We start from the raw sequence: 45,582 nt of genomic DNA on the forward strand, positions 1-45,582 counted from the left end.
CCGGCATGGGCATTCTTCAGGCTATAGCCTTACAGGATCAATCACCACCTCCCTAGGAGGTGGTTTAGGGGTGACAACAAAAAACCCGCCGAAGCGGGTTTTTGAGGCCAATTGCAATGCTGCATCAGCAGCAAAGAATTAACGTTTGGAGAACTGTGGACGACGACGTGCTTTACGCAGACCGACTTTCTTACGTTCAACTTTACGTGCATCACGGGTAACAAAGCCCGCTTTGCGCAGTTCTGAACGCAGAGATTCGTCATACTCCATCAGAGCGCGTGTGATACCGTGACGGATCGCACCGGCCTGACCAGAGATACCACCACCTTTAACGGTGATGTACAGATCAAACTTACCTACCATATCAAGCAGTTCCAGCGGCTGACGCACGACCATACGTGCAGTCTCGCGACCGAAATACTGTTCTAAAGAACGCTGATTGATAACGATGTTTCCGCTGCCCGGCTTGATAAAGACGCGAGCGGATGAGCTTTTGCGGCGACCTGTGCCGTAGTTTTGAGTTTCAGCCATTGCCTGTAATCCCGATTAAATGTCAAGAACTTGCGGTTGCTGTGCCGCATGGTTGTGCTCGTTACCTGCGTAAACTTTCAGTTTACGGTACATAGCACGACCCAGTGGGCCTTTTGGCAGCATGCCTTTAACCGCGATTTCAATCACACGCTCAGGACGGCGATCAATCATCTCTTCGAAGGTCGCTTGCTTGATACCACCGATGTGGCCAGTGTGATGGTAATAGATCTTATCGCTACGCTTGTTACCAGTAACAGCAACTTTCTCGGCGTTAAGAACGATAATGTAATCACCGGTATCAACGTGCGGAGTGTATTCCGCTTTATGTTTGCCACGCAGACGACGAGCCAGTTCAGTCGCTAAACGACCTAAAGTTTTGCCTGTCGCGTCAACAACATACCAGTCACGCTGTACGGTTTCTGGTTTAGCTGTAAAAGTTTTCATTGAAAAGCTTACCCAAATATAAGTTACACGTTGGTGAAATCCCAAACGCTTAAGTAAACGATTGAGGCTCACACGACTATTTTGCCAGTAAGCCTACCCCTTCGGATAGAGTTACCGGATCACAAAGGTTTTTGGGAAAAAAAACCATTTGCCGTAACGTGGGGTCGCAAGATTATAGAGAAGTCCCCCGCAAAGGTCGACCCTTTTTAAGATAAAATTGCGAACCCTCTTCCCGGCATCTGCACTCAGGGCAAATGCGGGCGGCACAGATACTCTTCACTCTGCATTTCCTGCAGACGTGAAAGGCAGCGTTGATACTCAAAATTCAGTTGATTACCCCGATAAATATCACTCAACGCCGCTTCTGCGCAGACGACCAGTTTAACATGTCGTTCATAAAACTCATCGACTAATGCCAGAAAACGTCTGGCCTGGTCTTCCATCGCCGGAGTCAGTACCGGCACATTAAACAGCAACACGGTGTGATAGCGCCTTGAGAGCTCGATATAATCCAGCTGACTGCGTGCCTCACCACACAGGGTAACAAAGTCCAGGGCGACCACTCCTGCGCAGGATTTTCGCGTGGCCAGCGGACGATGGTTGATTTCCAGTACCGGTGATCCTGCCGCCTGATAGTCACATCCCGCCAGAGCACCAAAGATCCCTGCCATTTCCTGCTCACTGGCATCCCCTGGCGGCGTTTTCCATAAGTGTGCTGACGTCAGAGTCCGCAGCCGGTAGTCGATGCCGGCATCCACGTTCAGAATGTCGCAATGACGTTTTATTTGTTCGATGGCTGGCAGAAAGCGTCCACGTTGCAGCCCGTTACGGTAGAGTTCATCCGGAGGAATATTGGAGGTAGCCACCAGAGTGATCCCGCGTTCAAACAGGGCTTGCATCAGGGTCCCCAATAACATGGCATCGGTAATATCCGACACAAAGAACTCGTCAAAACACAATAAATCCGCTTCCGCTTTGAAGCGATCGGCGATGATCAGTAAGGGGTCACTGTGCCCCTGTAATTCCGCCAGTTCCTGATGCACGCGAAGCATAAACCGGTGAAAATGTAACCGGAGTTTGCGCTGACCCGGAATAGACTGAAAAAACAGATCCATGATCCAGGTTTTTCCCCGCCCGACACCTCCCCACATATACAACCCACGAACAGGACGGACATCCGCGGAAGGGGCCTTACCGAATAAACCAGATAAGCGGGACAGTAACCCCTGTCGGACAGCAGGAGGTTGCTGAACTCGTTCAGTAAGCGACTGATAAATCACATCAAGGCAGGTAATCGCTGATTTTTGTACGTCATCAGGCTGGTAGTCGCCACGGTCAAGCGCTTGCTGGTAAAGGGCCAGAGGTGATGTCATTTGCATTTGTCTCAGCTTTTCAGAAAAGCCCCGTCGGGGATGTTTGACGAAAAAAAACCGTTATACAGTACGCCAGCCAGACTCAGGATTCCACATCCATAAGATTAACGGGTATAGTGACTATCATTGAAGTAGGTTATCTTTTTGTTGTGAACTGATTATCATAAAGAAGAAACCGTTGTACCCTGAATAACAACGGAAATTAGGGGAGTTATTATGACCTGGGAATACGGACTCATTGGATTAGTGGTTGGACTTGTCATCGGCGCGGTCGTGATGCGCTTCGGTAATAAAAAACTGCGTGAGCAGCATACGGTTCAGTATGAACTGGAAAAATCCAAAGCTGAACTGGAAGAATACCGTAAAGAACTGACAAGTCATTTTGCACGCAGTGCAGAGTTACTGGACAATATGGCGCACGATTACCGTCAGCTGTATCAGCACATGGCGAAAGGTTCCAATAACCTGCTGCCGGATTTACCGGGTGACCAGAACCCGTTCACCTGGCAGGCGACAGAAGCAGAAGCCGATAACGATCAGGCCCCGGTACAGATCCCACGGGACTACTCAGAAGGCGCTTCAGGATTACTGAGAAACGGACCGGCGAGTCGTAAGTAACCTTCCCGGGTGCGGTCGCACCCGGATATCTTCATTTACCGGCATCTCCGGGCCAACTCCATCGTTTAATCGCGGGAACACCTTCAGAATGAAAAAACTATCGCCACTTTTGTTAGCTCTCTCACTGAGTGCCGGACTGAATTTATCAGTGTCACCGCTTGCCCATGCCACCCTGCCTGTTAAGGTGGATGGTCAGCCGTTACCTTCTCTGGCCCCGATGCTTTCCCGCGTTTTGCCTGCTGTCGTCAGTGTTCAGGTCAGTGGCGTACAATCTCCGGCCAGTGCTCAGGATACACCTCAACCTCTGAAGAAGTTCCAGGGCCAGCCTCCGGCACAGTCTGCACAGCCACAGCCCTTTGAAGGCCTGGGATCCGGCGTCATTATTAATGCCGGAAAGGGATATATTCTTACCAATCACCATGTCATCAATGACGCGACAAAAATCACCGTACAGTTGAGTGACGGACGTCAGTTTGAGGCGAAAGTGGTGGGCAGTGATACCCCGACAGATATCGCACTCCTGCAGGTGAAAAACCCGAAAGACCTGACGCAGATTAACGTGGCAGACTCGGATCAGTTGCAGGTCGGGGATTTTGCCGTCGCTATCGGTAATCCGTTCGGTTTAGGGCAAACCGCGACTTCAGGCATTATTTCCGCACTGGGGCGCAGTGGCCTGAATATTGAAGGACTGGAAAACTTTATCCAGACCGATGCTGCCATCAACCGCGGTAATTCCGGCGGGGCTCTGGTCAATCTGCGTGGTGAGCTGATCGGTATCAACACGGCTATCCTGGCATCGAATGGCGGTAACATCGGCATCGGATTTGCCATCCCGGGTAACATGGCAATGAATATTGCCGACCAGCTGATCAAATACGGCCAGGTAAAACACGGGCAACTCGGTATCAAAGGCACGGAACTGACCCCTGAAATGGCGAAAGCCTTCAATGTGAACCTCAGCCGCGGTGCATTCGTGGCCGAAGTACTTCCCGGGTCTGCCGCGGCAAAAGCCGGTCTGAAAGCCGGGGATATCATCACCACTCTCGATGATAAAGCCCTGTCCGGATTTGCAGAACTAAGAGTAAAAGTCAGCACTCACTCACCAGGAGACAAATTACGACTGGGTGTACTGCGTGCGGGCAAACCTCTGAACGTTGTGGTCACGCTTGAACAAAGCGGCACTGCCGTGTCTTCCACTACCCGTCTTGATGAGCCTGCGTTCCAGGGCGCATCTTTAACTGATGGTGAGACGGTCAGTAAAGTGAAAGGGATCCGGGTCGTGGATGTGACCAAACAGAGCCCGGCCGCGCAGGTGGGTATGCATCCCGGGGATGTGATTATCAGTATTAACCGCCAACGGGTGCAGAATCTGGCTGAGCTTAAAAAAGTGCTGGAAACCAGGCCTGAGGTGATTGCACTGAATGTCATTCGCGGTCAGGAAAGTATCTACCTGTTAATGCGATAAAAATCAGATAACGACCGGCACAAGCTGATACCCGTCCCGGTCGTTATCATGTTATCCTTACTGCCCCTTTCCCTGCAAAACGATCGGCATGTTAATCAAATTATTACGTTCGGTGATTATCGGCCTTATTGTGGCTGGAGTGCTGTTACTGGTTATGCCCGGATTCCATACCGGAAGCTGGCTGTCAGGATTATTTAGCCATTCTTCTGACGCCTCTGAGGAACCTATTGTCAGTTTCAGCCAGGGAGTGAGACGTGCTGCGCCCGCAGTGGTTAACGTCTATAACCGTAATACCCAGGCCAATAATAATCAGGGGATCACCACCCTGGGGTCCGGGGTCATTATGAATGCCCGCGGATATATCCTCACCAATAAACATGTCATCAATAACGCCGGACAAATCATCGTTGCCTTACAGGATGGCCGGTTTTATGAGGCGACTCTGGTCGGTTCCGACGCGATGACCGACCTCGCCGTGCTTAAAATTTCTGCCGCCAACCTGCCAGTGATCCCGATTAATACCAAACGCATTGCACATATCGGCGACGTCGTGATGGCCATCGGTAATCCTTATAATCTGGGACAGACCGTGACCCAGGGAATTATCAGTGCCACCGGCCGGGTCGGACTGAGTTCTTCGGGCCGCCAGAATTTCCTGCAGACCGATGCCTCCATCAATCAGGGGAATTCCGGCGGCGCGTTAATCAACTCGCGGGGCGAACTGGTGGGTATCAATACCCTGACCTTTGATAAAAGCAGTGACGGTGAGACGCCTGAAGGCATAGGTTTTGCTATACCTACCGCGCTGGCGACCAAGATCATGGATAAACTGATCCGTTATGGCCGGGTGATCCGTGGCTTTATCGGGATCACAGCGCGCGAAATCCCTGCTTTCCATGGTCAGGGAACCAGCCTGGATAAAATCCAGGGACTGGTCGTGAGTGAAGTCGCCCCTGGCGGACCGGCCGAGAAGGCAGGTATCCAGCCTAACGACCTGTTGCTGAGTGTGAACGGAAAACCTGCCCTGTCCGCTCAGGAAACGATGGACCAGGTGGCTGAGATCAGGCCAGGGGCTGTCATACAGGTGCAGGTGTTACGTAATGATAAAAAGCTGACCCTGCCGGTGACGATTCAGGAATTTCCGCACGACAACTAAACCGCCATCATCAACCGGCGCGGGGAGCGAAGCAGGCCCCCGCAGTCGGGGCTTATTATCCATCCTGAGACACTCTTACTGTTATCTGTTGCCGCGGTGCAACCTTGCCCCCGGCACCGCTCCTCTGCTGATGAATACTCCCTGACTGACGGTCATGCTCTGCCGGCCCCCTATCGGTAAGCCTCTCAGCCCTGCTCATCAGCCCTTCTGCTGAATATCAGGAAAGACGTAAACACCGCGAAAAAGAGATGAATAACATAAATAACCATGTGTACAGAGTTATATAGCGGTTTGGACTAGTTCAGGATTCTTTGTTAAAATTCGCGCCCTGCTCACACCAGGGGCCAGGTCACAGGTTACATATTGCATAAAAATTCACCAGCGTGCATAATAATGTAACTACTCTACGGAATCACCCTAATATAAAAAATGGTAGCCTATGCGAATCGCTTCTAAACAGGAAGATTTAGTCAGGGCATTCAAAGCCCTGTTGAAAGAAGAAAAGTTTAGTTCTCAGGGCGAGATTGTTGCTGCGCTTCAGGACGAAGGCTTTAACAATATTAACCAGTCTAAAGTGTCGCGAATGCTGACCAAGTTTGGCGCCGTTCGTACCCGCAATGCAAAAATGGAGATGGTCTACTGTCTGCCTGCCGAGCTCGGCGTACCAACGACGACCAGCCCGTTAAAGAATCTGGTTCTGGATATCGATTATAATGACGCACTGGTGGTCATTCATACCAGCCCCGGTGCGGCACAGCTGATAGCCCGCTTGCTGGACTCGTTGGGGAAAGCCGAAGGGATCCTTGGCACTATCGCGGGTGATGACACCATCTTTATTACCCCTTCCCGGGGGTTCACCGTGAAAAAACTCTATGATGCTATCCTGACATTATTCGAACAGGAACTTTAGTCGCGCACCTCTGCCTGCCGTCGTTACCCTGGCGGCAGGGGTTCCGTACCTTTAGCCGCATTCCCGCATTCCCGCAGCATAAAACATCACACTGATGAAACAAAAAAGACAGTACCCGGGCGATAGCACAAAATGTTAAATTTATATATCTTATTGTTTATAATGATAAAAAATAAACAAAGGTTAAATGTCAGTCAACTGTTAGTTGAATTTGTTATAAAAAATGTCAAGTAACCGGTTACACTTGATCGAATTATTATTAGCCACATATTAATTTCTTACGTTATCAGTACTATAATCCCTTCCGTGATCGACATCACAAAAAATGAATATTAACTGAGGAATGAATCGTGAGTATAAAAGCCGCACTGGCTATGATGGGTGTATTATCTGTTCTTTCATTTACCGCTTCTGCTGCACAATCAATTAATAGCGAGCAGGCACAGGGTATGCATTCCATCGGGGTTATTACCGTCAGTGGCATTAATTCGGCACCATCAGATATTAATGAACAATTAAATAGCAAAGCAGATGCCATGGGTGCAAGAGCGTATGAAATTACTGAAGATTATATGAATGGTAATTATCATGCGACGGCAGTCGTTTATAAATAACGGCACCCTCTTTCTATAAGACAATACCTGCATAATGCGCCTGATCACAGGATAAGCATAACGGAGACAGTAAGGTGAATCTCTGCGGCATCGTAATTTATCCGCAGAGTAAATAAGATAGCCGTCGACCGACGCTGCAACCGTGAAATAAGATTATTATAATGACCGGGTCTGCCCGGATAAGAAGTTCCATCCCCTGAAAAATGTCATTTCAGCCCCCTTCCGGGGGCTTTTTTTATCGCCGGCTGGCGTGACACCCGCGACCGCAGGTTTTAGCTAATAATAACGTCTTCAGTTACAGGTTAATCAGGGTGCTCCGGTAACGGATCAGAATATCTTCCAGACGCCTTACCGGCTCGATCACGGTAACAGGCACCGAGTGTTCATGGAGCTTTTGCTGGTAAATTTCCAGTTCCTGTAATAGCTGATTGTAATAATAGCTCCGCCGCTCATCATTATGGGATGAAATCACCCGATCTCCGGTATGACGCAATCTGCGGTGGAATTCAGACAGGTCATCGGTATGCGGGATATCAGCCTTCCGCAAGCGCTGATGACTGATAATCAATGTTAATGCCAGTCGGTATTTATTAATATCATCCGGGAACAAATTCAGCAGCAGAAATAGTTGCTGATACAGTGCCGGCAGATGATTTTCCCGTCGTCTTTCAGGGTTCGTCGTCAGTGCAGACACCGCGGCATAAATAAAACGATTAAGTATTTTTCTTCCGGTGCGGGCTTTTGATTTATCCCTGATCAGTAATATCACCATCAGTGCCAGGAAACAGCCAATCACCTGGCCGAGCGCACTATCCAGGAAGGTATTAATACCGAAGTCCATCGGATTACTCAGGACCAGAATATTTAGCGTCCCCACGAAGGCCCCCAGGGTTCCGAGCTGGCGGCGTTGAATAAAAATACCCGCAACGAAAGCCATCGTTCCCATAATAAGACACAACAGGAAAATACTTTGCTGTGTGCCTGGCAGCAGGTACATGTAATACAACGCCCCGAGAGGAACGGCGACGGACATACCGTACAGAAAATCTTTCGCCAGCATCAGCGGATTAGGCAATCGCATGGCTAATGCGGTTACAACCGCCAGCATCACCATACAGGCACTGCCCGCATTCCAGCCGGAATAGAGCCAGAAGAGTGACCCCAGCGCGGTGGCAACAAAGGTACGGATCCCGTTAATCATCGCCGGATGCGTTTCGGCAGAACGGACATGCACAACAATTTCACGTTGCAGAATAGCTTCTTCAATATGGCTGATCCTGGCATTCGTTTTCAGCCCTTTCAGTAACACCAGATATTCACTGGCGGCACCGATCCATGTGCTGATAGTTTCCGGGACCTGGCGGTTCCCCGTTAAGGTCACCAGACGCCGTAACGCTTTTAACTGCTGATAGAGTTCAGCAAAGTTACTGACATCACGGTTTATCAGCTCATAGAACGCCGTCGGTATGTACTCTTGCCGGGTCGTCCTGATAAGAAAGGTTTCGGCCGCCTGGGTTATCATGGTCAGAGACAGTGTATTGAGCATCTTTACCCGGCGCCCGGAACGATGCCAGTGGGTAGACTCCATTCTTAACTGCTGGCGCATTCCTCCCAGTGCACTGGTACGACGGACTAATGCCCCCCAGGCTTTATCCAGCTCTTCTTTATCTGTCTGTCTGATACAGGTTTGCAGCAGCTGGTACTGAGCGATCAGTAATGATTCCGTTTCGTGATCGATCACTTTTTTAATCGAACGAGGGGAGAAAATAATATCGGCCAGGATCACACAAAAAATCCCGATGCTGATCTCACTGCAACGCTCAACGGCGAAACGGGGGACCAGGGCCAGTGAACCACTGGCCGCTACCGTCACGACGATAATTAAGGCGGTATAACCGGCCAGGCCTAATGCATAAGAATTCTCAGCCCGCATCAGCGAAGAGAGCCAGACACATATGCCGGCCCACAGACAACACAACATCAGCATGACGACGGGCGCACGGGCGGTGAAGATCATAATCGTCAGCGCGGCGATACACCCAAGGAAGGTACCGATGATCCTTAAGACTCCCCGGTGGCGTAGCGCCCCTGAGTAAGGGTCTCCGCCGGTGGCGAACGCTTGTCCGCCGGCCACAATCGCTGCCGTCATCACCGCCCAGCGCGGAGTTTCTAAATTACAGAAGAACCCCAGCATCAGTGCCAGTAAGACGGCAAACGTCAGTTTGACCGGGAAACGTAAAAACTGAATCACCGACCCCACAATCAACCAAACTCACGTAGTCGTTTCAGTAAATCTGTCGCCGGAGACGGTTTTTCGTCAGGCCGGTCTTTATCCCCGGTGACCACAACGGTGGCCGTCGTCCCCGCCGGGAAACGGTTGCCAGGTTGTACGTCCAGATGGATGCGCACAGGAACACGCTGTGCCAGACGGACCCACTCCAGGTTCGAATCTACCGTCGCCATACCCTTGGAATCCACACTGCTGCTGCTGTTTGTCACCCCGGCGGCAATACTGTCAACCGACCCGCGCAGGACGGTATTACTTCCCAGCGGGGTAATTTCTGCCCGGAAGCCCGGTTTAACACCACTGAGTTTGGTCTCTTCCATGTAAGCGATCACATAGAATGTGCGGGCTTTTACCAGCGCAACGGCCACAGAACCGCGACTGATAAATTCTCCGCCATACACTGTCAGGTTCGTCACCCAGCCATCTGCCGGCGCCCTGACATCCGTACGGGTTAAATCGATCTGTGCTAAATCACGGGCGGCTTTCGCCTGGGCCAGTTGCTGCTCGCTGGTCTGCAGGGTGTTATTCGCCTGCTCTACCGCTTCTTTCGATAAGGCAACGGCACCGAGCTGGTTGCGGCGGGCGGCTTCACGCCGTTTTTCGTCCACAACCGACTGGTAGTAATCGACATTTGCCTGCGCTTCATCCAGTGCTTCCTGGAAACGTGGACGGTCAATTTCGAACAGCGTGTCGCCTTGTTTCACGAACTGGTTATCATGCACTTTGACATCAGTGATAAGTCCGGTCACGTCAGGAGAAATCGCCACGACATCGGCGGCAAATTTAGCATCCCTTGTCCACGGAGATTCGGTGTAGTACACCCAGGCGCGAAAAACGATCACGATGGCAACGACCACCAGGATCAGGGTTATCGCGTAACGTGCGACTTTTTTTATAAGCGTTTTCACTGAAACCTCAGACCATTAAACTGGAAACAAGATAAAAGACACAGCAATAAAGAGCCGTATTAAAGAGTGAAGGATGCCAGACCAGGTCATAAATCCCGGTGGGCGTCAGAATTCTTTTCACCACCCAGAACAGCAGCAGTGACAGAATGAGTTCAACGAAAACGGGCGGAAACGATAGCCCGAAAACGACTAGTACCGGGTGAACACTCATTAAAAATCCTTTAGAATCAAAACCATAAATCAAAAGGCATCCGAAATACCTGATGATCACGGCCTTCAACATCAGGATGAACGCGACCTGATGGCGGGTGAACCACAAGCATATGTCAACAAAAGCGATTTTGTATAATTTTCACTGGTAACTGCAGCACATAAATTATCGATGCGATCGGTCTATAGTAACGTGTCTGATAGTTAGTTTTCTACAAAATGTGACGTAAATCACTTTTAAGCGAGAGTTAATAATGGAAAGGTTAAAAGGAATGTCTGTGTTTGTGAAAGTGGTCGATCTTGGGTCTTTCACTGCAGCAGCACGGCAATTACACCTGAGTGTGTCTTCTGTCAGCCAGACTATCGCAAAGCTGGAAGATGAACTGCAGGTTAAACTTCTTAACCGCAGTACACGCAGCATAGGCCTGACAGAGGCCGGCAGGATCTATTATCAGGGCTGCCGGCGCATGCTGCATGAGGCGAATCAGGTCCATGAACAACTCTATGCATTTAATAATACCCCCATCGGTATGCTGCGCATCGGCAGTACCACCACCATGGCGCAGAATGTTCTGTCGCCGATGACCGCTCAGCTGCTGCATGATTATCCCGGCCTGAGCGTCAACCTCATTACCGGTAACCCCGCGCCTGATTTGATAGCCCATGGGCTGGATTTGGTGATCCGCTCGGGTACCCTGGAAAACTCCGCACTCTTTTCCCGTCGTCTGGGCAGTATGCCGATGGTGTTATGTGCCTCAAGGCATTTCCCGGGCCTCCATGAGTTACCCGGACGTCCGGAGGAGTTAGAAAGTTTTGCGTGGCTGGAATACAGTGTGTACCCCTACAATGAATTTGAGCTGGTTTCACCGGACGGCCAGACGCTAACGCTGGCACCGAAGGGACGTTTTGCCACCAATGACCCGCTGACCTTGATTGGCTGGCTGAAAGCGGGATCCGGCATCGCTTATGTGCCGTTAATGTGGATACTGGATGAAATTAACCGCGGTGAAATTGAGATCCTTTACCCGCAGTATCATGCGAAACCACGCCCGGTGTACGCACTCTATACCGAGAGGAATAAACTGCCGCTTAAAGTTCAGGTCTGCATCGATTACCTGACGGAATACTTCAGTGAAATGGCAAAAAAATATCAGGAGAACCGGGCAAGGAATTAGTACGCACCCCGGGAGGCTGGCGGTGCGTACTCAGATGTTGCGGAAGATCAGGCAGTACCACCGACCGTCAGTTTATCCAGTTTCAATGTCGGCTGACCGACACCCACAGGCACACTCTGTCCGTCTTTACCACAGACTCCCACACCTTTATCCAGCGCCAGATCATTACCGACCATAGAAATCTGCTGCATGGCTTCAATACCGGAACCGATCAGGGTTGCCCCTTTCACCGGCGACGTGATTTTCCCTTTTTCGATCAGATAAGCTTCGGAGGTTGAGAAGACAAACTTACCGGAGGTGATATCGACCTGGCCTCCCCCGAAATTCGGGGCATATAACCCATATTCAACGCTTTCGATAATTTCCTGTGGCGTTGACTGTCCACCCAGCATATAAGTGTTGGTCATCCGGGGCATGGGCAGATGAGCGTATGATTCACGGCGACCATTTCCGGTCGGCGGAACACCCATCAGACGGGCATTCAGCTTATCCTGCATATAACCTTTCAGCACACCGTTTTCGATCAACACGTTGTACTGGCCCGGCACACCTTCATCATCAATCGCCAGAGAGCCGCGCAGTCCGGAAAGCGTACCATCATCCACCACCGTACAGAGATCAGACGCAACCTTCTGCCCCATCTGTCCACTGAAGACCGAGGTTCCACGACGGTTAAAATCCCCTTCCAGCCCGTGACCGACGGCTTCATGGAGCAGCACTCCCGGCCAGCCGGCCCCCAGTACAACCGGTAAGGTTCCCGCCGGCGCCGCAACCGCAGACAAATTAACCAGCGCCATACGCACGGCTTCTTTTGCCCAGGCATCTGCACGGACATCACCCTGTTCATCCGCCAGGAAGAACTCATAACCGGTACGCGCACCACCACCGCTGGCACCACGTTCACGTTTGCCGTGGTCCTCCACCAGCACACTGACCGATAAACGAACCAGAGGGCGAATATCCGCGGCGAACGTTCCGTCGGTTGCCGCTACCAGTACCTGCTCATAGATCCCCGTCAGACTGACGCTGACTTCCTGTACCCGGGAGTCCTGTGCGCGTGCCACTTTATCCACACGGTGCAGGAGGGTGATTTTATCTTCACGGCTCAGGCTATCCAGCGGATTAACCGCAGGATACAGGGACTTGTAGTTCACTGCAGACAGCGCTTTCACCTGCCCGTTGCCTTTTTCGCGCACAATGCTGCGGGCCGCGTCAGCACTTTGCTGAAGGGCATTCAGTGTTAACTGGTCAGCATACGCAAACCCTGTTTTCTCGCCACTGATCGCCCTGATACCGACACCCTGGTCAATATTCCAGGAGCCTTCTTTAATAATGCTGTCTTCCAGACCCCATGATTCATGGTAGCTCGACTGGAAATAGAGATCGGCATAATCCAGGCGGCGTTCTGAAAGCTGGCCTAACAGGGAAGAAATATCCTGCCGTGTAATATTATTGGCAGTCAGTAACTGCTCACTTACCAGATCCAGTGTCATGGTTTCTCACTTGTATTATCGCGTTTGACTATAGCCTGCTGGAATTCCGTGATGCCGTCAATTCAGACATCATTTCTCAGCCCGGGGCTTGCGGAGTATCTCGTTAATTTGCGGATCATCCAGGGTTCCGCCGATATGATAGCGCAGCAGGGAAATTTTATTCCACAGCGGTGCCAGGGCCTTACTTGCGGCAAACACCGCCGCCCCGACCACGGGATTAATAACAAATGCCGTCGCGACGCCGACAGATGCTGACAACTCCGGCGCAACACTGGCATTAAAATCGAGCCGGCGGCGGACAAAATCAGCATCGCCCTGCATCGTGATATCAGCTTCAAGCCCGTCGATAAATAAATTATCGGTGCGTAATACGCCATTTTCAATCCAGGCCGTCCCTTTAATCGCGTCAAAATAGAAACCTTTATTGCTGAAGGTATCTCTGAAGTCGAAACGCATCTTGCGCAGTAAGGCATCCACACTGACCAGGCGTAGCAGTTGTCCGGCAGCCCCGGTATTCACACTGGTAATTTCCCCTTTACCGGTTTCCACCTTCAGCAGTCCGCTCAGCGTCGGGAGATCCGGCTGCCAGGGCACTTTCTGCCAGTGAAGGTCATAATCCAGTTTCACCGGCGCACTCTGCAGAGGAGAATTCACCCCGAACCACTGTAATGTCCGGGTAATATTATGACTGGTCACTTCCCCTTTCAGAGAGGTGCGGGAGCGGGATCCTGACTGGTCCCATTCACCGCTGACGTTCAGACGGGTATGTCCGGCATCCAGCAGCCCATTAGTAAGTACTAACTTTCCATCGGACGGGGTTAACCGTGCGGAGAGTTTTCCAAGGTTCTGACCGGTCAACCAGCACTGAGCACAGTCCAGTTGCAGTGCCGGCCACTGACCGAAGTTGTATTTCTGTGCCGTCGTATCCGTCAGGGAAGGGTTGCTCCCTGACGGCCACTGTGGATTGTAGTACAGGTAGTCAAAATTCACCTGCCACGGACGGTGCGGGTTTATTTGTAACTGACCGCGTATCTCTTTACCGTTCGCCGCTATCCGTGTCGCGCCATCCACACTCCGTGACAGTAATACCGTCAGGTCGTTCCAGTTCTGGCCGCCCAGCGACAGTGACGGCGTATGCAGCGTGATGTTCCCCGGCAAATTAAACGGCTCACCGGTGGTTTTCAAGGCATTGTTATCAGACTGATTTCCCCCGAATAACGCCAGCCATTCCTCCCCCTGCAGCGCCGGCAGGTTCAGTATCATGGAGGGTGACGCCGGGAGTGCCGGCAGTTTCGAGGTATGGTCCTGCCACTGCCCGCGATCCAGCCGGAACTGCGGCTCAAGCAACCAGCGACTGATAAATTTCTGATCCTTTCCGGCACTGCCACTGAGCAGGAAACTGTTTAAATCCCCTTTGACATTAATTTCGAACGGGAATGCGCTACCTGAATCTTTTGACAGCGGCGAGGGTAAGTGACTGCTTACCTCTTTGGCATCTCCCTTGATCGCGACCTGATAGTCAGCTCCCCCGTGATACGGTAACCGGATACTGACGTTCCCCTGCCACGGTAATTGCCCGCTCAGTCGTGAACGCAGCGAAGCCGGAAGTAATTTCAGGGCCGCCGGGTGCCATTGGGACTGCAGAGCAATATCCACCGCAAAGTCTTTTTCCTGCTCATGGGTGCTGAACGAGAAGGCGACCGGTTGTCCGTACCATTGGGCATGCAGGGTATCGCTTTCCAGTGCACCATTCTGATACCTGAACTGACCGGTCATCTGCGTCAGACGGGTTTTTAATGGTTTGATATACAGGCTGTTATTATTCAGTCTGACATCCCCGGTCGCTGTCACCTGTTTTCCATCCAGCGGAATGTCCAGGTTGAGATGTCCGGCGACTTTTCCCTGAATCTGTAATTGTGCGAGCGTTGCCGCCAGAGATTTAGCCAGCGGCGTCTGACGGAAATAGTCATGAATATCCTGACCGCTCCCGCTGACATCGCCGTTGATAATTAACTTTTCCTGACGATAGTCGGTGATATCTGCGGTCAGGTTTTCTGCCACCGCGTTGCCCAGTCGGGCATGGGCCGCTTTCATCCATAAGCCGTCATTGACGAAATTCAGGTCAATATCCTGGTGCTGAAGGGCCGGCCAGTCCGGCTGAAAAGCATAGGTGGCATCACGCAGCGGAACATAGACCTGAAACACTCCGTCATGGCGGCGGAACGGGAAGTTATGCGGATCCCCGGCAAAAATCAGCGTCGCATTTTGGGTCTGCCCCCCTTTGATCGCGCCGCTCAGATAATCTGTCAGACCTTTGCCCATCAGGTGGTGAGGAAAATAGCGCCAGGCATCCCCGGCATCGGTCACATTCATGCCGGCCAGGATATCCAGACGCGGCTGGCCTCCTTTTCGCTGCTGATAGCGGAAGTTCCCTGCCGCCTTCAGCGAACGCGCGCTGGCAACCACATTTTCTCCGGACAGTAACAGGTTACCGTCCCGGGTATCCCAGCGGAAGGTTCCGGTGACCCCCTGCATTTCCAGGGGGGCTTTGAAGGTATCCCCGACCGTCAGATTTTGCGGGCCGGCCGACAGGCTGATTTCTCCCTGGTCAAAACGACCCCTGCCTTTGCCGGAAAGGTAACTGACGGCAGGCAGCTGTTTTTCGGCCTGCCAGCTAAGGTTATGCCAGCTGGCGAGAAAACGGCTCTGCTCAGGATGCGGTAAGGAAAAATCAATCGCCAGGCTATCCACATCCCCTGTAGGCTGCAGAGTTCGCCATTGCCCGGTCAGTTCAGGAGCCAGCGGCGCCAGCAGCGGCACCAGCGGTGCGATCCGTTGTAAATCCAGCCGGGTTGCCCGCAGGCGAATTTCTGAGGTCTCTGCGGCCCGCAGCAGATGATCCTCTTCTGGCTGCCAGTATAAAGAGAGTGAACCTTGCGGCCAGGCAACATCATCTGTCGCAAGCCCGGTCCGCGGAACAGATAACGCCCAGCCTTTCCCTGTACGGAACAGGTGGGCGGTAAGATTATCGACAGTGAGCTGATGCGGTTCCTGACCGGCCTGCCAGCGGGCACTGCCTTGGGTCAGTAACAGGTCTCCGGAGTCCGGCACCCCGCCTTTCAGATTAACCCAGGCTTGCAGGCTGAAATCGGCAGTCCGGAGGGTGGTGTTATCTTTCATCCAGCGCCCCAGCCAGGGTTTCGCATCGACACTCTCTGCCTGTAACCAGACCCTGCCGCTATCAATCATCCCGTTAATATCATTCAGGTCCAGCCTGACCTGAACAACACCATGCTGGCCAGTGATACTGCTCAGGCTGACTTCACCTTCCGCACGATGACGCTGGCCTTCATTAAACCAGGTCAGTTGCGGGATAGCTAAGTGTACCTGCTGTCCTGACAGGGACGGGAAACTTATCTGACTGTCGCGCAAGATAAAGTGGTCAAACCGGCGGAGAAAGAGATTTTCGACCTGAGCCAGGCCCAGCGACTGACGGGATGCGGAAGAAGACCGGGGTAAGGTACGGGCCGACAGTTGTAATTGCCAGAAGGTCAGATCACGGAACTGTAACCGGGCGTGCAGCAATGACTGCCAGACATCCAGCGCCAGCCGGACATGTGAAACCCCAAGGGTGGTACCGTCGTTAAGGGTACTGTGCAGGCCACGGACCTCAACCACCGGACCAAAATTTTCCCAGCGACCGGTGAGTTCATCGGCGCTAAGCCGGGTTCCGCTCAGAGAAGAGACTGCCGACAGGATTTCGGTACGGTACTCATTCATATGCGGCATCAGGAGCCGTAATCCACTGATCAGCAGAGCAACGATAACGATAAGCGTAGCGGCTATCAGCGACAAGATCCCGGGCAAACGCCTCACACACTTCTCCTTGATTAATTCAGTAAACCACCCCCACAGGGTAAGCCGTTGCTAGCGATGAAACTTCTGATGTCTATTATAGCTGAACCCGGAATCATCATCCTGATAATCCCCGGGGACAACGGCAGGGATAAGTCCCTTACATCATGACGACATCAAATTGTTCCTGGATATATAGCGGTTCGGCATGGATTTTGACCTGTTTACCGATGAATATTTCCAGTTCGGCCAGGGCGTGGGATTCTTCTCCTTTGAGGGCATCTCCCACGGCCTGCGAGGTGTATACCAGAAAGCTGTCAGTATCATAGGCGTGATGCACACGTACAATCTCACGCATAATCTCATAGCAAACGGTTTCAACCGTTTTTACTGTCCCGCGCCCGCTACAGGTAGGACACCCTCCGCACAGCACATGTTCCAGACTTTCACGGGTCCGCTTACGGGTCATTTCCACCAGCCCTAACGCCGAAAAGCCATGAATACCGGTTTTCACCCGATCTTTACTCAATACATTTTCCAGAGAGTGTAAGACGCGGCGGCGATGATCATCATTGGCCATATCAATAAAGTCGATGATGATGATCCCCCCGAGGTTACGTAATCTCAGCTGGCGGGCAATCGCCTGGGTCGCTTCAATATTGGTATTGAAAATCGTCTCATCCAGGTTCCGGTGGCCAACAAAGGCCCCGGTATTAATATCAATGGTGGTCATGGCTTCGGTCTGATCAATGATCAGGTAGCCGCCGGACTTGAGTTCGACCTTACGGTCGAGTGCCCGCTGAATTTCGTTTTCAACATCGAATAAATCAAAAATTGGCTGTTTGCCACTATAAAGCTCGAGTTTATGCGTCATTTCCGGCATGTATTCCGCCGTAAACCCGAGCAGCAAATCATAGGTCTGACGGGAATCTATCCGGACACGATCGAGTTCTGCTTCCACAAAATCACGCAATACCCGCTGGGCCAGTGCCAGCTCACCATATAACAGTGAACGGGTCTGATGACGCTTTTTACGCTCAGAGACCTTGCCCCAAAGCCGTTTCAGAAAGGCGGCATCCTGTGCCAGTTCGGTTTCACCGACTCCTTCGGCAGCGGTACGGATAATAAATCCGCCGTTTTCATCACAATAATCTGCAACGACTTTTTTCAGCCGGTTCCGTTCTTTCTCACTTTCAATACGCTGGGAGACCCCCACATGCGAGGCTCCGGGCATAAAAACCAGATAGCGGGAAGGCAGTGTAATATCGGTGGTCAGCCTGGCTCCTTTAGTGCCCAAAGGATCTTTCACCACCTGAACCATCAGGTCCTGACCCTGGCGGACCAGTTCGGCGATATCACGGACCTGGAATTTTTTTTGCTCATCACCGGCCACACATTCGGTGTGGGGGACAATATCTGAGGCGTGAAGGAATGCCGCCTTATCCAGACCAATATCGACAAAAGCAGCCTGCATACCGGGCAGAACACGGCTGACGCGACCTTTATAAATGTTACCGGCAATACCCCGTCTGGACTCTCTTTCAATATGGATCTCTTGCAGGACCCCGCCATCAATATAGGCGACACGGGTTTCAGAAGGGGTGACATTTACAAGTAATTCAGCTGTCATACTGCTCCTTTTCCGCCGTTAAAACCTGTAACCGGGCGAGCAGCTCTTCTGTTTCCACCAGCGGCAGCCCGACAACGGCATAGAAGCTTCCATTAATATGGCGAACAAAACGGCCGCCTTTCCCCTGGATCCCGTAAGCCCCGGCTTTATCCATGGGTTCACCGCTGGCGATATAATTTTCAATATCGGCAGAACTCAGTTCACGGAAGGTAACCTGTGTAATGATATTTTCGGTCACTGCGCCCTGACGGCTGGCCACCGTCACGGCCGTCATGACCTGATGTGTTTTTCCGGATAGCATTGTCAGCATCTGCCGTGCATGGGCTTCATCGGCAGGTTTTTCGAGGACTTCGCCATCGGCGACCACAATCGTATCGGCCCCGATCACAGGTAAATCCACTGGCGCGAGACGCACACCTGCCCGCGCTTTATCGGATGACAGGCGGCACACATACGCTTCCGGAGACTCTCCGGGATGACGGGATTCTTCAACCGCCGTGATCAGGCGTTCAAAACGGAAACCTGCCTGAGCGAGTAATTCCTGACGGCGGGGTGACCCGGAAGCCAGATATAAATCGAGCATAATTATCCTTACTGGATGGCAAACTGATAACGAATTTTCCGCATCAGCAAATACAGCCATGGCCAGAGAATGCCGTTAACGATCCCCCCCCAGAAAATCTCCGGGCGGAAAGAGACATCGCTGACCATAAATTCTGCCCAGAAGACCACCACATCAACAAACAGTGACAGGACGGTCACCATGCAGGCTTGTTGCCACAGGGCAAGGTTCCGGAACAGCTGAAACTTGTAGGCCACCAGGTAAGCCACCAGACTGAGGGCCAGTGCCCGCACACCCAGTGTAGACCCGACAATCAGATCCATCACCGCCCCAAGGAAAAAGCCGGTGCCGACATTGACCCGATGGGGTAAAGCCAGTACCCAGTAGAGCAGGATCAGTAAGAGCCAGGAAGGCCGGAACATATAAAACTGATCCGGCCAGGGCATGACTTCAAGGATAAGAGCAATCAGAAAGGATAACCAGATAACCCACCGCCCCTGACTCCTGTAATGACTGGTCAAGGACGTTCTCCACGGGCAGAAGGCGCGGAGGCTGCCGCAGGGTCGTTATTCACCACTCCGCGTCCGGCCTCACCCGCTGGCGGTAATACCTGCGGCATCACCTGCATCAGTCGCTCATCGGCGGCCTGATGCACGGCTTCCGGAGCAATATGGCTGCCATCCGTGGTGTTACTGTTCCAGAGTAACAGTAGATAACGCAGTCGTTGTAAGCCCGCGGCAGGCTTCGCCTGAATAATTGTCGCGGCACTGCGGGTATCCACCGACACTGAAGAGACCACCCCCACCGGATAACCTTCCGGGAAACGTCCCCCCAGTCCGGAACTGACCAGAACATCCCCGACACGAATATCCGGGTTACCGGACATATTCTCCAGCTGCAGATTTTCAGAACATCCGGCACCGGTAGCGATCGCACGGACATCGTCACGCAATACCTGCACCGGCAAGGCATGGGAAGCATCACAAATCAGCATGACCCGACTGGTAAATTTACCGACAGAGACCACCTGACCCACTACGCCTTTTTCGCTGATCACCGGTTGCCCTTCATAGACACCATTGTCACTACCGCGATCGATGATGACCTGATCGCTGTAAGGATCTGCCCCCGCAGAGATTACCTGAGTAATCATTTTACGCTCACCGGGACGTAACGGTGACCCCAGCAATTCACGCAGACGAATATTTTCCTGCTTATACTGCCCCAGCAATAATAACTGACTATCTTTCAGCATCAGTTCACGGCGCAATGCCACATTCTGCTGTTCCAGCATCTGCCGCGAAGCCAATGTTTCAGCAGCACCATCCAGAAAACGTCTGGGGCCATCTGCCAGAAAATAAAACGGGCTTACAGAAGTGTCGAGATAGCTACGGATCTCCCGGAAAGACCCCAGACGGCTATCAGCAATGATAATTGCTATCGCGGCAACGACTGCTAAAACTAAGCGTAACTGCAGAGACGGGCCTCTGCTAAAAATCGGCTTCATAAATCCTGCGTGTTCCTCAACAAATATTAAGGGAGTGCGTTTAGCCTGCACTCCCTTAGGCTGGACACGTCATCATTGGGTGTTCAGACAGCAATCTCTGGCTATTAAGTGTAGCCAGTAAAACGCCCAGGGTCCGGCCGGATGATCACTCTTCGCTAAAGAGATCACCACCGTGCATATCGATCATCTCTAACGCTTTACCGCCACCGCGGGCGACGCAGGTTAAAGGATCTTCAGCGACTACCACAGGAATTCCGGTTTCTTCCATCAATAAACGTTCGAGGTTACGCAATAAGGCTCCCCCGCCGGTTAATACCATACCGCGTTCTGAAATATCAGATGCCAGTTCCGGCGGGCACTGTTCCAGGGCCACCATCACCGCACTGACGATACCGGTGAGAGGCTCCTGCAGCGCTTCCAGAATTTCATTGGAATTCAGCGTAAACCCGCGAGGAACACCTTCGGCCAGGTTTCTGCCACGAACTTCAATTTCCAGCACTTCATCACCCGGATAGGCAGATCCTATCTCGTGTTTGATACGTTCAGCCGTGGCTTCACCAATTAATGAACCGTAGTTACGGCGCACATAATTAATAATAGCTTCATCAAAGCGATCACCGCCAATACGTACCGAAGAGGAGTAGACCACACCGTTCAGAGAGATCACTGCCACTTCGGTCGTACCGCCACCGATATCGACAACCATTGAGCCGGTGGCTTCAGAAACCGGCAGCCCGGCACCGATAGCTGCCGCCATCGGTTCTTCGATAAGGAAAACTTCACGAGCACCCGCACCCAGTGCAGATTCGCGAATGGCACGACGCTCAACCTGAGTTGCGCCCACCGGGACACAGACCAGTACGCGCGGACTCGGGCGCATAAAGCTGTTACTGTGTACCTGTTTAATAAAGTGCTGTAACATTTTTTCGGTGACGAAGAAGTCAGCGATCACACCGTCTTTCATCGGGCGGATGGCGGCAATGTTACCGGGGGTACGACCCAGCATTTGCTTAGCTTCCTGACCGACGGCAGCAACACTCTTCGGAGAGCCGGCACGATCCTGACGGATAGCGACCACAGAAGGCTCGTTCAGCACGATGCCTTGCCCTTTTACATAAATCAGGGTATTGGCGGTACCCAGGTCAATGGACAAGTCATTGGAAAACATGCCACGAAATTTTTTAAACATATCTAAGGGGTAATCCTGCAAGCTGGGGGCGGAAAATAAAATCCGCTTACTTTACCAACCACACGAAGCCGCCACAAGGCGCAACAACATTCTGCTCCGGTGAAAAAATAAACAATTGTACATTTATGCCAGCATGATTTGTAGCAAGCATCATCACAGTACTGTAAACCCGACATTTTTCCGCCAGCCATTTTTAACGTCAATCGCTAACGGAAACAAAATTTAACATTTAGAGTCTGTTTTTCAAACAGCCAGACTCTGAAAAGACAACGGAATTATCTCTCAGAAAACCCGGTTCGCCCGTGTTTCACTGCATTTCCCGGGGTCTTTTCTTCACAGCGTCATTCCGCATAAATTTAACCGGTAAGGGTGGCGCAATAAAATCGCCTTGTCCACCGCTAACACCTAAATTTATCAGCATCATCCACTCTTCACGGGTTCTGACACCGGTAGCGAACACTAACGTTGATACCGCATGACAACTTTCGACCAGGCTACTCACCAGTAACTGGTTCTCCGGCCGCCGCTCAATATTACGCACCAGTCCGGCATCCAGTTTGATAGCCCCGGCTTTTATCCGGGGTAAATACGCACTGCTGACCAGGGTCTGACCTGCCTGACTGATAACAATCCGGCACCCGAATGCCCGCAGATTATGCAACACGGTAAATAACCGGTCGATGTGTTGACACACATCTGCCTCAGCAAGTTCAAATAAAAATCTTTTTCTTTTAGATCGGGGGATCTGTAATAGCATTTTGTAAAGCCACTGCGCAAAAGGGCGTTGTAACAAGGCGTCTATCGTTAGCGGAAACGACCAGGTCCCCGCGCCGCTTTCTGCCGCCAGCAAAAAGCCACGGGTCAGAAACTGGCGATCCCAGAGAGCAGCCATACCCATGTCACACACCAGGGGCATATATTCTGCAGGCAGAATAGCGTGATCATTATCGTTAATGCGCCCTTGTAATACCCGATGATGTATCTGGCCCTGCCAGTCAGTGACCGCTTTTTGCAATAGCAACGGCCCGCCCCGCTGATAGGTATTTTCCAGCAAGGTTCGCCAGCGAACGCTGCCGCGCCCCTGCTTCAGATGCTGACTCTCTTCAACCGCCCAGTTATTACTGCCCAGCAAGGTCGCCCTGCGCATTGCCAGATCCAGTCGCTCCATGACTTGTGTCATGCTTTGCCCGCGCTGCCAGTCACTGATCGCGATATGCACAAAATCGTCTTTATTATAATTCCCGAACGGTGCAGAGGCTTCTGCGGCGGTGATCAGCTTTGCCGCGATCCCCTCGGCTTCTTTTAGCGACCGGTGAGGCAATAATACGGTGAAGTCATTCTGAAAATACCGGGCCAGTAAAGCCCCCGGATAGCAACTGACCAGCGCGGACACACTATGAACAAATTCAAACAAACGGTGATTTTGCCGCTCTGCTTCGCTCGTGTCCGGCACCCCGTCTGACCCGGTAAAACGAAGCATGATAATACAGCCATGCTCTGCTGCCTCTTCCTGCGAATCGAGTAAGGTGGCAAAACGACTGTTAAAGAAAAGACGGTTATTTAGCCCGCTTTCGCTATCCAGAGACGCAAATTCGCGGATGAGATTATCTATCCGTACGCGTTGAACCCCCGCCTGTTCTATCTCCTGCAGCAGCGTATCAATCGCCTGACTGACTTTCGGAGGCCATTCGGTTGTTTCCCGGGTGACTGTCTGGCTGCGATCGCCTTGCAAAATTCGCTGGCTTCGGGCTTCCAGTCGGCCCATCCCTGAAGACTCCCGGTCTAACCAGAAATGCAGCAGCAGTAGCAGGACCGACATCACCAGCACGACGATCCCCATCACGATAAAGGTGGAGATACCCGCAAATGACGCAAGCCAGGTCTGGACCGGATTCAGGATAGTAATACGTAGCGTCAGAGAGGGATGGTGCATTAATGTGGCGGAAAAATGGTAAAAACGGTTGGGTGTGTCTTCAACCAGAGGGAACTCATGACGGGCAAGTCTGATGACCGCATGTTTCCCGTCATACAATTCAAGTCGTTCAATATTGACGACCGGCATCACCCCTCGCAACCAGCGCGTCATTTCCTGCGGGGTTCGGGTAAAGAGCGCCTGATCGACAGAGGTGGCCAGCGTATTAAACTGATGTTCGATGCGCTGCTTGTTGAGCCAGAGAAAACTGGCTATACAGCCGAATAACATCAATAACATCGCCAGCATACTGACAAAAGTGATGAGTGCGGTAAGCCGTGTCGTTGAACGCATCCCTGTGCTCCCGGTGACTGAATCCGATCCAGAATAAGATAATATCAGCATCCCGCTGACCGTTGAGCGAAAATAGCATAAGCCTTTACTCTCTGCAGTGATAACGGCCGGCAAACACATTTCTTTACGTTCCGGCCTTGCCCGTGCAGAAAAATGGCTGGCTATACTTGGTACTCAGCCGGCAGAACGCTGGCTGCCTTATCACTCGTCGAAACATCCCCCGGAGGAACCTGGCATGAATAAACCTTTGAAAGAATCAGACGTCACTCCGGAGCAGGTGTTCTTCTGTTCACGCCGGAAACTGCTGAAGCTGCTCGGGATCAGCAGTGCTGCCCTGTCACTGCCGATGACCGCGAAGGCCGGTCTGGCAGACTGGTTTAGCGGGGCATCCTCCGAGCCTCCGCTGACCTCCCCTCCGCATCCCATCGACTTTACCTCTCCGGCCCGGTGGCAGGCAAAGCTGACCCTGACCCCGGAACAAAAAGTCACCGGTTATAACAATTTTTATGAGTTCGGGATGGATAAAGCCGACCCCGCGGCGAATGCCCGTCAGTTTAAAACCTCCCCCTGGAATATCACGATTGATGGTGAAGTTGCTCACCCGATGACGCTGGATATGGACGATATTTTCAAAAAATTCCCGATGGAACAGCGTATCTATCGCATGCGCTGTGTTGAGGCATGGTCAATGGTGGTGCCATGGATAGGGTTCAGTCTGGCCTCCTTGCTGAAAATGGTGGCTCCCACCAGCAATGCCCGCTATGTCGCTTTTCAGACCCTGTATGATCCGCAACAGATGCCAGGACAACAGGAAGGGCTGAACAGTGCCGGATTACAGTACCCTTATGTCGAAGGGTTGCGCCTTGATGAAGCGATGAACCCTTTGACCCTGCTGACGACCGGTGTCTATGGCAAAACATTACCGCCACAGAATGGCGCCCCCTTACGCCTGATCGTGCCCTGGAAATATGGGTTTAAAGGCATTAAATCCATCGTGAAAATCAGCCTGACCCGGGAACAGCCCCCCTCAACCTGGAACCTGATGGCGCCGGACGAATATGGCTTTTATGCCAATGTGAACCCGCATGTGGATCATCCTCGCTGGTCACAGGCGACAGAGCGGTTTATCGGCCCCGGCGGGTTATTAGATGTCAGCCGGCAACCCACACTGATGTTTAACGGTTATGGCGGGGAGGTCGCTTCGATGTATAAGGATATGGATTTACGGAGATATTTTTAATGGCGAGCCGCGGAACCCCGGGTACGGTAACAATTATCCTGCTGAAGTGTCTGCTGCATCTGGCCGCCTTTGCCCCGTTTATCTATCTGGTTTTTTCTGTTCGTTCGGGCGGGTTCAGTGCCGATCCGGCCAAAGATATACAACATTTTACCGGGCTTATCGGGCTGAAGTTACTGATGGCCACCTTGCTGGTGAGCCCGCTGGCAAAAGGGTTACGCTTTCCTCAGCTTCTGCGCTGCCGCCGGCTGCTGGGGATATGGTGTTTCGCCTGGGCCACCCTTCACCTGCTGAGTTACTATTTTCTGGAACTGGGGGTGGGTAATCTGTCTTTGCTGGGGCAGGAAATCGTCCGACGGCCCTACCTGACGTTAGGTATGATCAGCTGGGTGCTGCTTTTTCTGCTGGCGATAACCTCTTTCAGGCGCGTGCAGATACGTGCAGGCCAGCGCTGGCAAAAACTGCATAACAGCATCTATCTGCTGGCGATAATGATCCCCGTCCACTATTTATGGTCAGTAAAAGCCTACTCCCTGCAGCCTTTTCTCTGGCTGGCTTTCGCCGTGTTACTGTGCGCACTTCGCCTTAAAAAACTGTGGCGTAAAACCGATTTATAAGTTTATCAGGTTGGCTTATTGCCGTAATTTCTGTTAAAAAGTGCCGCGGACCAAGAATTGATAAACTTCGCGGATAAAACGACTAATATGCGGCGAATTGCCTCGAAAGCGATATAATCGAAAAATTCTTACCCCCTGAGAGCCTCTTTTTTGCCAGAATGGGTGACAAATGCAAACGGGGAGAGTATTTTACGCAATGCCTTTATTTTTGCAGGAGATAGCCACACGATGGCAGATAACTTTCATATTTTGCTTCTCAATGGCCCGAACCTTAACTTGCTGGGAACCCGGGAGCCGGAGACCTATGGTCATACGACCTTGCCGGATATCGTCAGTGAGGTAACGCGTCAGGCCGGGAAACTCAATGTGAAACTGAGTCACCTGCAATCGAATGCGGAACATCAGCTGATTGACCGCATTCATGAGGCAAAAGGCAATGTGGATTACATCATTATTAATCCTGCCGCATTTACGCACACCAGCGTAGCCCTGCGGGATGCCTTGCTGGCGGTCAGCATTCCTTTTATCGAAGTGCACCTGTCTAATGTGCATGCTCGTGAACCTTTCCGCCATCATTCCTATCTCTCCGATATTGCTGCCGGTGTCATCTGCGGATTAGGTACCGACGGCTATCACTGGGCTTTACAAACGGCAGTTAAACGCCTGTCAAATTCAAATTAAACAGAGTACGGAACCACACTCATGGATATTCGTAAAATTAAAAAACTGATCGAACTTGTTGAAGAATCCGGCATCGCTGAACTTGAAATTTCAGAAGGTGAAGAATCCGTTCGCATCAGTCGTTCACCTGCTAACATGGGTTATCCGGTAATGCAGCAGGCGTATGCTGCCCCTGTTGCACCTGCACCGGTCGCTGCCAGCGCACCTGCGCCGGTCGCCGAACCTGCCGCAGCTGCCAGCAAAGAAGTCAGCGGCCATATCGTTCGTTCACCGATGGTAGGAACCTTCTACCGCACACCAAGCCCGGATGCCAAACCTTTCGTTGAGGTCGGTCAGAAGGTCACTGCCGGTGAAACTCTGTGCATCGTTGAAGCAATGAAAATGATGAACCAGATTGAAGCTGACAAGTCAGGTGTTGTGAAAGCTATCCTGGTAGAAAACGGCCAACCTGTTGAATTTGACGAGCCATTGGTCGTCATCGAATAACGAGGCAACCATGCTGGAAAAAATTGTTATTGCTAACCGTGGGGAAATTGCGCTGCGTATTTTGCGTGCCTGTAAAGAACTGGGCATCAAAACCGTTGCGGTACATTCCACTGCAGATCGTGACTTAAAACATGTCCTGCTGGCAGACGAAACCGTATGCATCGGACCAGCACCTTCAGTCAAAAGCTATCTGAATATTCCTGCGTTGATTTCAGCGGCAGAGATCACCGGCGCGGATGCTATCCACCCGGGCTATGGCTTTTTGTCTGAGAATGCTGACTTCGCAGAACAGGTTGAACGTTCCGGCTTCATCTTTATCGGTCCGAAAGCCGAAACGATTCGTCTGATGGGCGACAAAGTTTCCGCGATCAACGCGATGAAGAAAGCTGGTGTTCCTTGCGTCCCGGGGTCCGATGGATCGCTCGGTGATGACATGAACAAAAACCGTGAGATCGCTAAACGTATCGGTTATCCGATTATCGTTAAAGCCTCTGGCGGCGGCGGCGGACGCGGTATGCGTGTCGTTCGCGGTGAAAAAGACCTGGAACAGTCCATTAATATGACCCGTGCGGAAGCGAAAGCGGCTTTCAACAACGATATGGTCTATATGGAAAAATATCTGGAAAATCCTCGTCATATCGAGATTCAGGTCTTAGCCGATGGACAGGGTCAGGCCATCTATCTGGCAGAACGTGACTGCTCAATGCAGCGTCGTCACCAGAAAGTGGTCGAAGAAGCCCCGGCGCCGGGAATTACTCCGGAACTGCGTAGCTTTATCGGTACACGTTGTACTCAGGCCTGTATTGATATCGGTTATCGTGGTGCCGGTACGTTTGAGTTCCTGTTCGAAAATGGTGAGTTCTACTTTATTGAGATGAACACCCGTATTCAGGTAGAACATCCGGTCACTGAAATGATCACCGGTGTCGACCTGATCAAAGAACAGTTACGTATCGCGGCCGGTCTGCCATTGTCTATCCGTCAGGAAGACGTGGTTATTCGTGGTCATGCTGTGGAATGCCGTATTAACGCAGAAGATCCGAATACCTTCCTGCCAAGCCCGGGGAAAATTACCCGTTTCCACGCGCCGGGTGGTTTTGGCGTACGTTGGGAATCGCATATCTATTCCGGTTATACCGTACCGCCATACTATGACTCCATGATTGGTAAACTGATCACTTACGGTGAAACCCGCGACGTCGCGATTTCCCGTATGACCAATGCCTTAGCTGAGCTGATCGTCGATGGTATTAAAACCAACGTCGAACTGCAGCTGAAGATCATGGCTGACGAGCATTTCCGTGAAGGTGGAACCAATATCCACTATCTGGAGAAAAAACTGGGACTTCAGGAAAAGTAATTTCTTTTCTGAGTCACTGCCAAGGCCGGATTTTCCGGCCTTTATTATTTTTGTCTTTCCGTTGAGGTTAACGATGGACTCTCGTTTCAAACAAGCGCATAAGGAAGCCCGCTGGTCATTGCTTCTTGCGGTTAGCTGGCTGATTGTCTGGTCAGTGAGTGCCTGGACGGGCGGAACAACTCCGGGCATTTTTGGCTTCCCCCGCTGGTTCGAATTATCCTGCCTTTTTGCACCGTTATTTTTCCTGTTTCTGTGCGCCTTAATGATCCGTTTTATTTTCCGTGATATCCCGCTGGAGGATCAGGGTGAACAGTAAAATTATATTTCCCCTGCTGGGGTATCTGCTGCTTGTGGCGGCGATCTCTCTGTTTGCGATGTATCAGCAAAAAAGAGCCAGGGGCGCGTTTCTGAACGAATATTTCCTCGGCGGAAGAACGCTGGGAGGATTTCTGTTAGCCATGACCCTGACGACCGCCTATGTCAGTGCCAGTTCTTTTGTCGGAGGCCCCGGAGCTGCCTATAAATATGGCCTGGGGTGGGTATTTCTGGCGATGGTACAGGTCCCTACCGTCTGGCTATCATTAGGGGTGCTCGGGAAAAAATTTGCCATTCTGGCACGCCGGTATAATGCCGTTACCCTGAATGACATTCTCTACGCCCGCTTCAAAAGCTCTCTGGTGGTGTGGATTGCCAGCCTGGCACTGTTACTGGCATTTATAGCCGTGATGGCGGTACAGTTCATCGGTGGTGCCCGGCTGCTCGAAAGCGTTGCAGGGATCCCCTATACCCGTGGCTTGCTGATTTTTGGCGGTATCATTGCGCTCTATACCGCGCTCGGAGGCTTTCGTGCCAGCGTACTGAATGATGCCATGCAGGGACTGGTGATGCTGGCAGGGACTTTCCTGTTACTGTTTGCGGTGCTTCATGCCGCAGGCGGGCCGGCCCATGCCGTGGCCACCCTGAAAGCCATTAACCCGCAACTGATCGCGCCCGAAGGTGCGGGTAATATTATTACCGTGCATCTGTTGATTTCATTCACCGTGCTGGTCTGTTTCGGCGTGTTGGGGCTGCCCAATACGGCGGTGCGCTGTATTTCATACCGCGACAGTAAGGCGGTTCATCGGGGGATACTGCTCGGTACGCTGGTCATGACCCTGCTGATGCTGGGAATGCATCTGGCCGGTGCGCTGGGGCGCGCTATCCTCCCGGAGTTATCGGTCCCTGACCTGGTGATCCCGACGCTGATGATGAAAGTACTGCCACCCTTCGCGGCCGGCATTTTTCTTGCCGCGCCGATGTCAGCAATCATGTCGAATGTGAATGCTCACTTACTTCAGGCATCCGCCACCCTGATTAAGGACTTATATCTGCGGATGTTCCCGCAACGTGCGGAAAATGAGGCGCATCTTCGCCGCCTCTCTACCTGGCTGACACTGGCTTTAGGGATCCTGCTGATTATTACCGCATGGCATCCGCCGGCGATGATTATCTGGATGAATCTGCTGGCCTTTGGCGCACTGGAAACCGTTTTCCTCTGGCCTCTGGTTCTGGGGTTATACTGGAAATCGGCCAATGCGACCGGCGCAGTATGCAGTATGCTCTGCGGCGCGATCAGTTATACCTTACTGGTGAGTCTGAAAATTTCATGCTGGAACTTCCACCCGATAGTTCCTGCCCTGTTACTGAGTCTGGCCGCGTTTCTGATTGGCAACCGGCTGGGTAAACCAACACCCCGGGAGATATCCCCGGCGGTGAAGCAATAAAGAGATACGCTATGCCTTGGATACAAATCAAAATTAATACCTCAGGTGCCAATGCTGAAGCCATCAGTGATGCGCTGATTGAAAACGGGGCTGTTTCAGTCACGTTTCAGGATACCCATGATAACCCGGTGTATGAGCCCCTGCCTGGGGAAACCCGCTTATGGGGTGATACCGACGTCATTGGCTTGTTCGATGCTGAAACAGAGATGCAGCAGGTTATCCGCGTGCTGGAACAGCATCCTTTGCTGGGGACCGGCTTTCACCACAAAGTTGAACAAATCGAAGACAAAGACTGGGAACGTGAGTGGATGGATAACTTCCATCCGATGTGTTTCGGAAAGCGGTTGTGGATCTGCCCGAGCTGGCGTGACGTGCCGGACCCGGAGGCCGTCAATGTGATGCTGGACCCGGGTCTGGCGTTTGGTACCGGCACGCATCCGACCACCTCCTTATGCCTGAGCTGGCTGGACGGACAGGATCTGAACGGGAAAACAGTGATCGATTTTGGTTGCGGTTCCGGGATCCTGGCGATCGCTGCCCTGAAACTGGGGGCGGCACATGCTATCGGTATCGATATCGATCCTCAGGCCATTCAGGCCAGCCGGGATAACGCAGAACGTAACGGGGTTTCAGATCGTCTTGACCTCTATCTTCCGGAGCAACAGCCTGAAAACCTGAGCGCGGACGTGGTGGTTGCCAATATTCTGGCCGGCCCGTTGCGTGAACTCGCACCGCTTATCAGTGTATTACCCGCCAGCGGCGGTAAACTGGCGCTGTCCGGTATTCTGGCCAGTCAGGCCGATGATGTGTGTGAAGCCTACGCGCAGAAATTCGCGCTGGACCCGGTGGCGGAAAAAGAAGAGTGGTGTCGTATTACGGGTCAGCGTAACTAAGGCGATCCCCCTGCAGGTCAGCGGCCAGACGACTGACAGAATGGCTCACAGAAAGACTTTTACAGCACATTTTATATGGCAGATATGCTGTAAATTCCTCTGTGAGCTGTTTTTTATCCGGTATAAGCGGGGAAAAGAAAGAAAATTTTTCAAAATCCTGACAACAGTTAAAGCATAACCCATTGATATTAATAAATAAGTAAATAATTTCATGGGGTGAATATCTGTTTCCGTGATCAATGGCGGTATATTGTTCAAAGTTTGGCCTTTCATCTTCACAAAAAAATGCGTAATATACGCCGCCTTGCGAACATATAAGGTCATCTCTTTCCCATGCGCATTGGACCATACCAGCTCCGAAACCGATTGATTGCTGCGCCAATGGCAGGTATTACCGACAGACCATTTCGTACGCTTTGTTTCGAAAACGGCGCAGGAATGACAGTTTCTGAGATGATGTCATCAAACCCGGAAGTCTGGGCCAGTGACAAATCCAGATTGCGTATGGTGCACTGTGATGAGCCAGGTATCCGCTCGGTACAGATAGCCGGTGGGGACCCCGATGAAATGGCAGCGGCAGCGCGAATTAATGCGGACTCCGGTGCTCAGGTCATTGATATTAATATGGGTTGTCCCGCAAAGAAAGTGAACCGAAAGATGGCTGGTTCTGCATTGCTTCAGTATCCGTCGCTGGTAGAGTCCATCCTGCGGGCGGTAGTGAATGAAGTGGATGTTCCGGTCACTTTAAAGATCCGTACCGGATGGGATACCGAAAATCGCAATTGTATAGAAATTGCCCAATTGGCTGAGCGTTGTGGTATTCAGGCGTTAACTATTCACGGACGTACTCGTGCATGTCTGTTTAACGGGAACGCAGAATACGACAGCATTCGGACAGTTAAGCAGAACGTGTCCATTCCGGTTATCGCGAATGGAGACATTACTGACCCGCATAAAGCCAGGGCCGTACTGGACTACACCGGAGCTGATGCTCTGATGATTGGCCGGGCGGCTCAGGGAAGACCGTGGATCTTCCGGGAAATCCAGCATTATCTGGACACAGGGGAGCTGCTTGCACCAAAGCCACTCGCAGAGGTGAAGCAAATGCTGATTGGACATATACGGGAGCTGCACGACTTTTATGGTCACGGCAAGGGATACCGTATTGCCCGAAAACACGTTTCCTGGTATTTGCAGGAAAATGCCCCTGATGACCAGTTTCGGCGCACATTCAACGCCATAGAGGATGCCAGTGAACAGCTGGAGGCGTTGGAGGCATACTTCGAAAATCTTGCGTAAACGAAAAAAAGAGCTGAAAGAACTATGTTCGAACAACGCGTAAATTCTGACGTACTGACCGTTTCTACCGTGAATTCACAGGATCAGGTAACTCAAAAACCACTTCGTGACTCGGTTAAACAGGCACTGAAGAACTATTTTGCTCAGTTAAATGGTCAGGATGTTAATGACCTGTATGAGCTGGTACTGGCTGAAGTTGAACAGCCTCTGTTGGACATGGTGATGCAGTACACCCGTGGTAACCAGACCCGCGCAGCACTGATGATGGGTATTAACCGCGGCACCCTGCGTAAGAAACTGAAAAAATATGGTATGAACTAATCCTTCATCCCTGACGGTTTAAAAAGAAAGGCACTTTCCTGACGAGGATAGTGCCTTTTTTATGTCCGTCTGTTGGCGGACAACGCAGCCCCGCCAGTGCGGCGGGGCTGTTCCCTTGCGGGGTTATTTTTTCAGATACAGATCTTTCGTCTGGTAGAAGGCCAGGGCTGACGGAGCAAACCCTCCCACTTTAGTACTGACCATATAATCCTGGGTGAGATAGTAGATAGGGATAGCCGGAGCCTCATTCGCCGCAATATCCATCGCTTTCTGGTAATGTGCTGCGGTTTCTGCCGGGGTCTGCGCCAACTGTGCCGCTGCGATTTCATTATCGTAGGCCTTATTGCTGAAGTTACCGGTATTATTGGTATCTCCGCTACGGAAGGTATTCAGGAAGGTCGAATACTCATTATAATCCGCACTCCAGGTATAGCGGACCAGCTGATACTGGCCCTGATGCATGGTATCCAGCATCGATTTCCATTCCTGATTCTGCAGCGACGCTTTCACCCCCAGCGCACTTTTCCACATGGAAGCGGCCGCGATGGCGATTCGCTGGTTATCTGCCTCATTGTTGTAGAGCAGCGTAAAACTCAGCGGATGAGACTCAGAATAGCCAGCTTCTTTCAGCAGTGCGCGGGCCTTCGCGATACGCTCAGCCTGTGTCCAGTGCGCCCAGACCGGCGGAGTGATAGTCACGCCACCCATCGACAATGGAGCCACGGTCCAGGCTGGCGTCTCTCCCATCCCTAACACTTTCTGACTGATAATATCTTTATTCAGGGCCAGATTGAGGGCCTGACGGACACGGGCGTCATTGAACGGCGCACGGGTACTGTTGATATCGAAATAGAAGACAGCCAGTTCCGGTGCCACATAGACTTCCTTCGGCCGCTCTTTCTTCATCCGTGCAAATTCGATCGCAGGGATCGTCGAGGTAATATTAATCTCACCGGCCAGGTAACGGTTCAGTTCTGCACTGCCGTCACTGACAGGTAAGAAGGTCACCTGATTAATTACCGTATGGGCATTATCCCAGTAGCGAGGATTACGCTTCAGCGTGATTTTCTCGTTAACAACCCAGTCACTTAACTGATAAGCACTGCTGCTGACCATATGGCCTGGCTGTGTCCAGGAGTCACCGTAGGTGGTGACATCTTTTTGGCTGACCGGGAACAACGAAGGATGCGCGACAAATTGCAGGAAGTAAGATACCGGTTGGTCCAGCACCACTTTCACCGTTGAGTTATCCGCCGCATACACCCCCAGCTTATCGGTCGGCATTTTTCCGTCAATGACCGCCTGGGCATTTAAGATATGTGCATTCGCGGTGAAAGAGGCATAAGGTGAGGCGGTTTTCGGATCCGATAACCGGCGCCAGCTATACACAACGTCCTGAGCCGTGATCGGAGAACCGTCTGACCAGGTGGCTCCGGAACGGATATGGAACGTCCAGGTTTTATGATCCGACGTTTGCCAGGAATCGGCCAGCGCCGGGATAACCTGCCCGTTATTTTCTACCCGAACCAGCCCTTCAAACAGGTCGTTGATAATGGCCATCGAGCTGTTGTCTTCAGCCTTATCCGGATCAAGAGTTGCCGGTTCGGCACCATTTCCGCGGACCAGGTTCTGCGTAGCCGCCAGTTGCGTACCGGCAGGGACCACTGCCGAAAAGGCAACGGAAGAAAAACAAAGCCCGGCGAATAAAAGAGAGAGACGGGTACGGCGGGTGTGTAGTGTTTTTCCTTGCATCAATAAATACCTCTGTGTGTTTTTATTTTATCAGTCATCAATACCACAGATTAACCAGTCACTTAAAGAGCAGATCAAAATGCTTATCCGTCAGAGGCCGTAACCCGAAGTTTTACTTAGCGCATATAAAACCGATCGCAGAGCCCCGCCGCGCCTGAAAACCGGAAATAACGAAAGTGCCATTGATCCCGAAACGTACTCACTCTGGCTTAGATACTTTTTTCTTATTTTTAAAAAATTATCCGTGCCAGCCCTTTCCGGGAAGACCGGACAGCAGCGCGGTACCGAAGCCCGATGACCGTTCCTGCTCCTGCTGTTCTTCGATTCACGCAGAATGCAACGATAACGGATAATTCAGGGCTTTCTGCCGGACCCTGGCGCAGAATACCGGGACTTCCTGCTGCGGGTCTCAGGAATAATGACCGATGATATCATTCGCAGATTGCCCCTGTTGATCCGAAGCCTCTGCAGTTATCCATCTTTTACAGGATATTTCCTGCCTGACAGGGACAATGAAAAATATCTCCTTCCGGATATTCGCCTGATAAAGAAATAAATTACTGACAGATATCCCCGAATGAAAAGTAATATTCCTGAATATTCACTGAAAAAAGGCGTATTAACCAGCCGGTCATTCTGAGAAACAGATAATTTCGTCCTACAGAATTTTCCACCGGATTATTCGATGTATTTCAGCCTGCCACTTATTCAATCTTCTGTTTTTCATACAGATTTATCCTCAATACTGACTTCAGTGTGGTGGCAGGTTATGTTGATACGGAATGATAATCATAATTAAAGCGGGATATCTCTATGTTAAGGAAAGTTACGCTCTCAACGTTCGTACTCTGCTGCTCGATGGGTTCACACTTTGCCATGGCGGCGTCAGCGCCGGCGGTCGAAGCAAAGCATGGGATGGTCGTCACTTCACAGGACCTGGCAACACAGGTCGGGGTGAATATCCTCAGACAGGGCGGAAATGCTATTGATGCCGCCGTTGCTGTCGGTTATGCCGAAGCAGTCGTTAATCCCTGCTGCGGTAATATTGGCGGAGGGGGTTTTATGACTATCCATCTGGCCAACGGCAAGGATACGTTCATTAATTTTCGTGAAATGGCACCGGCCGGTGCCAGCGCAAACATGTACCTTGCTGCCGACGGTAACCTGATCCCTGGCGCTAGCCTTTACGGCTGGAAAGCCTCCGGGGTTCCCGGCACAGTGATGGGAATGGAAACCGCACGTAAAGAGTACGGTAAACTCAGCCGGGCGCAGGATATGGCTCCGGCCATCAAACTGGCTCGGGAAGGCTATATTCTGACACGTGCCGATACCGATATTCTGGACACGACCGTTGCCCGCTTCAGACAGGACCCGGCTGTTGCAAAAATCTTCCTGCGCCCGGACGGAACGCCTTTACAGCCAGGCGACAGACTGCGGCAGACGGATCTTGCGAAAACACTGGAAAGGATCTCCCGTGAAGGTCCGTCAGCGTTTTACAAAGGTACCTTCCCTGCCGCCGTGGCAAAGGCTTCGGCGAAAGGAGGTGGTGTGATTGATGCCGCGGACTTCTCTACTTATCACATCACCGAAATGGCTCCGCTGACCTGTACCTATCGTGGCTATACCTTCGTCTCGGCGCCACCACCGAGTTCCGGCGGGGTCACTCTCTGTGAAACACTCAATATTCTTGAAGGGTTTGACCTGAAATCAATGGGCTTTGGTTCTGCGGCGATGGTCCATACACTGGCAGAAGCTATGCGCTTAAGCTATGCCGATCGTAATACCTATCTGGGTGATCCGGCATTTGTGCATAATCCGGTCGATAAATTACTGGATAAGAAATATGCGGCCACCCTGCGCAGCAAAATTCAGGCAGATAAAGCGACCCCTTCCGATCAGGTGAAACCGGGCATTGTCAGCGGTGAAAAACCGGAAACCACCCACTACTCGATTGTCGACAGTGAAGGGAATGCCGTTTCCACGACCTATACCATTAACGGCCGGTTTGGTGCCGTTGTCATGGCTCCGGGTACTGGCGTACTGATGAATGATGAGATGGATGATTTCACCACCAAAGTCGGGGCTAAGAACCTTTATGGTCTGGTGCAGGGAACCGCAAACAGTATTGCGCCAGGTAAACGTCCGTTATCTTCAATGAGCCCGACACTGGTCACCAAAGATGGCAAGATCTTCCTGGTACTGGGATCACCGGGTGGCTCAAGGATCATTACGATCACTCTGGAAACCGCGCTGAATATTATTGACTTCGGTATGGAGCCGCAGGAAGCCGTGAATGCACCCCGTATCCACCAGCAATGGATGCCGGATGTGGTTTATTATGAAAAAGGTGGCTTGTCTCCGGATACCTTAACTATCCTGAAAAATATGGGCTATAAGATGGTTGAGCAGACCCCGTGGGGTGCGGCAGAACTGATTATGGTCGGCCTGCCGGGTGCGGCCGGCGTTACATCGGCTTCCAGTTCCGGTAATGACGGCGCCGTCTCAGGTAAAGTCAGGGAAGGGTATCTGTATGGTGCTAACGACGTACGCCGTCCTGCAGGCTCGGCACGCGGTTACTAATACGGTAATCATCGTTCGTTAAGTTGCCTTTCGGATATCCGTGCCGAAGGCATATTGAAAGGGAAACCCGGAATGCCGGGTTTCCCTTTTTAATGGATATCAGCCTCTGCCCTTTCGGGTCTGCCGCACAGGCCTGCGATAATCACTCAGGGGGTTGGTATTACGTTACCCTGCCAGTGAATAAATAAAATCGACAAGCGATACTGGAAGGCAGTCAGGCAGTCAGGCAGTCAGGCAGGCAGGCAGGCAGCTTAATACCTTCCGGGAACAGGAATAGTGTTTATTTTCTTAATCCCTGTGCGCAATGACGATCAGAAAATGCATTATGACGAAAATACCCGCACGGGATCGGATCTGTATGATCTTCCGGTTATCGTGATATCAGATCTTTCACCTGCTCTAAGATACTTTGACGATCGCTTCAGGTATCACACGTATTAACCGAACGCCCGCTGACACAGGTAACAAACATAAACACTATCTCTGGCTTTCTGAACCTGTGCTCTGCCGCACCTGCCAGATAACGCAGGATGCTTCCGCAGCACACCGGACCGGGAAATCACGGTGCTGATATCTTCCCGTCGTAAGGGTATGACCCCACGGATCTATCCCGGTAAGTGGATATCATAACCCTTTAAATTTATATTCCAGGATAAGTTCAGAAGCGAAACTCTTCGCCCGTATAGGATGCCCGTCTGCCAGTTTCGGCGTTTTGCCGTTCAGGGCTTGATATGACCAGCCCGGTCCCACCATGGCTAACAACGACAGTACCTTTGACGATGGCTGGTGCATAACCCAGCGGGTAAAGGCATTAATTTCTCCGGTCACCACCGGTACTGATTGATAGCTGAAGCGGCCAATACTCCCGGTAATTCCTGCGGTTAGTGCCGGCGTTAACTGGTACCCCACCAGACCGGAGAGGACCGCTTCTCTGTCCCTGTTGTAATCATTGCCGGCTTTCGCCATTCCGTTGAACGTACCCCGTGAATTCTTACTCATATGGAACGGATAGGTCCCTACCCCTGACTTTTTAGCCGCCCGGGTATAACTGGCTGCCCAGCGGGTCTGCCAGAGAGGCGAAGTGGAACGGGCTTCGATCGTAAAATGCTGAGCTCTGCGATCAAAGTCTTTCCGTGTCTCCGGCATTTCACGGTAATGGCTTAATGCCCTGGTGAGGTAGACCTGGCTTTTCAGGGTCAGCATGGGGGTGGGCTTAATACTGGCCTGAAAAATATGCCGGGAGAGATAATCACTACTTTCTCCCAGCGCGTATCTGATCTCTCCCGCTGCTCCGTTCCACCGGAGATCAAGACTGCTTAATGCGCGTATCGTTTTTTTGTCATTAGTTAAAAAGTGCTCACTGTCAGGCGAACTCCGGCTCATTGATTTGGTGACTCTGGCACCCTGAAGTGAAAACTTGCCGAATGCCAGCCGACTGTACCAGCCGAAATAGGTCGTCACTGATAATCTGGAAGAGTCAGAGATTACCCCGATATCCTTCAGGGGCAGCCATCCCCATCGGACTTTCGCACTGCTATCCCCTTCGATGTACTGCATCCTGAGGTTGCGCTGACCAAATTTATTAAACCCTGCAGCATTACTTTTCTTACTTTCCGGGCCACTACTATAAAGCACGCCACGGGAATTAAAGTAATCTGTGGCACCCAGTTTAATCACATAATTCCAGGTCGCATCAACACCAAATATCCTCGCAATATCTCCTGAGTGAAAGGCAACCGTGGCCCCCTGTCCCCAGGCGTTGTGGATCCTTTTCTCCCCGCTTTCCTCTTCATTAAGTGCTTTCCAGTAGTTCTTTAATGAAATATCAATCTCTGATTGTTTAAAAAAAGAGCCTATGGGGGATAAACCTCCGCCGCCTACACCCTCAGGCTGTAAAGTAATGTCTGTTGCCTGTGCAACCAGTGGAAGAATAACCACCAGCAGTCCGTATCGGATATCCATATCTCCCCTCCCGCATTAGGGGCATATTTTATTTCACCGACGAAACTCCATTTCGCTGGTAACAATCATCGATGATCAGTCTGATAATACTTTTTTACCGGCCTCAATATACTTCGATGTTCCTGTATCAATGACGCGGTATTGTCCATTCTGATAACTTATTTTTACCACTGCAGCATTGGCGAGAGGCTTTATCGTTAATGGCCGGCCCGTAATTTCGTAGACTAAATTCATAATTGTCATACCGGAGGTAACTATAAGAATATTTTTCTCATGCTTCTGCAGGGCTGCCGATACAATACCATTGACGGCGTCGTGGGTACGGGCCTTCACCTGCTGATAATTTTCGGCCAGCGCTTCAGGGTCTGCGGCAGCAATGGCGTTTTGTAACTGTTTAATCGACAGATTTCCCTTTACCATTTCCTGCATCAATGCCTGACTATCACGCAAGCCCAGAACCCGCGCACTGGCATCCCTCATCTCTTCGTTACGTAACCCTTCATAACTTCCGAAAAATGACTCACGTAATCCCGGTAACTCCGCAGGCGTCAGCCCGGTTTTACCGGATGCCTGCAGGATAATTTCAAGCGTGCTACGCTGGCGTCCGCTATCCCCTGAATAGACGCTGTCAAAAGGGATAGCTTTAAGTCCTGCGCCCAGATAGCGCGCGATAATCTGCCCTTCCTCCGTCAGAGGCGAATCTGCCCATCCCTGAACATGGTCCAGGGTATTCAGTAATGTTTCACCGTGACGGGCAAAATAGAGCGTAATCTCGCCGGATGAACTCCCGGAAGAGGCAATACCGGGCAGCGCATTAACCATCAGAACAATCAATAACAGATATCGGCTCATTATAATTCCTTTTAATCAGTTCTTATCCCTGTGAAGGTGTTAGTCATAAAATAAAAAATCATCTCCCATTTAAAATATAAACAACAAAACCACATGGCGACGAATTATTTATTACTCTGTGAGTAAACTCAAAAAAAATATCGCACCCTTCACAAAGCACAACAAATACAAGGGGTATATATTACACAGGATAAGTTATCCCGATAATATTAACTGTAGCCTTTACATAGAGCACAAATCTTATTTACAGGCAGCCTATCCTGTAAGTAACTTCCATAACAGAATAATGACTTCCTCAGGCTGCACTGTTGGGGTATTCCGAAGATATTATTTCTTACGCAGGATAAGGAATATTTTTGCGGATAAAAAGTGACAGAAATAACGTCTTTGCGCGTGAACGGAAGCCGGACTTCATCTGCTGATCGCCTGTATCAGGTTTGATCGCAGTTTTCATCCGGAGAAAAAAAAACCGACAGGGATTTCTTATTCCTGCTAACGGGTGAAAGCTCCCGACCAGTGGCCCGGGGTTTTTCCCAACGCTCGCTTAAACATATTGATAAACGCAGTGGCTGAATCATACCCCAGCAGGCCGGCAGTTTGCTGGACACTGGCTCCGCCGGAAAGAGCTTCTATCGCGAGAATAAATTGCAGTTGTTGTTTCCAGCGCCGGAAATTCATTCCGGTTTCACGCAGGATGAGGCGTGAAAGATTTCGTTCACTCATCGCCAATGTTTTCGCCCAGTCATACTGAAGTAGCATATCGGCAGGGTTTTCCCGCATGTAATCAATCATCCGTCGTAATCGTTTATCTTCCGGATAAGGCAGATAATACTGACTATCGGGCTTCCTGGGCAGCTGATCGAAAAGTACCTGAACTAATCGCTGTCGCACAGGGCTATCATTACCCTGTGGCAGGGTGGCTAAATGGAGTATCAATTCCCGAACCAGTGCAGGCAATGCCAGAGTGCAGCAAAAGTCCGGCATTTCCGCCGCTCCCGGTTCAATAAACAGGAAACACAGACGTGCATTCGGCGTGACATGGTTTGAATGATCTCTGCCGCCGGGAACCCATAAAGCACAGTTTTTAGGTACGATCCATAACGCATTCATCACATTACAGGTTACACCGCCGTGAACAGCCAGAATTAGTTGTCCTTTACGATGGCGATGCCGGGGAGACTCACACTGATTATCCGAACCTGCTATCAGGAAAGCGCTGGCAAGGGCCGTGTCGCTATCCGGGTGATAGCCTTCGAGCAGCAGTTGATGGTCGCTCATGAAAAATGTCCGAATACAGTGATTAAATGTCAATTTAGCCTGATTCTTCCCGGTGCAGCAATCGCTATTATTCCGGTTCATCTTCTCTGAATGAAAGGCTATTTTTTTGAAACTCACGCGTTCGTCCTGCCTGCTGGCGGGTATCTTCCTGATTGCAGGCTGTCTGCGGGTCACTTTTACCGGTGTCTCACCGCTATTACACGATATTGCACAGAACTTTTCTCTCAGTGATGTCAGTATTGGCAGTCTGACGACATTACCCTTGCTGGCCTTTGCCGCAATATCGCCTCTCAGTGCCGGGCTGGCAAAACGTTACGGGGCCGAACGGGTGCTGTTTATGGCCTTGCTGATCCTCTGCGTCGGAATTATCTATCGCTCAGCAGGCAATACTTCAGCGCTCTATCAGGGAACCGTGATTATCGGTTGCGGTATTGCGCTCGGAAATGTGCTGTTGCCTGCGCTGGTTAAACGCCATTTTCCTGAACATGTCGGTGATACCATCGGTAAATACTCTCTGGTCATGGGGCTCTGTGCAGCCGCTGGCTCAGCATTGATGGTACCATTAGCGCAGACCCTGCATAGCTGGCGATGGGCATTACTGGCACTCGGCCTTTTTCCGCTGGTTGCGTTACTGGCCTGGATACCACAGATCCGCCAGAGTCCGGATCGATACCTGTCTCCGGGGGAGGCGCAGAGTCATCGCTACCTCTGGCGAAGCCCGCTGGCATGGCAGGTCACCCTGTTCCTTGGTACGAACTCACTGATTTATTATGTCATTGTCAGCTGGTTACCCGCTATCCTGACGTCACAAGGCTATAGCAACGAACAGGCCGGTTCTCTGCATGGACTTATGCAGCTGGCTTCTGCAGTACCGGGACTGCTGGCTGGATACGTTTTGCGTACATTGAAAGGCCAGCAAGGACTCACTTTATTCATGGTTCTGCTTTGTACTTTGAGTCTGGCCGGTTTACTGTGTTGGCCTGTATTTTCGGCGCTTTGGGTCTCTCTGTTTGGCTTCAGTTGCGGGGCCATCATTATTCTGGGACTCACATTTATCAGCCTGCGCTCGGGGTCAGTATTACAGGCGTCAGCACTCTCAGGAATGGCGCAATGCATCGGCTACCTGCTGGCAGCCTTCGGGCCGCCATTAATGGGGCAGTTTCATGATCTTTCCGGCCACTGGAATGGCCCGTTGCTGGTACTTATAGCGTGCTCTCTGCTGATGGCGGTCTTCGGCTATCATGCCTCACAGACACGAAGCATCGGAAAAAATTAAACGAATAAAATTCCCCTGAAAGTGCCGGAGGTTACCCGTTCACTCCCCCCTTTAGCCTGGAGTATTTCGACGGTTTCGCGAAGTTCCCGCGAATAATCGCTTTAGCTGTCTGGAAGTTATGTGATGGGGAGGGATCGCCGCGACTATTAAATATGACTTCCTGTGTGAGCGGTTCCATGCCCGGGACCATTGTTAACGGGTAGTAATACGTCAGTCTGCAGCGAGTACGCCGATACTTTTTCCTGTATTCGCCGAAAAACTTATCACAAGCCACCCTATAATCTTTCTGATGGCCTGTACATTCCGTGTGCCCCTGATTTTACCTATGCCGGAAAGATAATTTGTGTGTCATTTTCTCAGACAGCACTATCCTGTACAAAGAGCCGCAGAGTTGTTCTGTCACCTGATTTAGCATCTACTGTCAGGTACAACGCTGACTCACCGGGTGAGAACAATGCTCATAACTGTATTTTTAGTACGAGGCGATCACGTCGGCTAATGAAAAAATACACCTTTGTTTTAGCGCCGGACTCATTCAAGGAAAGTCTGACGGCAAAAGAAGTCTGTATCGCGATGGAACGCGGGCTAAAGGTTGTTTTCCCTGATGCTACCTTTATTCATGTTCCGATGGCGGACGGGGGCGAAGGGACCACGCAATCCCTGATTGATGCGACCGGCGGGACACTCCATCCATTGTTCGTCACCGGCCCACAGGGAACACCGGTAGAAGCCTGTTTCGGCATCACCGGCAATGGCCGCACCGCAATCATTGAAATGGCCTCAGCGAGCGGTATTCAGCATACCCGGCGTGAAAACCGGTCTCCGCTGTCGGCCACGACCTACGGCACCGGTGAACTGATCCGTGCCTGCCTGGACAAAGGCGTCAGCGAAATCATACTCGGTATCGGCGGCAGCGCGACAAATGATGGCGGTGCCGGTATGGCAAGAGCATTGGGTGTCTGCTTCTATGATGCTCAGGATACCCTCCTGCCTGAAGGCGGCGGTGCACTCTCCCGCTTAAAGAAGATCGATATTTCAGGCCTGGATCCCCGGCTGGCAGCCGTCAATATTCAGATAGCCTGTGATGTGACTCATCCGCTTTGCGGGGAATCCGGGGCATCTGCCGTTTTTGGTCCGCAGAAAGGGGCTACCCCGGAAATGATCACCCGGCTTGATAAAAGTCTGAAACATTACGCCGATGTTATCTCTCAGCAACTCGGAAAAAATGTTGCTGACATTCCGGGATCCGGCGCGGCTGGCGGCCTGGGAGCAGGACTACTGGCATTTACCGGGTGCACGCTTCGGCCTGGTATCGACATTGTTCGGCAATATTCACGCTTAGATCAGAAACTGATCGGTGCCGATTATTGCTTCACTGGTGAAGGACGAATTGATCATCAGACTGCGTTCGGGAAAACGCCCTTTGGTGTCGCCAAAGCAGCAAAAGCGGCGGGGATCCCGGTGATCGCGATTACCGGGAGTATCGGCGAGGGTACGGATACGCTTTATCAGCAAGGTATTAGCGCAATATTCAGTATTGTTCCGCAGGCTGACAGTCTGCCCCGTTTGCTCCGCGAGGGTGCGGAAAATATCACTCAAACCTGTAAAAATATTGGCCGGCTAATCAAGCTTGCGGCGCAATAATACGACTCAGCAGAATACCCCGGAGAGTCTCCGGGATCTTGACCAACAGCCTGTCTGAGCCGACTGAATTCTCGGCTCTTCCACCGACACGCTATTTTGCAGTCCATCAGAATCGTTATTTCAGACGTGCTGTAATCTCAGCAACACGGACGCCATACTGACGGGCGGTCGCTAAATCACCGGCGGGGATCAGATCGGCTCCGGCATCCGACGGTGACTGTACCAGCGGGCCGGCAGATCCCCCCAGGTTATTCAGATCTTCACGGGTAGCGGCGGTAGTATTCGATGGCAGGATCCCAAGACTCACCCAGATCCCGCCATGCTGTGCGGCCAGTGTCTGGAAAAAGATCAGCGTGTTTTGTTTGTCGCCATTCAGGCTTGCACTGTTGGTAAATCCACCGAAGACTTTATTGTGCCACAGACGAGAGAACCAGACTTTTGAACTGGCATCGGCAAACTTTTTAAACTGCCAGGGAACATTCCCCATGTACGTAGGCGCGCCAAAAATAATGCCTTCGGCACTATTGAGTCGCTCCCAGTCCTGTTCGGTGATTTCACCGTTGTTATCGATAGCGATCAGGCTCGCCTGCGCACCCTCAGCGACATATTCAGCTACCCGCTGAGTATGGCCATATCCTGAAAAATACACTACATAGATACCAGACATATCGACCTCTCTTTCGATGAGCTGCCAGCATTTGCAGGCAGATAAATAATTCCCGGAAGTGCTGCCCGTGTTTTGTTCCATAACTGACACACTGGCAGGAACCAGAAATTCTGTCTGATAATAATAACAGCTAAATTCGGAGAGGTCGGTCGGATAAAGGGGAAATCGTGCTGAGCCGAAGATGGCTTTGCAGGGTAACTTTCGGATAGCCTGTTCATCCACGGAAGAACGCCCTGTCTGCCGGGAAAATTTTACCGTGGCAGGGAGAAACCTCTACCTGTAGAACCTGAGCCTCGAAAATCATGAGTCGTCATAATCCCTGAGACAAACAGGACATAAAATCGTAAGTGGTTTACTATATTCAGAGATAAATAGGGAGAGGTTATAAAGTGCGTTTATTCGGCCTGCTATTGCTCAGTGTCATGTTACTGACAGCCTGTGCAGCTAAAAAAGAAAAACCTCCGGAAACCAAAGTGGTACATACCGGGGATTGTTCCGCCAGTGGAAAAATCGTGAACTGTCAGTGGCAAAGCGTTCCGGCCGCCAATATGCATTAATCACGGCCCTCTGAAATTCCTGAAGCTTTGTGGAGCCCGGTGTTATCTGCACGGGCGATAAGCCGTAAATAAGTGCCCCCGGAATGCAAAAAGGCCGCCCGTCAGGGCGGCCTCTGCCTTTTCTCACCGCCGGCACCGGAGGTTTCCCTTCCTGCACCGCGGTG

General features: G+C 51.5%; 39 protein-coding genes. 20 read left to right on the forward strand and 19 right to left on the reverse strand.

Annotated features, from left to right (window positions below; translation table 11 throughout):
* Positions 1 to 138: 138 nt before the first annotated feature.
* From rpsI to zapE, 3 genes are all read right to left on the reverse strand, one after another.
* Entirely contained in the window at positions 139 to 531 is a 393-nt protein-coding gene (gene rpsI, locus JK223_RS15010; protein ID WP_025903812.1) for a 30S ribosomal protein S9, read from the reverse strand.
* Between the two features lie 15 nt (positions 532 to 546).
* Positions 547 to 975: a 50S ribosomal protein L13 gene (gene rplM, locus JK223_RS15015; RefSeq protein WP_025903811.1), complete on the reverse strand. Its 429-nt coding sequence runs from the start codon at positions 973 to 975 to the stop codon at positions 547 to 549.
* Positions 976 to 1,220: 245 nt separating this feature from the next.
* Entirely contained in the window at positions 1,221 to 2,354 is a 1,134-nt protein-coding gene (zapE, locus tag JK223_RS15020) for a cell division protein ZapE (protein WP_212714964.1), read from the reverse strand.
* Between the two features lie 210 nt (positions 2,355 to 2,564).
* Here zapE and zapG point away from each other — a divergent pair, with 210 nt between their 5' ends.
* The 5 genes from zapG (at position 2,565) to JK223_RS15045 (ending at position 7,111) form a co-directional block, all read left to right on the forward strand.
* Positions 2,565 to 2,966 carry a Z-ring associated protein ZapG gene (gene zapG / locus JK223_RS15025; protein ID WP_212714965.1) on the forward strand — a complete coding sequence of 134 codons (402 nt, stop codon included), beginning with the start codon at positions 2,565 to 2,567 and terminating at the stop codon, positions 2,964 to 2,966.
* A gap of 88 nt (positions 2,967 to 3,054) precedes the next feature.
* Positions 3,055 to 4,431 carry a Do family serine endopeptidase gene (locus JK223_RS15030; RefSeq protein ID WP_212714966.1) on the forward strand — a complete coding sequence of 459 codons (1,377 nt, stop codon included), beginning with the start codon at positions 3,055 to 3,057 and terminating at the stop codon, positions 4,429 to 4,431.
* Positions 4,432 to 4,519: 88 nt separating this feature from the next.
* The gene (gene degS, locus JK223_RS15035; protein ID WP_212714967.1) at positions 4,520 to 5,587 is read left to right on the forward strand and encodes an outer membrane-stress sensor serine endopeptidase DegS; all 1,068 of its coding nucleotides are present in this window, start codon (positions 4,520 to 4,522) and stop codon (positions 5,585 to 5,587) included.
* Positions 5,588 to 6,026: 439 nt separating this feature from the next.
* The gene (gene argR, locus JK223_RS15040; RefSeq protein ID WP_212714968.1) at positions 6,027 to 6,497 is read left to right on the forward strand and encodes a transcriptional regulator ArgR; all 471 of its coding nucleotides are present in this window, start codon (positions 6,027 to 6,029) and stop codon (positions 6,495 to 6,497) included.
* 350 nt (positions 6,498 to 6,847) lie between these two features.
* Positions 6,848 to 7,111 (forward strand): YdgH/BhsA/McbA-like domain containing protein, encoded by a 264-nt coding sequence (locus tag JK223_RS15045; RefSeq protein WP_212714969.1) that lies wholly within the window; start codon positions 6,848 to 6,850, stop codon positions 7,109 to 7,111.
* A 295-nt stretch (positions 7,112 to 7,406) separates the two neighbouring features.
* On the opposite strand, the gene aaeB is transcribed toward JK223_RS15045, so the two are convergent.
* The 3 genes from aaeB to aaeX are packed head-to-tail and all read right to left on the reverse strand — an operon-like array spanning position 7,407 to position 10,517.
* The gene (gene aaeB, locus JK223_RS15050; protein WP_212714970.1) at positions 7,407 to 9,362 is read right to left on the reverse strand and encodes a p-hydroxybenzoic acid efflux pump subunit AaeB; all 1,956 of its coding nucleotides are present in this window, start codon (positions 9,360 to 9,362) and stop codon (positions 7,407 to 7,409) included.
* 11 nt (positions 9,363 to 9,373) lie between these two features.
* Positions 9,374 to 10,306 (reverse strand): p-hydroxybenzoic acid efflux pump subunit AaeA, encoded by a 933-nt coding sequence (aaeA, locus tag JK223_RS15055; protein ID WP_212714971.1) that lies wholly within the window; start codon positions 10,304 to 10,306, stop codon positions 9,374 to 9,376.
* Between the two features lie 7 nt (positions 10,307 to 10,313).
* On the reverse strand, positions 10,314 to 10,517 hold the full coding sequence (gene aaeX / locus JK223_RS15060; protein WP_025903802.1) for a p-hydroxybenzoic acid efflux pump operon protein AaeX: 204 nt from the start codon (positions 10,515 to 10,517) through the stop codon (positions 10,314 to 10,316).
* A gap of 253 nt (positions 10,518 to 10,770) precedes the next feature.
* Here aaeX and aaeR point away from each other — a divergent pair, with 253 nt between their 5' ends.
* On the forward strand, positions 10,771 to 11,691 hold the full coding sequence (aaeR, locus tag JK223_RS15065; RefSeq protein ID WP_212714972.1) for an HTH-type transcriptional activator AaeR: 921 nt from the start codon (positions 10,771 to 10,773) through the stop codon (positions 11,689 to 11,691).
* 47 nt (positions 11,692 to 11,738) lie between these two features.
* Here aaeR and tldD read toward each other — a convergent pair whose 3' ends face one another.
* The 8 genes from tldD to csrD all read right to left on the reverse strand — a co-directional run bounded on the left by tldD (position 11,739) and on the right by csrD (position 24,193).
* Complete coding sequence (tldD, locus tag JK223_RS15070) at positions 11,739 to 13,184, reverse strand: metalloprotease TldD (protein ID WP_212714973.1); 1,446 nt, start codon at positions 13,182 to 13,184, stop codon at positions 11,739 to 11,741.
* Between the two features lie 69 nt (positions 13,185 to 13,253).
* Positions 13,254 to 17,060, reverse strand: coding sequence for an AsmA2 domain-containing protein YhdP (gene yhdP / locus JK223_RS15075; RefSeq protein ID WP_212714974.1), 3,807 nt, complete (start codon positions 17,058 to 17,060; stop codon positions 13,254 to 13,256).
* 139 nt (positions 17,061 to 17,199) lie between these two features.
* On the reverse strand, positions 17,200 to 18,669 hold the full coding sequence (gene rng, locus JK223_RS15080) for a ribonuclease G (protein WP_212714975.1): 1,470 nt from the start codon (positions 18,667 to 18,669) through the stop codon (positions 17,200 to 17,202).
* Entirely contained in the window at positions 18,659 to 19,252 is a 594-nt protein-coding gene (locus JK223_RS15085; RefSeq protein ID WP_212714976.1) for a nucleoside triphosphate pyrophosphatase, read from the reverse strand. The genes rng and JK223_RS15085 overlap by 11 nt, the downstream gene beginning before the upstream one ends.
* 8 nt (positions 19,253 to 19,260) lie before the next feature.
* Complete coding sequence (gene mreD / locus JK223_RS15090) at positions 19,261 to 19,752, reverse strand: rod shape-determining protein MreD (RefSeq protein WP_212714977.1); 492 nt, start codon at positions 19,750 to 19,752, stop codon at positions 19,261 to 19,263.
* Positions 19,749 to 20,738, reverse strand: coding sequence for a rod shape-determining protein MreC (gene mreC / locus JK223_RS15095; RefSeq protein ID WP_212714978.1), 990 nt, complete (start codon positions 20,736 to 20,738; stop codon positions 19,749 to 19,751). Before mreC ends, mreD begins: the two co-directional genes overlap by 4 nt.
* A gap of 145 nt (positions 20,739 to 20,883) precedes the next feature.
* Positions 20,884 to 21,927: a rod shape-determining protein MreB gene (mreB, locus tag JK223_RS15100; RefSeq protein ID WP_029686262.1), complete on the reverse strand. Its 1,044-nt coding sequence runs from the start codon at positions 21,925 to 21,927 to the stop codon at positions 20,884 to 20,886.
* Between the two features lie 307 nt (positions 21,928 to 22,234).
* A complete protein-coding gene (gene csrD, locus JK223_RS15105) occupies positions 22,235 to 24,193 on the reverse strand; it encodes an RNase E specificity factor CsrD (protein ID WP_212714979.1) in 1,959 nt (652 codons plus the stop codon).
* A gap of 235 nt (positions 24,194 to 24,428) precedes the next feature.
* On the opposite strand from csrD, the gene msrP reads away from it, so the two are divergent.
* The 10 genes from msrP to fis all read left to right on the forward strand — a co-directional run bounded on the left by msrP (position 24,429) and on the right by fis (position 32,850).
* A complete protein-coding gene (gene msrP / locus JK223_RS15110; protein ID WP_212714980.1) occupies positions 24,429 to 25,433 on the forward strand; it encodes a protein-methionine-sulfoxide reductase catalytic subunit MsrP in 1,005 nt (334 codons plus the stop codon).
* Entirely contained in the window at positions 25,433 to 26,047 is a 615-nt protein-coding gene (msrQ, locus tag JK223_RS15115) for a protein-methionine-sulfoxide reductase heme-binding subunit MsrQ (protein WP_212714981.1), read from the forward strand. The genes msrP and msrQ overlap by 1 nt, the downstream gene beginning before the upstream one ends.
* 228 nt (positions 26,048 to 26,275) lie before the next feature.
* Positions 26,276 to 26,728: a type II 3-dehydroquinate dehydratase gene (aroQ, locus tag JK223_RS15120; RefSeq protein WP_212714982.1), complete on the forward strand. Its 453-nt coding sequence runs from the start codon at positions 26,276 to 26,278 to the stop codon at positions 26,726 to 26,728.
* Between the two features lie 21 nt (positions 26,729 to 26,749).
* Positions 26,750 to 27,214 (forward strand): acetyl-CoA carboxylase biotin carboxyl carrier protein, encoded by a 465-nt coding sequence (accB, locus tag JK223_RS15125; RefSeq protein WP_212714983.1) that lies wholly within the window; start codon positions 26,750 to 26,752, stop codon positions 27,212 to 27,214.
* 10 nt (positions 27,215 to 27,224) lie between these two features.
* Positions 27,225 to 28,574 carry an acetyl-CoA carboxylase biotin carboxylase subunit gene (accC, locus tag JK223_RS15130; protein WP_212714984.1) on the forward strand — a complete coding sequence of 450 codons (1,350 nt, stop codon included), beginning with the start codon at positions 27,225 to 27,227 and terminating at the stop codon, positions 28,572 to 28,574.
* A gap of 73 nt (positions 28,575 to 28,647) precedes the next feature.
* Positions 28,648 to 28,890, forward strand: coding sequence for a YhdT family protein (locus JK223_RS15135; RefSeq protein WP_212714985.1), 243 nt, complete (start codon positions 28,648 to 28,650; stop codon positions 28,888 to 28,890).
* The gene (gene panF / locus JK223_RS15140; protein ID WP_212714986.1) at positions 28,880 to 30,337 is read left to right on the forward strand and encodes a sodium/pantothenate symporter; all 1,458 of its coding nucleotides are present in this window, start codon (positions 28,880 to 28,882) and stop codon (positions 30,335 to 30,337) included. The genes JK223_RS15135 and panF overlap by 11 nt, the downstream gene beginning before the upstream one ends.
* Positions 30,338 to 30,348: 11 nt before the next feature.
* Entirely contained in the window at positions 30,349 to 31,230 is an 882-nt protein-coding gene (gene prmA, locus JK223_RS15145; RefSeq protein WP_212714987.1) for a 50S ribosomal protein L11 methyltransferase, read from the forward strand.
* 333 nt (positions 31,231 to 31,563) lie between these two features.
* On the forward strand, positions 31,564 to 32,529 hold the full coding sequence (gene dusB, locus JK223_RS15150) for a tRNA dihydrouridine synthase DusB (RefSeq protein ID WP_038010645.1): 966 nt from the start codon (positions 31,564 to 31,566) through the stop codon (positions 32,527 to 32,529).
* A gap of 24 nt (positions 32,530 to 32,553) precedes the next feature.
* Positions 32,554 to 32,850 (forward strand): DNA-binding transcriptional regulator Fis, encoded by a 297-nt coding sequence (gene fis / locus JK223_RS15155; RefSeq protein ID WP_000462905.1) that lies wholly within the window; start codon positions 32,554 to 32,556, stop codon positions 32,848 to 32,850.
* A 123-nt stretch (positions 32,851 to 32,973) separates the two neighbouring features.
* Here the strand turns inward: fis and JK223_RS15160 are convergent, their stop codons facing one another.
* On the reverse strand, positions 32,974 to 34,602 hold the full coding sequence (locus tag JK223_RS15160; RefSeq protein ID WP_212714988.1) for an ABC transporter substrate-binding protein: 1,629 nt from the start codon (positions 34,600 to 34,602) through the stop codon (positions 32,974 to 32,976).
* 858 nt (positions 34,603 to 35,460) lie between these two features.
* Between JK223_RS15160 and ggt the strand changes: the two genes are divergently transcribed.
* A complete protein-coding gene (ggt, locus tag JK223_RS15165; RefSeq protein WP_249213658.1) occupies positions 35,461 to 37,182 on the forward strand; it encodes a gamma-glutamyltransferase in 1,722 nt (573 codons plus the stop codon).
* A gap of 624 nt (positions 37,183 to 37,806) precedes the next feature.
* Here the strand turns inward: ggt and JK223_RS15170 are convergent.
* From JK223_RS15170 to JK223_RS15180, 3 genes are all read right to left on the reverse strand, one after another.
* The gene (locus JK223_RS15170; RefSeq protein WP_212714990.1) at positions 37,807 to 39,144 is read right to left on the reverse strand and encodes an OprD family outer membrane porin; all 1,338 of its coding nucleotides are present in this window, start codon (positions 39,142 to 39,144) and stop codon (positions 37,807 to 37,809) included.
* Positions 39,145 to 39,219: 75 nt separating this feature from the next.
* On the reverse strand, positions 39,220 to 39,996 hold the full coding sequence (locus JK223_RS15175) for a histidine phosphatase family protein (RefSeq protein WP_212714991.1): 777 nt from the start codon (positions 39,994 to 39,996) through the stop codon (positions 39,220 to 39,222).
* A 492-nt stretch (positions 39,997 to 40,488) separates the two neighbouring features.
* The gene (locus tag JK223_RS15180; protein ID WP_212714992.1) at positions 40,489 to 41,274 is read right to left on the reverse strand and encodes a helix-turn-helix domain-containing protein; all 786 of its coding nucleotides are present in this window, start codon (positions 41,272 to 41,274) and stop codon (positions 40,489 to 40,491) included.
* 106 nt (positions 41,275 to 41,380) lie between these two features.
* On the opposite strand from JK223_RS15180, the gene JK223_RS15185 reads away from it, so the two are divergent.
* Both JK223_RS15185 and JK223_RS15190 read left to right on the forward strand, forming a co-directional pair.
* Positions 41,381 to 42,550, forward strand: coding sequence for an MFS transporter (locus JK223_RS15185; protein ID WP_249213652.1), 1,170 nt, complete (start codon positions 41,381 to 41,383; stop codon positions 42,548 to 42,550).
* A 498-nt stretch (positions 42,551 to 43,048) separates the two neighbouring features.
* Positions 43,049 to 44,194, forward strand: a complete 1,146-nt coding sequence (locus JK223_RS15190; protein ID WP_212714993.1) for a glycerate kinase — start codon at positions 43,049 to 43,051, stop codon at positions 44,192 to 44,194.
* 115 nt (positions 44,195 to 44,309) lie between these two features.
* Here the strand turns inward: JK223_RS15190 and JK223_RS15195 are convergent, their stop codons facing one another.
* Positions 44,310 to 44,861: a flavodoxin family protein gene (locus JK223_RS15195; protein ID WP_212714994.1), complete on the reverse strand. Its 552-nt coding sequence runs from the start codon at positions 44,859 to 44,861 to the stop codon at positions 44,310 to 44,312.
* 389 nt (positions 44,862 to 45,250) lie between these two features.
* Between JK223_RS15195 and JK223_RS15200 the strand changes: the two genes are divergently transcribed.
* A complete protein-coding gene (locus JK223_RS15200; RefSeq protein WP_212714995.1) occupies positions 45,251 to 45,418 on the forward strand; it encodes a hypothetical protein in 168 nt (55 codons plus the stop codon).
* Positions 45,419 to 45,582 lie beyond the last annotated feature (164 nt).

Source organism: Tatumella sp. JGM118 (assembly GCF_018257515.1).
Classification (GTDB): domain Bacteria; phylum Pseudomonadota; class Gammaproteobacteria; order Enterobacterales; family Enterobacteriaceae; genus Tatumella; species Tatumella terrea.

Bases quoted from the DNA above. Each gene is read 5' to 3' on its own strand.
- msrQ (WP_212714981.1), top strand. From the start codon at position 25,433: ATGGCGAGCCGCGGAACCCCGGGTACGGTAACAATTATCCTGCTGAAG.
- rplM (WP_025903811.1), bottom strand. From the start codon at position 975: ATGAAAACTTTTACAGCTAAACCAGAAACCGTACAGCGTGACTGGTAT.
- JK223_RS15195 (WP_212714994.1), bottom strand. From the start codon at position 44,861: ATGTCTGGTATCTATGTAGTGTATTTTTCAGGATATGGCCATACTCAG.
- zapE (WP_212714964.1), bottom strand. From the start codon at position 2,354: ATGCAAATGACATCACCTCTGGCCCTTTACCAGCAAGCGCTTGACCGT.
- ggt (WP_249213658.1), top strand. From the start codon at position 35,461: ATGGGTTCACACTTTGCCATGGCGGCGTCAGCGCCGGCGGTCGAAGCA.
- JK223_RS15030 (WP_212714966.1), top strand. From the start codon at position 3,055: ATGAAAAAACTATCGCCACTTTTGTTAGCTCTCTCACTGAGTGCCGGA.
- degS (WP_212714967.1), top strand. From the start codon at position 4,520: ATGTTAATCAAATTATTACGTTCGGTGATTATCGGCCTTATTGTGGCT.
- dusB (WP_038010645.1), top strand. From the start codon at position 31,564: ATGCGCATTGGACCATACCAGCTCCGAAACCGATTGATTGCTGCGCCA.
- accB (WP_212714983.1), top strand. From the start codon at position 26,750: ATGGATATTCGTAAAATTAAAAAACTGATCGAACTTGTTGAAGAATCC.
- csrD (WP_212714979.1), bottom strand. From the start codon at position 24,193: ATGCGTTCAACGACACGGCTTACCGCACTCATCACTTTTGTCAGTATG.
- JK223_RS15135 (WP_212714985.1), top strand. From the start codon at position 28,648: ATGGACTCTCGTTTCAAACAAGCGCATAAGGAAGCCCGCTGGTCATTG.
- JK223_RS15175 (WP_212714991.1), bottom strand. From the start codon at position 39,996: ATGAGCCGATATCTGTTATTGATTGTTCTGATGGTTAATGCGCTGCCC.
- prmA (WP_212714987.1), top strand. From the start codon at position 30,349: ATGCCTTGGATACAAATCAAAATTAATACCTCAGGTGCCAATGCTGAA.
- accC (WP_212714984.1), top strand. From the start codon at position 27,225: ATGCTGGAAAAAATTGTTATTGCTAACCGTGGGGAAATTGCGCTGCGT.
- tldD (WP_212714973.1), bottom strand. From the start codon at position 13,184: ATGACACTGGATCTGGTAAGTGAGCAGTTACTGACTGCCAATAATATT.
- msrP (WP_212714980.1), top strand. From the start codon at position 24,429: ATGAATAAACCTTTGAAAGAATCAGACGTCACTCCGGAGCAGGTGTTC.
- JK223_RS15190 (WP_212714993.1), top strand. From the start codon at position 43,049: ATGAAAAAATACACCTTTGTTTTAGCGCCGGACTCATTCAAGGAAAGT.
- rpsI (WP_025903812.1), bottom strand. From the start codon at position 531: ATGGCTGAAACTCAAAACTACGGCACAGGTCGCCGCAAAAGCTCATCC.
- aaeR (WP_212714972.1), top strand. From the start codon at position 10,771: ATGGAAAGGTTAAAAGGAATGTCTGTGTTTGTGAAAGTGGTCGATCTT.
- JK223_RS15160 (WP_212714988.1), bottom strand. From the start codon at position 34,602: ATGCAAGGAAAAACACTACACACCCGCCGTACCCGTCTCTCTCTTTTA.
- JK223_RS15180 (WP_212714992.1), bottom strand. From the start codon at position 41,274: ATGAGCGACCATCAACTGCTGCTCGAAGGCTATCACCCGGATAGCGAC.
- aaeX (WP_025903802.1), bottom strand. From the start codon at position 10,517: ATGAGTGTTCACCCGGTACTAGTCGTTTTCGGGCTATCGTTTCCGCCC.
- mreC (WP_212714978.1), bottom strand. From the start codon at position 20,738: ATGAAGCCGATTTTTAGCAGAGGCCCGTCTCTGCAGTTACGCTTAGTT.
- JK223_RS15085 (WP_212714976.1), bottom strand. From the start codon at position 19,252: ATGCTCGATTTATATCTGGCTTCCGGGTCACCCCGCCGTCAGGAATTA.
- aroQ (WP_212714982.1), top strand. From the start codon at position 26,276: ATGGCAGATAACTTTCATATTTTGCTTCTCAATGGCCCGAACCTTAAC.
- argR (WP_212714968.1), top strand. From the start codon at position 6,027: ATGCGAATCGCTTCTAAACAGGAAGATTTAGTCAGGGCATTCAAAGCC.
- rng (WP_212714975.1), bottom strand. From the start codon at position 18,669: ATGACAGCTGAATTACTTGTAAATGTCACCCCTTCTGAAACCCGTGTC.
- zapG (WP_212714965.1), top strand. From the start codon at position 2,565: ATGACCTGGGAATACGGACTCATTGGATTAGTGGTTGGACTTGTCATC.
- JK223_RS15170 (WP_212714990.1), bottom strand. From the start codon at position 39,144: ATGGATATCCGATACGGACTGCTGGTGGTTATTCTTCCACTGGTTGCA.
- mreB (WP_029686262.1), bottom strand. From the start codon at position 21,927: ATGTTTAAAAAATTTCGTGGCATGTTTTCCAATGACTTGTCCATTGAC.
- fis (WP_000462905.1), top strand. From the start codon at position 32,554: ATGTTCGAACAACGCGTAAATTCTGACGTACTGACCGTTTCTACCGTG.